Raw genomic sequence first — 55,934 nt, forward strand, 5'->3', positions numbered from 1 at the left:
GGGGCGCGGGCGCGCCGGCCCGGGCCGCGCCGGCCTCGCGGGCGGCGATCTCGGCCGCGAGCGCGCGCCGGTCGCGCTTGCCGCTCGCGGTCAGGGGCAGGTGCCCGACCGACACCACGGCGGAGGGCAGCATGTGGTCGGGCAGCCGCCCGCGCAGGCGCTCGCGCAGCAGGGCCGCGCCCTCGAAGGCCCCGCCGTCCCGGTCCTCCAGCACCACCGCGGCGACGAGGCGCCGGGTCTCCCAGGCCTCGCCGAGCGCCACCACGGCGGCCTCCCGCACGGCGGGCTCCTCGCGCAGGGCCGCCTCGATCTCGCCGGGCTCGATCCGGAAGCCCCGGATCTTCACCTGGTCGTCGCGCCGGCCGAGGCAGTCGACGCGGCCGTCGGGCCGGAAGCAGGCGAGGTCGCCGGTGCGGTAGAGGCGGGCGCCGGGCTCGCCCGAGAAGGGATCGGGCACGAAGGCGGCGGCCGTGAGGTCGGGCCGGCCGACGTAGCCCCGGGCGAGGCCGGGCCCGCCGACGTGGAGGTGCCCGACGGTCCCGGGCGGCACGGGGTTCATGTCGCCGTCGAGGACGTAGAGCCGGGCCTCGCCGAAGGGCCGGCCGATGGCGGGCCGGGCCTCGCCCGCCGACACCGGCGCGAGGCTCGCGCACACCGTGGCCTCGGTCGGCCCGTAGGCGTTGATGAAGGTGCGCCCCGGCGCCCAGAGGGCGGCGAGCGCGGCCGGGCAGGGCTCGCCGGCGCTGACCAGGGTGCGCAGGTCCGGCAGCGGGCCGGCCGGCAGGCGCGCCAGGATCGAGGGCGGCAGGGTCAGGGTGTCGATCCGCCAGCGCGCGAGGCGCTCGCGCAGCTCGGGCGAGGGCAGCAGGGCGTCGCGGGGGGCCCCGTAGAGCCGGCCCCCGGAGAGGAGCACCGGGACGATCTCCCAGACCGAGGCGTCGAACCCGAACGCGGCGGCCTGGAGCACGCGGCTGTGCGGGCCGATGCCGAGGGCGCCGCGCTGCGCCTCGGCCATCCGCCGCAGGGCGTCGTGGGTGACGAGCACGCCCTTGCGCCGGCCCGTCGAGCCCGAGGTGTAGATCACGTAGGCGGCGTCCCCGGGCTCGGGGCCGTCCGGCAGGGCCTCGTCCGGCGGCCCGTCCCGCGGCCCCGCGCCCTCGAAGCCCGTGCCCTTGGATCCCGTGCCCTCGAATCCCGCGCCCTCGCGGCGCACCACCGGGATCCCGGCGAACAGGTCGGCCCGGGCGGCCTCGCACAGGACGGCGCCGGCGCCGCAATCGCGCGCGAGGTCCCGCAGGCTGGCGGCCGGCGCGCCGGGGTCGAGCGGCACGTAGGCGCCCCCGGCCTTGAGCACGGCGAGCAGGCCGACGATGCGGTCGGGAGACGGCTCCAGGCACAGGGCCACCCGGGATTCCCGGCCCACGCCGAGCCCGCGCAGGCGGCGGGCGAGCCCGTCGGCGGCGGCATCGAGGGCGGCGTAGCTCAGGCTCACGTCGCCGTCCGGGGCCGCGAACGTGACGGCGGGCGCCTCCGGGGTGCGGCGGGCCTGCTCCTCGAACAGGCGGGACACGGCCCGGGCGGGCAGGCGCGCCGCGGCCGGCACCGGGGCGGGCGCCCGGCTCCAGCCCTCCACGATCAGGCGGCGCTCGGCGCGATCGAGGAGGTCGAGGTCGGCGAGCCGCCCCGCGAGCCCCCGCGCGAGGGCGACGAGGAGGCGGCGCAGCCGCGCCAGGAGGGCCTCCATGGCGGCCCCGGAGAAGCGGGCGCGGTCGTAGCCGACGCCGAGCGCGCAGCTGTCGCGCACCACCAGGGTCACGGTCAGCGGCGCGTCGGCCCGCTCGAACACGGCCCGGTCGTGGAGGACGAGCCCGCCCCCGCCCGGCGCCGCGCGGTGCGCCGCGAACTCCTCGTAGACGAGGAGGCTCTCGAACAGGGGCAGGCCGCGGGCGAGCCCGCTCCAGGCCTGGATCTCGGCGAGCGGCGCGTGGGCGTGGCGGCCGGCCTGCGCCTGCGCGCTCTGGAGCGCCCGCAGCCAGTCGCCGGCGCGGTCCTCGGGGGCGACGCGCACGCGCACCGGCAGCGTGTTGATGAACAGCCCGACCCGGGTCTCGACGTCGGGGAGCTCCGGGGGGCGGACCGCCGCGGCGGCGCCGAACACCACCTCCCGCTGCCCGGCGGCGCGGGCGAGCAGCAGCGCCCAGGCCCCCTGCACCAGGGTGTTGGGCGTCACGCCCGCCGCCCGGGCCGCCGCCCGCCACTCCGCGACCTCGGCCTCGGGCAGGTCCGCGAAGCGCAGGCCGTAGCCGGCCGGCCCGGGGCCGGCCTCGCCGGGGCCGGGCGGGCCGCGATCGGCCGGGGGCCCGCCGGGCTCGAACGCGAGGGGCGTCGGGGCGGCGACGCCGGCGAGGGTGCGGCGCCAGTAGGCCTCGTCGGCGGCCCGGTCCCGGCCCGCGAGCCAGGCGACGAAGTCCCCGAAGGGATGGGCCGGCGCGAGTTCCGGCGGCCCGGAACGGTCCGGCGGCCCCGAGAAGTCCGGCGCCGGGCCGGCGCAGAGCGCCGCGTAGGTGGCGAAGACCTCGTCCAGCACGACGCCCACCGACCAGGCGTCCAGGATCGCGTGGTGCCAGGTCCAGAGGAGGTGGTGGGTGCGCGCGCCGAGCCGCACCAGGACGAGGCGCATCAGCGGCGCGCGGGCGGGGTCGAGGCCCCGGCGGGGCTCCTCGGCCCTAAGGGCGTCGAGGCGGGGCGCGTGCGCGCCGGCCGGCTGCCCGCTCCAGTCGAGACAGGCGAGGGGCAGGCGCGCCCGCGGGCCGACCACCTGGAGCGGCTCGGGCAGCCCCGCCACCGCGAAGGCGGTGCGCAGGACGTCGTGGCGCGCGACGGCCCGCTCCCAGGCGGCGCGGAACGCCCCCTCGTGCAGCCGGCCCCGGAGGGTGCCGGCGAGCTGCTGCACGTAGACGTCGGAGGCGGGGTCGGAGAGGCTGTGGAACAGCATCCCGGCCTGCATCGGCGTGAGCGGGGACGCGGCGAGGGCGGCGGGCGCGGTCATCGTGTGTCCTCTCAGCCCTCGTCGAAGCGGACCAGGGCGGCGGCCCGCGCCAGCAGGTCGGGGTCGACCCGGTCGGGGGCGACCCGCGCGGGCGCGGCCGGGGGAGCGCCCGCCGGGCACGCGGCCGGCACGAGCGCCAGCCGCCCGGCGAGCGCCGCGATCGTGCGGTGCAGAAAGAGGTCGAGCGGCTCGACCGCGAGGCCGGCGCGCCGGCAGCGGGCCGCGACCTGGATGCTGCGGATCGAGTCGCCGCCGGCGGCGAAGAAGTCCTCGGTCACGCCGACGCGCTCGCGGCGCAGAACCTCGGCCCAGATCGCCGCCAGGGCGGCCTCGACGGGGGTGCGCGGGGCGGTCGCGCCGGCCTGCGCCGCCGCGGGCCAGTCCGGCTCGGGCAGCCGGCGCGGATCGAGCTTGCCGTTCGGCGTCAGGGGCAGGGCCGGGACGGCGACGCAGCGCGCCGGGACCATGGCGGCGGGCAGCTGCCCGGCGAGGAAGCGCCGCAAGGCGGCCTCGTCGGGGGCGGGCCCGGCGGGGACGAGGTAGGCCACGAGCCGTCGCTCGCCCGACGGGTCGGGGCGGGCCAGCACGGCGGCGGCCGCGACCCCCTCGTGGCGCAGGAGCGCGCCCTCGATCTCGCCCGGCTCGATGCGCAGGCCGCGCAGCTTGATCATGTGGTCGACCCGGCCGAGGAACTCGATCGCGCCGTCGGCCCGCCGGCGGGCGAGGTCGCGGGTGCGGTAGAGCCGCGCGCCCGGCCGCGGGCCGAACGGGTCGGGCACGAAGGCGGCGGCGGTGCGGTCCGGGTCGCCGAGGTAGCCGCGCCCGACCCCGACGCCGCCGACGTAGAGCTCGCCCACCACGCCCGCCGGCACCGGCGCGAGGGTGCGGTCGAGGACGTGGGCGCTGGTGTTGGCCATGGGCCGGCCGATCGCCGCGACGGGCCGGGCCGCGTCGCCGGGTCCGAGCCGGTCGATCCGGTAGTGGCACTGGTCGTCGGAGCACTCCGTCGAGCCGTAGGTGTTGAGGATCGGGATGCCCGGGTAGAGGGCGAGCCAGCGCCGGCACAGGTCGGTCGGCAGCGCCTCGCCGGTCGGCACCATCCAGCGCAAGGGCCCGGGATCCGCCGGCGCCGCCTCGGCCTCCTCGAGGAGCGCGCGCAGCATCGCGGGCACCACCTGGAGGACCGTGACGCCGCGCTCCGCCACCGCGGCCAGCAGGGCGGCGGGATCCTCGGCCACCGCCTCGGGCAGGACCACGACCCGCCCGCCGGCCGCGAGGGGCGCGAGGCACTGCCAGGCCACCACGTCGAAGGAGGCGGGGGCGTTCTGGGCGAGGGCGTCGCGCGGCCCGAAGCCGAGGTCGGCGAGCTTGGCGAGGGCGTGGTTGACCATGCCGCGGTGCTCGACCGCCACGCCCTTCGGGGCGCCGGTCGAGCCCGAGGTGTAGAGCACGTAGGCGAGGTCGCCGCCCCGGGGGGGCGGCGGCAGCGGACGGGGGGCGGCCGCCATCGCGGCCGCAATCGTGGCGACGCGCGGGCGCCGGCCCGCCGGCAGGGCGGCGAGGGCGGCCGCGAGGGCGTCCGCCGCCGCCGCGTCGGTCAGCACCAGGGCCGCACCGCTGGCCTCCAGCACCGCCCGCGTCCGCGGCATCGGGTTGCGGGGATCGAGGGGCAGGAAGGCGCCGCCGGCGCGGTGGACCGCCAGGAGTGCCGTCACGAGGTCGAGGCCCCGCGGCAGGAGCACCGCCACGAGGGCGCCCGGCGCGATGCCGAGGCCTCCGGCGAGGCGGTCGGCCCGCTCCCGGAGCGCGCCGTAGCTCAGCGCCTCGCTCCCGCAGGTCGCCGCCACGGCGTCCGGGTGCGCGGCGGCCCGGGCCGAGAACAGGGCGCCGAGGCTCTCGGCGGCGGGCAGCGGCACGTCGGGGCCCCGGCCCGCCGCCACCGCGGCGGCGGCGGCCTCGGGCGAGAGCAGCGAGACCGTGGCGACCGGCCGGTCCGGCTCGGCGCAGAGCCCGGCCACCAGGACCTCGAAGCTCTCGGCCATGCGGGCGACGGTGGCGGCGTCGAACAGGTCGGCGGCGTACTTCCAGGCGCCCATCAGGCCGCCGGCCTCGTCCCGGCGCATTTCCAGGTTGAGGTCGAACTGCCCCTCCTGCTGGTCGAGCGGCCAGGGCTCCAGCGCGAGGTCGCCGAAGGGCACGTCGGCGTCGCCGGGCGCCGGCAGGAGCGTGCGCTGCAGCGCCTCGTAGCGGTGGAAGCGCTGGAGCACGAAGGTGGTCTGGAACAGCGGGGCGCGGCTGAGGTCGCGCGGGGGTCCGAGCCGGTCGACGAGGAGCGAGAACGGCAGGTCCTGGTGGCGCAGCGCGCCCAGGACCGCGTCCCGCGCCCGGGCCAGGCAGTGCCGGAAGCTCGCCCCGGCGAGGTCGGCGCGCAGCGGCACCACGTTGACGAAGTCGCCGACGAGGTCGGCGAGCCCGGGATGGTGCCGCCCGGCGGTGGGCGTGCCGACCATGACCGAATCCTGGCCGCTGAAGCGGTGCAGGAGCACCTGGTAGGCCGCCAGCAGCGCCACGTAGAGCGTCGTGCCCTCCGCGGCCGCGAGGCGCTCCAGGGCCGCCGTCGCGGCCCCGCCGAGGCGGCGCGTCACCGTCCCGCCGCGGAACGACTGCACGGGCGGCCGCGGCCGATCGGTCGGCAGGTCGAGCACGGGCACCTCGCCGGCGAGCGCCCCGCGCCAGTAGGCGAAGGACCCGGCGTGGTCCGCCTCGCCCGCGAGGGTCCGGCGCTGCCAGCGCACGTAATCCTCGTGGCCGAGGGCGAGGTCCGGCAGGGCGGCGGCCGGCCCGCCGGTCTCGGCGGCGTAGAGCAGGCGCAGTTCGTCCATCAGCACGATCAGCGACCAGAGGTCGCCCACGATGTGGTGCAGGCACAGGAGCAGGACGTGCCGGTCCGGCGCCCGCCGCAGGAGGGTGGCCCGGAGGGTCGCGTCGGCGGCGAGGTCGAAGGGGCGCCGCGCCCGCTCGGCCACCGCCTCGCGCAGGGCGGCCTCGCTCCAGCCGGCGGCCTCGACCACCTCGAGGGCGACCGCGTGCCCCGCGATGGCGCGCTGGCTCGGCTGCCCCGCCTCCTCCCGGAAGGCCGTGCGCAGGCCCGGGTGGCGCCCGGTCGCGGCCTGGAGCGCCCGCCGCAGGGCGCCCGCGTCGAGGGCGCCGCGGACGCCCACGGGCAGCGCCATCGTGTAGGCCGCGCTCCCGGGCGCGAGCCGCCACAGGAACCACAGCGCCTCCTGGGCGTGGGAGAGCGGGTACCAGCCGCCGGCCACCCCCATGCGGGTGCGCAGGAGCGCCTTCAACTGCTGCTTGAGGGCGTCGCGGCCCTCCGCGCCGGCCGGCGGGGACGTGCCCATCGCTCACCCGCCCTCGGCGTAGCGGGCGACGAGGCGCGCCAGCTCGGAATCCGAGAGCCGGTCGAGCCCGGCGAGCAGGGCGAGGTCGCCCGGCGGCGCGGCATCCGGGCCGCCCGCCGCCGCCGGCAGCCCGGCGACGTGGTCCGCCAGCCCCCCGAGCGTCGGGTGGTCCCAGACCAGCGTCGGGGGCAGCGCGAGGCCGTACTGCTCCTCCAGGGCGGCGACCAGCAACAGGGCCGTCACCGAATCCATCCCGAACTCGCTGAACCGGTCCCCGGCCGCGATCGCGGCCGGGTCCTGGCGGTACTGCCCGGCGAGCCAGCCGGCGAGCCAGCCCAGGATCTCCCGGCTCCGGCCGGACGGGGCCGGCCGCGGGGCGTCGTCGGGCGCCCGGGGCGCCGGCGCGGCCTCGCGGGCCACGAGCGCGTCCCGGCGCTGGTCCTCGCCCGGGAGGGCCTGGTCGACGTCGCCGATGGCCTCGGCGAAGCGGGACGCCGCCGCCTCGGCGCCGGCGGCGTCGAGCAGCACGGCCTCGGCGGGCGAGGGCGCGAGCGCCCGCGCCAGGCGGCGCTCGAACGAGAGGCGGGCCCAGATCTCAGCCCTGGACAAGGTCTCGGCCCTGGACAAGGTCTCGGCCGAGGGCCCGAGCGAGGCCTCGGCCCGCGGCCGCCGCGGGTCGGCGCACGACCGGGCGCGGTGGCGCAGGCAGGCCAGGAGGATCCCGTAGGTCGCGACCTCGCCGATCCGCAGGGAGGCGTGGGCGCGGCCCGCCGCGTCGGCGGGATGGCGCGCCAGCACCCGGCCGGCGGCCTCCCGGAGCGCCTCCGCCAGGGCGGGCTCGCCCAGGACCTCCGCCACGAAGCCGCACAGGGGCCCGGGCGCGTGCACCAGCCGGGCGCCGACATGCATGTTCATCGGCTCGGTCGGGCCCTCGAAGATGCGCAGCACCCGGGCGTCGCGCAGGATCTGCGGCGCCAGGTTGGTCTCGATGAAGCCGCGCCCCGCCATCTGCTGCATCAGGTGGTCGGCGGCGCGCCAGGCGTATTCGGGACCGGCGGTCTTGCAGGCGCAGAACAGCTCGGCCGGCACCGGCGCGCCGGCGTCGAGGCGCTCGGCCACGGTGTCGACCAGGGCCTCGACGGCGGTCGCGGCGGCCGCGAGGTCGCTGATGCGCGCGAGCGCGGCGCGGCTGTCGAGGAGGCGGCCGACCGCGACGGTGCGCCGCCCGCCGTGGCGGACCATGAGCTGCACGCAGCGCTTGATGATGCCGAGGCTCAGGGCCGCGATGGTGAAGCGGCCGAACTCCATGGCGTCCATGGCGGGCGTCATGCCGTCGCCGAGGGTGCCGAGCCGGTCGGCGGCCGTGACGCGCACGCCCTCGAGCCGGACCTCGTTCTGCACCATGGCGCGCAGGCCCATGGTCAGGGCCTCGGGCCCGATGACGAGCCCCGGCCGCCCCTGGCGCAGCACGAAGCCGCCGACCCCGCCGGGCTCGCCCTCGAGCCGCACGAAGGTGTTGATCACCCCGGCCCAGCCCGCCGAGCCGCTCCACAGCTTCGTGCCCCACAGGGCGTAGCCTCCCCGCCCGTCCGGCCGGCCCACGGCCTGGAGGTTGCGGATGTTCGAGCCGGCCTCGGCCTCGGTCATCGCGAAGGCCGCGAGCTCCCGGCCGGTCGCCAGGGCCGGCAGCACCGCGTCCCGGGTCTCCGGGGTGGCGTGGCGCAGGATCGGGCGCAGGCCGAGGGCGTTGTTCACCGCCACGAACGACGCCAGCGTGGTGTCGAGGGCGGCGAGCTGCTGGACCACGGCGGCGAAGCCGCGATTGTCGATGCCGAGCCCGCCGTAGGCCCGCGGCGCCTGGAGGCCGAGCACCCCGCGGTTGCCGAGGTCGAGCACGACGTGGGGCGGGATCGAGCGGCGCTCGTCCATGAGGCGGGAGTTCAGCCGCTCGGCCGCGTAGCCGCGCAGCCAGCCCGTGAGTTCGGCCACGCCGGCGCCGGGCGCCGGCGCCCCGGCCGGGGCCCCCTCCGGCAGCGCCCGCGCGGCCGCCCCGGCGAGGGCGGGCGCGCGCCACGTGTGCAGGCCGTCGAGGCGGCCCGCCGCGAAGTCCCGCCGGCAGGCGTGGCGCTGCTTCTTGCCGCTGTGCGTCCGGGGCAGGCCCCGGGGCCCGAGCAGCACCACGCCGGCGACCTCGAGGTCGTGCGCCTCGGAGATCGCGCGCCGGATCGCCCGGACCAGGCGCTCGGCGCGCGCCGGGTCGGCGAGGGACCGCAGCGCGCCGCGCCGCACCTCCTGGGCGACGACGAGGCGCGGGGTCCCGGCGGCCTCGAGCGCGAAGGCGGCCCCGCCCCCGGGCTGAGGGCCGGGTCGCACCCCTCGACGGTCGCCTCCAGGTCCTCCGCCGCGTGGTTGACGCCCCGCACGATGATCAGGCCGTCGAGGCGCCCGAGCACGAAGAGGTCGGACCCGAGGACGCCGCCGAGGTCGCCGGTGCGCAGGAACGGCCCCTCCCCGCTCGCGAGCCGCGCCCCGAACCGCGCCGCCGTCGCGTCCGGCCGCCGCCAGTAGCCGGCGGCGATCGAGGGGCCGGAGAGCCAGATCTCGCCGATGCGCCCCGGCGGCAGCGCCTCGCCGGTCTCCGGGGCCACCACCACGACCCGCGTCTCGACCGCGAGGTCGCCGGAGGCCACGAGGGCGCGCCCGGCGCCGCCGTCGGCCGGCACCAGGGCGTCCTCCTGCATCCGGTCGGGCCGGACCCGGGCGACGACGGGCGGGCGGCCGGGGCCGCAGGCGGTCGCCACCAGGGTGGCCTCCGCGAGGCCGTAGGCGGGGCACATCGCCTCGGCCCGGAAGCCGTGCGGCGCGAAGGCTCGGGCGAAGGCCGCGACCGTCTCGGCCCGCACCGGCTCCGCCCCGTTGAGGGCGACCCGGAGGCGGGAGAGGTCGAGCCCCCGGCGCCGCCCCGGGTCGCCGTCGAGGCAGGCCTGGTAGGCGAAGTTCGGCGCGGCCGTGTGGGTGATGCGGTGGCGCGAGAGCGCCTCCAGCCAGGCGAGCGGCCGCTGCGCGAAGGCGGCCGGGGCCATCAGCACGGCCGGGCAGCCGGCATGGACCGGCTGGAGGCAGCCGAACATCAGCCCGAGGTCGTGGTAGTGCGGCAGCCAGGACAGGATCCGGCTCTCCGGCCCGATGGCGCACTGGCGCGCGAGGTCGCGGGCGTTGGCCAGGACGTTGGCGTGGCTCACGACGACGCCCTTGGGGGCGGCCGTGGAGCCGGAGGTGTACTGGAGGTGCGCAACCGCGTCGGGGCCGAGGCCCGGATCCGCCCACAGCTCCGCATCCGCGCCCGCCGCATCCTCCGCGGCAAGCCAGCGCACCTCCCCGAGGCGCGCCGCGAGGAGGGGCGCCAGGGCCGCGCCGGCGATGCCGATCCGGGCTCCCGAATCCCGCGCCACCGCCTCGAGGTGGCCGAGCGGCCGGCTGGGATTGGGCTGGCGCACCGGCACCGCGACGGCCCCGGCGTAGTAGCAGCCGAACAGGGCCGCCACCACGTCGAGACCGGCGGGCAGGACGAGGAGGACCGGCGCGCCCGCCTCGGCTCCGGCCTGCCGCAGGGCGACGGCGACGGCGCGGGCGCGCCGGTCGAGCGCCGCCAGGGTCAGGGCGGCCGTCCGCTCCCGCCCGTCGAGGAGCGTGAAGGCGACGCGCTCCGGGTCCGCGGCCGCCCCGGCCCGCAGCCGCGCCACCATCGAGCCGGGCGCTGCGGTGCCGGGCGGGGGGATCGGGTCCGAGAGATCGGGCCGGTACGCGTGCATGGTCGCCGGGGACTTCATCAGGGGGTGCGGGGAGGCCGGGTCCGGGGGAGCGCGGCGCCGGTCGGGGCCCGGGTCGGTGCCCAAGGCCGCGCTCAGCCGTCGCGGGCCGGCGCCGTCGGGTCGGGCCAGACCTCCGCCACGTAGGCGAGGCAGGCATCCTTCGGCCCGGACCGGCCGACCTCGCGCCAGCCCGCCGGCGGGGGCCGGTGCGCGGGCCAGAGCGCGTAGCGGCCCTCGTGGTTGACCACGACCGTCACGGTCTCGTCCTGCCAGTCCGCCTGCGCCTCGTCCATGCCGTCTCCTGATCGTCGTCGCGCGCCCGCGGCCGGCTCGTGGCGGCCGGCTCGCGGCGGCCGGCTCGCCGCGACGGCCTCGCGGCGCCCGTCGCGCCCCGGTTGTCGTCGGCCGGCGCCGCACTCGCGGCCGCTGTTCCGTGGCGGAACCTCTTCCGCCACTATCGCGGAAGATATTCTGTGTTCTTCCAGGAAGAATAAGGCCGAAACTCTTCGCCGTCACCGCTATCCGGAAGTTCTACTGGAGGGATATGAGCCTTGATCCCTACAGTAAACAAGGATTTTTGATAATGTTATTTTCAGTTTTGGGGTTTGATCGGCCGCCGCGGGGGTGACATGGTCTGGCGCCGCGCCGGTCAGGCCCGTGCAGATCCAGCCATGCGGAGAGTGTGATGTCGGTCGAGCAGATGAAGGCCAAGCACAAGGCCGAGAAGGAATCCCTCAAGGCGGCCGCGAAGGCGGAGCACAAGGCCGCCGCCAAGGCCGCGCACAAGGACCAGGAGAAGCAGAAGGCGCTGGCCAAGGCCGCCGGCTGACCGCCGCACCGCGCGCCGGGACCGCCTGTCCGGGGTTCCGCGCGCCCCGACGCCGTCCCGCGCCCCCCGTCGAGACCGGCCCCGCGCGGCCGGGACGCCCCCCGAGGACGATGCCCGCATGGCGATCGTGACCACTCCGCTCGACCTGCTGTTCCCGGCGCTGTTCGTCGATCTGCCCGAGGTGGCGGGACGCGGGCGGCTGCTGCTCAAGCTCGAGGGCTACAACGTCACCGGGTCCGTCAAGATCAAGCCGGCCCTGTTCATGCTCGCCGACCTGGAGCGCCGGGGCCTGCTCGCCCCCGGCGCCACCGTGGTCGAGTCCTCCTCGGGCAACCTCGGCGTCGCGCTCGCCCTGGTCTGCGCCCTGCACGGCTACCGCTTCATCTGCGTCACCGACCCCAACATCGCGCCGGCCAACCGCCGGGGCATCGAGGCCTACGGCGGCGAGGTGGTGGTGGTCGACCGCCGGGACGCGCAGGGCGGCTACCTCGGGAGCCGCATCGCCTACATCGAGGACCTGCTCGCCCGGAATCCCGGCCACGTCTGGCTCAACCAGTACGCCAACCCGGCCAATCCCCAGGCCCACGCCGAGTGGACCGCCCTCGAGATCCTCGGCGAGGTGCCGCACGTGACGCACCTCTACGTCGGGGCCGGCACCACCGGCACCCTGACGGGCCTGACGCGGCGCTTCGCGGAGCTCTCGCCCGCGACCCGGGTCGTGGCGGTGGAGCCGGAGGGCTCGGTCACCTTCGATCCGGACCGGCGCGGCCGGCGCCTGATCCCGGGGATCGGCGCCAGCCGGCGGCCCGAGATCGCCGACCCGGCCGGGCTCGACAAGGTCGTGTACGTGGCGGAGGCGGACGCGATCCGGATGTGCCACGCCCTGTCGCGGCGCCACGGCCTGCTGCTCGGCGGCTCGTCGGGCTCGGTCCTGGCAGCGGTGGCGGCGGACGCCGCCGGCTTCGCGGCGGACGCGACGGTCGTCGCCCTCTCCCCCGACCTCGGCGACAAGTACCTCGACACCGTCTACGCCCCGGACTGGGTGCGGGCGCAGTACGGCTTCGACCCGACCCTGCCGGGGGCGCAGGCCGGTCCGCCGCCCCGGCGCGAGCCGCTCCAGGCCGTGATCGCCCGCCACGCCCCCCGCCCCGTCGGGGTCGCGCCCGCCCTGCGCCGGGCGGGCGCGTGATGGCCCGGCCCGGCCCGGCCTTCGCGGTGGTCGGCGCCCGCGCGGTCGCGGACGTCCTGGCGCGCCACCGCGGCGCCGTCGCGGACATCGTCCGGGGCGCCTACCTGGCCCACCGGGACGGCCGCACCGTCAACCCGGACAGCGGCTTCCTGCGCTTCCCCGACCGGCCGAGCGCCCGGATCATCGCGCTGCCGGCCCGCCTGCGCGACGGGGGCGCCGACACCGCCGGCATCAAGTGGATCGCGAGCTTCCCCGGGAACCACGCCCTCGGGGTGGCGCGCGCCTCGGCGGTGATCGTGCTCAACGACATGGAGACGGGGTTCCCGACCGCGTGCCTGGAGGGCTCGCTCATCAGCGCGGCCCGCACCGCCGCCTCCGCGGCGCTGGCGGCCGGCCTCCTGCACGGCGAGACCCGGGCCGGGACCCTCGCGGTGGTGGGGGCGGGGCCGATCGCGGCGACCACCCTCGACCACCTCGCCTGCGCGGGCTGGCGCATCGGGCGCCTGCGCGTCCACGACCTCGCGGGCGGGCGCGCCGAGGCCCTGTGCGCGCGCCTGCGCGAGGCCGGGCAGCCGGCCGAGGCCGCCGCGACCGCGGAGGCGGCGGTGCGGGGCGCCGACCTCGTGCTCCTCGCCACCACGGCGGCGGCACCCCACCTCGTCGATCCGGGCCTGTTCACCCCGGCCCAGACGGTGCTGCACCTCTCGCTGCGCGACCTCGGCGTCCCGGTGATCCTGGCCGCCCAGAACGTCGTCGACGACGTCGAGCACTGCCTCAAGGCGCAGACCTCCGTCCACCTCGCCGAGCAGGCGACGGGCGGGCGGGACTTCGTGGCCGGCACCATCGCGGACCTGCTGACGGGCACCTTGCGGCCCGACCGGGACCGGGTGCGCGTCCTCTCGCCCTTCGGCCTCGGCGTGCTCGACCTCGCGGTCGCGCGCTTCGTCCTCGCGGCCGCCGCCGCGGAGGGCCGGGCCCCCGCCGTCGAGGGCTTCTTCCCGTGAGGCCGCTCTCCGCCCCGGGGCCGGGCGGCCTCGCCACCGCGCAGGCCGCCTGCACGGCCTGCGGCCGGCCCCACCCGCTCACCGCCCGCACCGGCGCCTGCGGCTGCGGCCGGGCCCAGCCCCTCGCGGTCCGGGCGCCCGGCGACGCCGCCGCCCTGCGGGCCGGACTCGCCGGGAACGTCCCGTCGCTGTGGCGCTACGAGGCCCTGCTGCCGGTGTCGCGGCGCTTCGCCAGCCCGCTCCAGGTCGGCTGGACGCCCCTCGTCGCGTGCGGCCGCGTCGGCGGGGTCGAGCTCCTCGTCAAGGACGAGACCCGCAACCCGAGCGGCTCGCTGAAGGACCGGGCGAGCGAGGTCGTGGTCGCGGTCGCGCGCGCCCACGGCATCGGGGAGGCGATCGTGGCCTCGACCGGGAACGCCGCGGCCTCCCTGGCCTGCATCGGGGCCGCCACGGGCCTGCGGGTCACCGTGCTGGTGCCCGAGGCGACGCCCGTGGCGAAGCTCGCCCAGGCCCTCGCGTACGGCGCCACGGTGCACCGGGTCGCCGGGAGCTACGACGACGCCGTCGCGATGGCGGGGCGGATCGCGGCCGCGCGCGGCCTCCTCGACCGCACCACGGGCCTCAACCCCTTCACCCGGGAGGGCAAGAAGACCTGCGCGTTCGAGATCTGCGAGCAGATGGGCTGGCGGGCGCCCGACTGGGTGATCGTGCCGACGGGCGACGGCAACATCCTGAGCGCCCTCTGGAAGGGGTTCGGCGAGCTCGCCCGGCACGGCGTCGTCACGGCCTGCCCGCGCCTCGTCGCCGCCCAGGCCCTCGGCTCCTGCGCCATCGCGCGGGCGCACGACCCGGGCGCCGTGCCGGCGGACGCGCCGCGCGGCACCATCGCGGACAGCATCGCGGTCGATGCGCCGCGGGACGAGGCGGCGGCCCTCGCCGCGCTCGCCCGCACGCGCGGCGTCGCCGTGACGGTGGACGACGGCGCCATCGCGGGGGCGGTGCGGGCGCTCGCGTCCCGGTTCGGCCTCTTCGTCGAGCCGTCGAGCGCCGCCGCCTACGCGGCCTTCGAGGCTCTGCGCGGGGCGGGGCGGTTCGGGCCGGGCGAGCGGGTGGTGTGCCTGGCCACCGGCAGCGGGCTGAAGGATGTCGGCCCGCTCCTCGCCGCCCTGCCGGCGGCCGCCGCCCCGGTCCGCCCGGAGGAGTGGCGCGCCCTCGCGGCGCCGCCCCCGGCGGCCCGGCGCGCCGTCTGACGCGCGGGGTGGCGGCGGCCGTGTGCGGGATCTGCGGAATCTTCAGCCTGACCGACGGGCCGCCGGTGTCGCGGGCGGTCGTCGCCGCGATGAGCCGGACGCTCGCCCATCGCGGCCCGGACGCCGCCGGCCTCCACGTCGCGGGCGGCGTCGGCCTCGGCTTCCGGCGCCTGAGCATCGTCGACCTCGCGGGCGGCCACCAGCCGCTCGCCAACGAGGACGGCACGCTGCGCCTCGTCTGCAACGGCGAGATCTTCAACCACCGGGAGCTGCGGGCCGAGCTGACGGGGCGGGGCCACCGCTTCCGGACGGGCAGCGACGTCGAGGTCATCCTCCACCTCTACGAGGAGGTCGGCGACGCCCTGCTCGACCGCATCGACGGCCAGTTCGCCTTCGCGCTCGTCGACGGCGCCCGCCGGCGCCTGCTGCTGGCGCGCGATCCCTTCGGAGTGGCGCCCCTGTTCCACGCCCGGGTCGGCGACGCCCTGGTGTTCGGCTCCGAGATCAAGGCGATCCTCGCCCATCCGGGCGTCCCGCGCCGGGTCGACCTCACGGGGCTCGACCAGGTGCTGTCGCTGCCGGGGCTCGTGAGCCCCCGCACGATGTTCCAGGGCATCCACGGCCTGCCCCCGGGCCACCGGCTCGTGGCGCAGGACGGCCGGGTCGCGAGCGCGCCCTACTGGGACATGGTCTACCCGCCCGAGGCCGAGCCCCCGCCGGCGCGGTCGGACGAGGCGTACCGCGAGGAGACCGCCCACGTGCTGGCCGGGGCGGTGCGGCGGCGCCTCCAGGCGGACGTGCCGGTGGGCGCCTACCTCAGCGGCGGGCTCGATTCCTCCCTGGTCACCGCCCTGATGACGGCCGAGACCGGCCCGGTCCGGACGTTCTCGATCACCTTCGGCGAGCGCCTGTTCGACGAGCGCGGCCACCAGGAGCGCGTCGCCGCGCATCTCGGCTGCCGGTCCCGGGCGGTCGAGCTCGGGCTCGCGGCGATCGAGGACCGCCTCGACGCCGTGGTGCGGCACGCCGAGTGCCCCGTGAAGGAGACCTACAACGCGGCCTCCCTGGCCCTCTCGGCGGCGGCCCGCGCGGCGAGCGTCCCGGTGGTGCTGAGCGGCGAGGGCGCCGACGAGCTCTTCGCCGGCTACGTCGGCTACCGCTACGACGCCTTCCGGCGCCGCAGCGGCCGGCACGCCCCCCCGCCGCCCCGGGAAGCGGAGCTGCGCCGCCGGCTCTGGGGCGACGCCTCGGTGTTCTACGAGCGCGCGCTGGCCCCGCACGAGGCGGAGCGCGCCGCCCTCTACGCCCCGGCCCTGCGGGCCCGGCTCGGGGACTTCGCCTTCACGGGCTTTCCCCTCGTCGACCCGGCCCGGCTGCGGGGCCTCCATCCCCTGCACCAGCGCTCCTACCTCGACCTCAAGCTCAGGCTCGGCGACCACCTCGTCGGCGACCACGGCGACCGCATGCTCCTCGCCAACGCGGTCGAGGGCCGCTTCCCGTTCCTCGACCGCGCGGTGGCCGACCTGGCGCGGCGGATGCCGCCGGACCTGAAGCTGCGCGGCTTCACCGAGAAGCACGTCCTCAAGGAGGTCGCCCGCGCCCACCTGCCGGCCGAGGTCGTCGAGCGCGAGAAGTTTCCGTTCCAGGCGCCCGGCAGCGCCTACCTGCTGCGCCGGGGCTCGGCGCGGATCGCCCATCTCCTCGCCCCGGAGACGATCCGGCGCCAGGGCTACTTCGACCCCGCGACCGTGGCGGCGCTGGTGCGCCGGGCCCGGTCCGGCGAGGCCGCCCCGGGCGGGGACAACCAGGACGACGTGCTCCTGACGGTCCTGACCTTCGGGATGTTCCTCGAGGCCTTCGACCTGCCGGAGCTCGGCCCGTGAGGCCCGCGCCCCCCTTCCCCGTCCTCGTCGTCGCGGTGAGCGGCGTCTCGGGGGCCGGCAAGAGCACCCTCGTCGGCGCGCTCGCCGACCGCCTCGGCGCGGCGCGCCTGCACTTCGACGCCTACCTGACGCTCGGCAACGACCCGGCCGCCATCGCGGCGTGGCTGGCGGGCGGGGTCGACCCGGACCGGATCGAGACGCCCGGGCTCGTCGCCGACCTCGCGCGCCTGCGCGCCGCCCGGGATGCCGGCCCGGCCGGGGTCGGCCAGGATGCCGGCCCGCCCGGCGGAGCCGGGCCGGGCGGCGTCGTCCTCCTGGAGGAGCCGTTCGGGCGGGCCCGCCGGGCGCTCGCCCCGATGATCGACCTCTCGGTGCACCTCGACCTGCCGCCCGAGGTCGCCCTCGCCCGCCGGCTGCTGCGGGCGATCGAGGCCGGCGCGGGCGCGCCCGGGCTGGTGCGCGACCTCGAGGCCCAGCTGCGCGCCTTCCTGGGCGGGGGGCGCGACGTCTACGCGGCGGCCGACCGCGCCGCCCGGGCCGGCGCCGACCTCGTCCTCGACGCCCTCGCCCCCCCGCCGGCCCTCGTCGCGCGGGTCGTGGCGGCGGTCCGGCGGCGGCGCGGCGACGATCCGACCCCACGGGAGACCGCGCGCACATGAACCCAGGATCCTTGCGGCGCATCGGGGTGGTGGGGGCCGGCGTCATCGGCACCGGCGTCGCCCACCTGCTCGCCCAGTCCGGGCACGACGTGGTCCTGGTCGACACGGCCCCGGAGGCGCTCGCCGCCGCGCGCCGGGCCATCGGCCGGAACGCCCGGCTCTACGGGTTCCTCCAGCCCCGCACGCCGCCCGACGCGGTGCTCGCGCGCATCACCGATGCCGGGGCCGTGGAGGCGCTCGCGGGGGTCGATTTCGTGATCGAGAACGTGACGGAGGACTGGGAGGTGAAGCGCCGCGTCCACGCCGCCATCGACCGGGCGGTGCCGGAGGCCGCGCCCGTCGCCGCCAACACCTCGGCGATCCCGATCACCCGGATCGCCGGCGCCGGCCGCCACCCCGAGCGGGTGATCGGCATGCACTTCATGAACCCGGTCCCGGTGATGCCGATGGTTGAGATCATCCGGGGCGCCCGCAGCGGCGCGGCGGCCCTCGCGGCCGCCCGGGCCCTGGTGGCGCAGGCCGGCCGGCACTCCATCACGGTCGACGACTCGCCGGGCTTCGTCACCAACCGGGTAATGATGCTGATGGTCAACGAGGCGATGTTCCTCGTCCACGAGGGTGTCGCCCCGGCCCGGGACGTCGACCGGCTGTTCAAGACCTGCTTCGGCCACAAGATGGGTCCCCTCGAGACCGCCGACCTCATCGGCCTCGACACGGTTCTGGCCTCGATCGAGACCCTCCAGGGCGAGTTCGCCGACAGCAAGTACCGGCCCTGCCCGCTCCTGAAGCGGATGGTCTACGCCGGCGCGCTCGGCCGCAAGAGCGGCCGCGGCTTCTACGAGTACGGCGACGCCTGACGTTGCGGCGCCCGGCGCCCGATCCCTCCCCACGACCCCCGACACGCAGCGGAGCACAGACGGATGAGTGCAGAGGCCGAGAGACACGACGCCGCCCCGGACCGGCACCCGGCCATCGCCGGGCCGCTCCTCGCCTTCCTGTCGCGCAGCTTCGAGGGGCGGGCGATCGGCGCGGACGACGACATCTTCGAGGCCGGGTTCGGCAACTCGCTGTTCGCCATGCAGCTCGTCGCCTTCGTCGAGCGCACCTTCGGGATCGAGATCGACGGCGAGGACCTCGACATCGACAACTTCCGCAGCGTGACCCGGGTCGCCGCCCTGGTCGCGCGCAAGCGCGCCCTCGCGCCCGCCTGACCGGCGATGAGCGAGCCCGACGAGGCCCGGGCGCGCTGGCGCGCCTTCGCCGACGCGCAGGTGGCGCCGCAGGCGCGGCGGATCGACCGCGAGGAGTGCGTGCCCGGGGAGGTGGTGGCGGCGCTGCGGGCCGCCGGCGCCTTCGCGAGCGGCTTCCCGGAGGCCTGGGGCGGACCGGCCGGCAGCGCCCGCGACCCGGTGGCGGCCGCCCTCGCGCACGGGGCGATGCACGAGGCCCTGGGGGCCGCGAGCGCCTCGGTGCAGGGCATGGTCAACGTCCACCACATGGCCGGGAGCGCGCTCGCCCGCTGGGGCACCCGCGCGCAGAAGGCGGCGCTGGTGCCGCGCCTCGCCGCCGGCGACCTCGTGGCGGCGCTCGCCATCACCGAGCCCAACGTCGGCAGCGACGCGCGGGCGGTGGAGACCCGGGCGGTGCCGAGCGGGGCCGGCTGGCGGCTCGAGGGCCGCAAGAGCTGGATCACCTGCGGGCAGAGCGCCGACCTGTTCGTGCTCCTGGCCGGCACCCCGGAGGGCCCCGCCGCCTTCCTGGTGCCCCGGGAGGCGGCCGGCCTCGCGGTCGCGCCGACCCGCGGCATGCTCGGCTGCCGCGGCTACGCGCTGGCGCGCCTCCAGCTCGAGGATTGCGTCCTGCCGGGCGACCACCTGCTCGGCCGGCCCGGATTCGGCCTCTCCCACGTCGCGGCGACCGGGCTCGACGCCGGCCGCCACAACCTCGCCTGGGCCTGCGTCGGGCTCGGGCAGGCCTGCCTCGACGCCTCGCTCGCCCACGCGCGCACCCGCCGGCAGTTCGACGCGCCGCTCGCGGAGTTCCAGCTCGTGCAGCGCATGCTCGCCCGGATGCTCACCGACCTCAGCGCCGCCCGCCTCCTGTGCCGGAAGGCGGCCTGCTCGCGCGGGGCCGGCGATCCCGGCGCCATCCAGGAGGGGGCGATGGCGAAGTACTTCGCCTCCCGGATGGCCAACCGGGTCGCGGGCGACGCGCTCCAGATCCACGGCGCCAGCGGCTGCGGGCCGGACCTGCCGGTGGAGCGCTGGTTCCGCGACGCGCGCATCATGGAGATCATCGAGGGCACCTCGCAGGTCCTGGAGATCGCCATCGCGCGCTACGGGCTCCAGGCCCACGCGGCCGGGGGGCGCGCGGCGTGAGCGGGGGCGCGGACCCGGATTCAGGCCCGCCCGGCGGGCCCGGGCAGGATTCCGGCCCGCCCGGCGGGCCCGGGCAGGATTCCGGCCCGCCCGGCGGGGCCCGGCGGGATGCCGGCCCGGTCAGCCGCACCTTCGGGCTCGACGCGGACGCCGCGCGGGCGGTCCTCGACGGGCTCGCGATCGTGCGCGGCGAGGTGCTGGCGGTGCGCCACGACCCGCGGGCCGGGACGCTGACCGTCGAGGCGCCCGACGCCGCGGCGGCCGAGCGGGTCGCGGGCCTCGTCGCGGGCCTGCGCCGGACGCACCGGCTGATCGGCCGCAAGGTGCTGCGCCGGCACGAGGCCGCCCGCCGGCTCGACGGCCCGATCGACGCGGCGCTCGCCGCCTCGCCGGACGTGCAGGTCCTCGGCGAGGGCCTCACCGGCCTGAGCGGCCGGCTGCTGGCCCTGTTCCGGTTCTTCGAGCGCCGCTTCCGCGAGCTCGCGGCGGCGTTCGAGGCGGAGGACCAGCACTACCCCGTGATGGTGCCGAGCGCGCTCCTCGCCGAGACGGGCTACCTCGGGCACTTCCCCCAGCACGTCACCTTCTGCTGCCACCTGCCCGACAGCCTGCCGGTGCTGGAGGCGGTGGCGGCGGAGGCCGCCGCCGGCGTGCCCGACGTCGCCGGCCGCCTCGCGGCCCCGGGCCACGTCCTGACGCCCGGGGTCTGCCTGCCCTGCTACGGGCGCCAGCGCGACCTCGTGCTGGCGCCCGGGACCGTCCGCACGCTGACGATGCAGAACCACGTCTTCCGCTACGAGGCCGGCCGGTTCCGGCCCCTCGCCCGGGCCTGGGATTTCAGCGTGCGCGACATCGTGTTCTTCGGCCCCGGCCCCGAGCTGGTGCGCCGGCGCGCCGCCGTGATGGAGCGGGCCTTCGCGCTCGCCCGGGAGCTCGACCTCGACGCCTCGCTCGAGCTCGCCAACGACCCGTTCTTCCTCGACGCCAACCGGGACAAGGCGGTCTACCAGCGCATGGGCGCGGTCAAGGTCGAGCTGCTGCTCGGCCTGCCCGGGCGCGACGCGCCCCTGGCGGTCTCCTCGTTCAACCTGCACCGCGAGTTCTACACCGGCCTCTACAACACCCGCCTCGCCGAAGGGGGGCTGGCCGAGAGCGCCTGCATGGGGTTCGGGCTCGAGCGCTGGCTCTACGGCTTCCTGTGCCAGAAGGGCCTGGACCCGGCCGGCTGGCCGGCACCGGCGCGGGAGGGCTGAGCGGGCGCCGCCCGACCGCTCAGCGCCCGCGGTGTTGCCGGGATCACGGCCGCCGTCAGGGCTTTCTTCGCCGCGAACGCCCCGAGGGCCTTCGGGGCGGAGCCCCGGCGCGGCTGCCCCCTGCGGCGGCGCAGGTTCGCGGCGACGATGAAGGAGGGAATGCGCAGGCAGGCCAACCACCCGCTGCGCGACCCCGATGCCCGCGCCGCCGCCCGTCACCACGACGGTCTTGCCCGCGAGGTCCGGAGAGATCGCCGCCACGGTGTGCGCCCGGCCGGGCCTGGCCGGGCCTGGCCAGGCCTCGCCCGGCGAGCCAGGATCCCGGCCGGCCCGTCAGGCTCCCCCGCCGCCGAGGAGGCTGTCGAGGATGCGGCCCTCCAGGGCGGCGAGCGTCGGGTCGCCGCGCCGGCGCGGGCGCGGCACGTCCACCATGAGGTCGAGGGCGACCCGGCCCTGCTCGAGCACCAGGATGCGGTCGGCGAGGGCCACCGCCTCGGCCACGTCGTGCGTCACGAGGAGGCCGGTGAATGCCTGCGCCTGCCAGACCCGCTCCACCAGGGCCTGCATCTCGATCCGCGTCAGGGCGTCGAGGGCGCCGAGGGGCTCGTCGAGGGCGAGGAGCTGCGGCCGGCTCACGAGCGCGCGGGCGAGGGCCACGCGCTGCTTCTGGCCGCCCGAGAGGACGGCGGGCCACTCGCCGGCGCGGTCGGCGAGGCCGACCTCGCGCAGGGCCTCGAGGGCGAGGCCCGTCCGGGCGGCGGCGGGCGTCGCCGGGTCGAGGCCGACCTCGACGTTGGCGCCGACCCGCGCCCAGGGCAGGAGCCGCGGCTCCTGGAACATCAGCCGCGTCACCGGGGCGCCCTCCCCGACCCGGACCTCGCCCGCGCTCGGGCGGTCGAGGCCGACGAGGAGGCGCAGCAGGGTCGACTTCCCGCACCCGCTCTTGCCCACGATGGCGACGAACTGCCCGGCCGGAACGTGCAGGTCGAGGCCCGACAGGACGGTCTTCTCCCCGAAAGCCTTGGAGAGGCCCCGGACCGTGATGGCGGCCGCGACCGGCCGTGCCCGGGTCTCGCGCGCGAGGGCGGCGTCGGTGCGGCGCAGGGGCTGAGCACGCAGGGCTTGAGCGAACATGGCGGTCGTGGTTCCCCGAAGGCGGGCCGCGGGGCCCGGGATGGGCGGGCCTTGCGAGCCCGAGACTGGCGGGCCCCGCGGGGCCCGGGCTCACCGGCCCTGGAAGCTCGGGTGCCACTGGAGCGTGAGGCGCTCCAGGAGGCGCGCGGTCGTGTCGGCGAGCTTGCCGAGGAGCGCGTAGATCACGATCGACAGGACCACGACGTCGACGAGCAGGAACTCGCGGGCCTGCATCGCCATGTAGCCGATGCCCGAGGAGGCCGAGATCGTCTCCGCCACGATCAGGGTCAGCCACATGATGCCGAGGGCGTAGCGCAGGCCCACGAAGATCGACGGCAGGGCGCCCGGCAGGATCACCCGGCGGAACAGCCGCGCCGGCGACATGCCGTAGATGCGGCCCATCTCGACGAGCTGCGGGTCGACGCCCCGGATCCCGTGCAGGGTGTTGATGTAGATGGGGAAGAACACCCCGAGGGCGACCAGGAACAGCTTGGCCTCCTCGTCGATGCCGAACCACAGGATGACGAGGGGGATCATGGCGAGGTGGGGCACGTTCCGGATCATCTGGAGCGTGGTGTCGGTCAGCCGCTCGGAGAGCGACGAGACGCCGTTGGCGAGGCCGAGCGCCAGCCCGATCCCGCCGCCGACCACGAAGCCGGACAGGGCCCGCAGGGTCGAGACCCCGATGTTGCGGGCGAGCTCCCCGGAGCGCGCGAGGCGGATCGCCGCCGCGGCGACGCCGGAGGGGGCCGGCAGGACGGTCTCCGGGATGGCGCCGAGGCGCGAGGCGGCCTCCCAGGCGAGCACGAGGACGACCGGCACGATCCAGCCGGTGGCGTCGGGCAGGGCGCGGCGGGCGCGCGTCGTGGCGGCCGCCATCACGAGGCCGCCTGCGCGGGGCCGGCGCCGTGCCGCCCGACCGTGAACTCGTTGGCGACCGCGGCGTGGAGGCGGCTGCGCCGCCCCTCGACCCCGAGCACCGGGAAGAGCAGCTCGGCGACCCGGTAGGCCTCCTCGAGGTGCGGGTAGCCCGAGCCGATCACCGTGTCGATGCCCACCGCCTGGTACTCCCGCAGCCGCGCGGCCACCTGCTCGGGCGTGCCGACGAGGGCGGTGCCGGCACCGGTGCGCACCAGCCCGACGCCCGCCCACAGGTTCGGGCCGACGACCAGCCGGTCGCGGCGCCCCCCGTGCAGCGCGACCATGCGGGCCTGGCCGACGGAATCCATCTGCTGGCTGAAGCGCGCCTGCGCGGCCTCGATCTGCGCGTCGCTGACCCGGCTGATGAGCCGGTCGGCGGCGGCCCAGGCCTCGTCCTCGGTCTCGCGGACGATGAAGTGCAGGCGGATGCCGAAGCGGAGCCGGCGCCCCCGGGCCGCCGCCTTGGCGCGGGCCCGCTCGATCTTCTCGGCGACGCCCGCGACCGGCTCGCCCCAGGTCAGGTAGGTGTCGGTGTGCTCGGCCGCGATCTCCTGCCCGGCGTCGGACGAGCCGCCGAACCACAGCGGCGGGTGCGGCGCCTGGACGGGCGGGAAGTCGATCCGCCCGCCCTCGACCCGGTAGTAGCGCCCGTCGAAGTCGAGGGTCTCGCCCGAGAGCAGCCGGCGCCAGATCGTCAGGAACTCGTGGGCCTGCGCGTAGCGCTCGTCGTGGGGCAGGAACACGCCGTCGCCGGCGAGCTCGACCGGGTTGCCGCCCACCACCACGTTGAGGAGGAGCCGGCCGTTCGAGAGCCGGTCGAGGGCCGCGGTCTGGCGGGCCGCGAAGGCCGGCGAGACGACCCCGGGGCGCAGCGCCACGAGGTACTTCAGCCGCTCGGTCACGGTGGCGAGGCCCGTCGCGGTGATCCAGCTGTCCTCGCAGGATTGCCCGGTCGGCAGCAGCACGCCCTCGTAGCCGAGCTGGTCGACCGCCTGGGCGATCTGCTTGAAGTACGGGAACTCGGCCGGCCGCTGCTGCCGCTCGGAGCCGAGGTACGAGCCGTCGCCGTGCGTCGGGATGAACCAGAAGACGCTGATCGGGTCCGGCTCGCGGCGCAGCGGGGTCACGCTCGTCGCGCTCATGGGGATCTCCTGTTGCGAGGGGCTCAGCTCTGGCGCGGGGTCCAGACCGCCTCGCGCACCGCGATGGCCCGGGGGATCAGGCCGAGCCTGTGGAACCGGTCGGCGGTCGCCTGCTGGCCGGCGACGATCGCCTCGGTGATCGGCTCGATGCCGAACTCCGTCCGGTTGGCGGCGAGCGTCTGGGCCGCGAGGTCGACGCCCGTCACCTCGGCCAGGGTGGCGGCCACCTCGCCCCGGTGGCCGTTCGCCCAGGCGGCCGCCTCGGCGAGGCCCGCGAGCACGGCGCGCAGCGTGTCGGGGTTGGCGGCCGCAAAGCCCTTGTTGGCGAGGAAGTAGGTCTTGACGTCGAGGACGTCCCGGGAGGTGGCGAGGAGGCGCGGCTGGTGGCGCTGCTGCGCGATGGCGAGGAAGGGGTCCCAGATCGTCCAGGCGTCGATCGCGTCGCGCGCGAAGGCCGCCGCGGCGTCCGCCGGGCTCAGGTAGACCGGGGTGATGTCCTGGTAGGGGACGCCCGCGCGCTCGAGCGCCGCGACCGTGAGGTTGTGCGAGCTCGAGCCCTTGGTGAAGCCGACCTTGCGGCCCCTGAGGTCGGCGAGGGCCGCGACCGGCGAGCCCGGCTTGACGATGACCGCCTCGCCGGCGCCGTTCGAGGGCAGCGCCGCGACGTAGACGATCGCCGCCCCCGCCGCCTGCGCGAAGATCGGCGGCGCGTCGCCGGTCCAGCCGACGTCGACGGCGCCGACGTTCATGGCCTCGAGGAGCGGCGGGCCGGCGGTGAACTCGACCCAGCGCACGCTCCGGCCCTGCCCGGCGAGGCGCGCCTCGATCGGGCCCTGCCGGCGGGCGACGACCGGCAGGCCGGCCTTCTGGAAGCCGATCCTCAGCTCCTTCGGCGAGCCCTCGGCGCGGGCCGGCCGCAGGCCGAGGGCGAGGGCGGCGGCGCCGAGGCGGGCGAACCCGCGGCGGGTGAGTGCGGTCATGGGACGGTCCCGGTTCAGCTCTGCGGCGCGGCCCAGACCGCGTCCCGCACCGTGATGGCGCGGGGCACGAGCCCGAGCGCGTGGAAGGTGTCGGCGATGGCCTGCTGGCTCGCGACGATGCGGTCCGTCACCGGCGTGACCTCGATCGTCAGGCGCTCCACGGTCCGCTGCTGGGCCGCGCGCTCCACGCCGGTGACCTCGGACATCGTCTGCGCGAGCGTGTCGCGGTGGCCCGCCGCCCACTCGGTCGAGGCCCGGATGCCCTCGATGGCGGCCTTCAGCACGGCGGGGGCGCGGGCCGCGAAGTCGCGGTTGGCGAGGTAGAACGAGTTCGACGCCAGGATGCCCTGCGTCGTCGTCAGCACCTTCGCGCCGTGCCGCAGCTCGGCGATGGCGAAGTAGGGGTCCCACACCGCCCAGGCGTCGACGCTGCCGCGGGCGAAGGCCGCGACCGCGTCGGCGGGGTTGAGGTAGGCCGGCGTCACGTCGGCCGGGGTGAGGCCCGCCTTGGCGAGGGCCTGGACCACGAAGTTGTGCGAGCTCGAGCCCTTGGCGAAGGCGATCCGCTTCGCCCTGAGGCCGGCGAGGTCGGCGACCGCGGAGCCGGGCGGCAGCAGGATCGCGGATTGCTGCGCCGGCGTCGCGGCCGCGTAGACGATCTTGGCGCCGGCGGCCTGGGCGAAGACCGGCGGCGTGTCGCCGGCGGCCCCGAGGTCGATGGAGCCGATCCCGAGGGCCTCCATGATCGGGGGCCCGTACTGGAACTCGACCCAGCGCACGCTCTCGACGCCGAGGGCCTTGAGCCGCGCCTCGATCGTGCCCTGCTGGCGCGCGACGACGAGGATGCCGCTCTTCTGGTAGCCGATGCGGAACTCCCTGGGCACCTCGGCGGCGCGGGCCGCCCGGAGGGCCGGGGCGGCGGCGAGGGCCGGCCCGGCCAGGAGGCCGCCGAGGGCCGTGCGACGGGTGATCATGGCGGGTGTACTTCCGTGGGGCGGGTGCCCTCCGGCCGCGCGGGCGGGGCGATCCGGGGGCTCGGTCCTCGAGGTCGGTCCTCCGGGGAGGCGCGGGCGGCGGGCGGGCCCCGCCCGGCGCCGCTCAGGCGACGCGGTCGAGGCGCGCCGCCCGGGGGCGCGGCACCGCGTGGGCGGCGAGCTCCGCCGCCGCCTGGGCGATGCGGTCGCGGGTCAGCGGGTCGGTGACGGTGCCGCCCTGCAGGTCCTCGTCGCCGGCGTAGAGGGCGGTGGGCAGCGTCAGGGCGGAGAAGAAGCCGAAGAGCGGGCGGAGCTGGTGCTCGACCGCGAGGGCGTGGCGGCGTCCCCCGCCCGTCGCCGCGAGGACGACGGGGCGCCCGTGCAGCGCCTCGGGCTCGACGAAGTCGAACAGGTGCTTGAACAGCCCCGCGTAGGAGCCCTTGTAGATCGGGGACCCGACGATGAGCCCGTCCGCCTCCTCGATCGCCTCGAGGGCCGCGCGGCCCGCCTCCGGCAGGTCGGCGCGGCTGAACGCGCCGAGGCCCGGGCCGATCTCCGCGAGGTCGAACAGCGTGAAGCTGATCTCGCGCCGGCGCGCCACCTCCTGGGCCACGATCTCCACGAGGGCCGTCGTCCGGGACGGCCGCCGCGTGCTGCCGGACACGCCGACGATGCGCGGCCGGCTCACGCGCGGAACTCCGCCCGGCGCCGCAGCCCGGCCGCCGGACGAGGAGAATCGATGTCGCGTCCCGGCTCCCGGCCGAGATCGTCAGTGTGCGTCATGGCCGTCCCGCCAATCGATCGTGATCGAGCTGATCATCCTCCCTATAGGGTGTGCAGCGCGGGCCCCGACGTCAACGCGAAGAGAATTTCTTTGTTCTGTCCGTTCAGGGAAGAGGAATACACGTTCGCGCCGGAGAGGGGATCGATTTTTCCCGTCCGGCGCCGGCCGCGGGGGCAAACCGCTCCGGGACGGGGCGCGGGCGGGCCCCGCCCCGGAGCGGCGGCGCGGGAACCCCCGTCAGGGCGGCGCCGGCAGGCCCGCGGCGGCGAGAAGGGCGTCGGTGCCGATCGTCGTCGCGTCGAGGAGCGGCAGGCCCGCGACGACGGCCGGCAGGCGCCAGCCCGGCAGGTTGGTGCTCCAGACCAGCACCGCGTCGGCGCCCTCGCGGGCCAGCGCCCCCGCGGCCTCGGCGAGGCGGGCCGGGGGCACGAAGGCGGCGAGGCGGTTCTCGCTGACGCCGAGGCCGGCGGCGGGGCCGAGCGCGACGCCCGCGTCGGCGAAGCGGCCGCGGACGAGGTGCACCTCGTCGGCGCCGCCCTGGACCAGGAGCCCGACCCGGGCGTGGCCCGCGCGGCGGATGCGGTCGCGGGCCGCGAGCGCCGTCGTCACGACGGGCAGGCCGGTGCGGCGGCCGAGGCGCTCGCACAGCCGCTCGTCGGGCCGGAAGCCCAGGGCGGCGCCGCGGGTGGCGTTCCAGCCGATGGCCGCCACGCCCGCATCCGCCAGGAGGTGGGCCGCGTCGAGGAAGACCGCCTCGTCGTAGGCCGGCGAGCCGCGCCGCGTCATGGCGTGGTAGGGCACGCGGGCGTAGCAGGCCGCGGCGTCGGCGCGCCCCGAGAGCCGCGCCTCGGTGGCGCGCTCCACCACGCGGTTCGACGACGGCAGGATCACGCCGAGCGCCACGGCCGGGACGGCCGCCCCCTCCTCATCCTCCGGCATCGGTCCGGTCCTCCGACAGGCGGGCCACGAGCAGGGCCTGGGTGCGGGCGACGTGGTGGGCCATGAGGGAGCGGGCCCGCTCGGCCTCCCGCGCCCGCAGGGCCTCCAGGATGGCCCGGTGCTCGCGCAGCGATTCCTCGACCCGCCCGCCCGACGCGAGGGCGAAGTTGCGCGCGCGGGCGAGGCGGCCGAACACCCGCCCGTGCGCCTCCGCCACCGCCTCGCTGCGGGCGCCCGCGACGATCAGGCGGTGGGCCAAGCGGTTGAGGCGCGTGTAGGCGTCGCGGTCGCCGGCGGCGGCCTCCATGGCGGCCTGGAGGCGCGCGAGGCGGCCGATCTCGGCCGGCGTCATGCGGGAGGCCGCGAGGCCGGCCGCGAAGCTCTCGAGGGCCGCCTCGAGCTCGAACAGCGGCACCAGCCCCGCGGGGTCGAGGCGCGAGACCAGGGCCGCCCGGTTGCGCCGGAGCGTCACCAGCCCCTCGCCGGCGAGGAGCTTCAGGGCCTCGCGGACCGGCGTCCGGGAGACGCCGAGGCGCTGGACGAGGTCGGGCTCGTTCAGCGCCTCGCCGGGCGCGAGGGCGTCGAGGAGGATCAGCCGGCGCAGGGCCGCGGCCGCCCGCTCGGTGCGGGACGGCCCGGGCCGGCGGGTGCGCGGAGCGGCGGGGCCGCGCGCCGCCTCCTCCATCAGACCAGCCGCTTCGACAGGCCGGTCAGGCGCTCCATCAGGGCGATGACCGCGATGGTGGCGACGATGAGCACGCCCGACAGGGCCGCGATGGTGACGTCGAGCCGCCCCTCGAGGTCCTGCCACATCCGGATCGGCAGCATGTCGGTGGCCGCGTCGCGCAGGAAGAGGGAGACCGGGATGTTGTCGAAGGAGGCCATGAAGGCGAGGAAGCCCCCCGACAGGATGCCGGGCCGGATCAGCGGCAGGGTGATGCGCCGCAGGGTGTAGAGCCGCGAGGCCCCGAGGCTCGCCGAGCCCTCGAGCAGCACGGGCTGGAGCTGGGTCAGGGCCGCGACGGTGTTGCGCACGACGTAGGGCACGCACACGATGGTGTGCCCGATGACGAGCGTCGCGACCGAGACCGGCCAGCCGAGCAGCGAGAAGTACATCAGGCTCGACAGCCCGAAGGCCAGGGCCGGCAGGATCAGGGGCGACAGGAACAGGCTGTCGAGGAGGCGCGCCGCCAACCGCGGCGAGCGCGCCACCGCGAGGGCCGCCAGCACCCCGAGGACGACCGCGAGCAGCGTCGCGAAGAACGCCACCCTGAGGCTGTTGCCGAGGGCGAAGTGGAGCTGCCAGGCCTCCATCAGCTCCCCGTACCAGCGCAGCGAGTAGCCCGGCGGGGGAAACCGCAGGGACAGCCCGTCCGTGAACGAGACCACGAGCACGATCGCGGTCGGGGCGAGGAGCAGCACCAGGGCCGCGAGGGCGAGGAGGAGGACGAGCCCCTCGAAGCTGAGGCGGTCGAGGGCGCCGGGGGAGCGGGACATCGGGCGGGGCCTCAGGTCTGGGCGTAGCCGCGGGCGAGGCGGCCGAGGGCGTTGAAGGCCAGGATCACGGCCAGCACCGCGACGAGGAAGATCACCGACATCGCCGCCGCGAAGGGCCAGTTCTGCAGCGCGATGGCCTGCTGGTAGATGTAGCCCGGCATGAACAGCATCTGGCCGCCGCCGATCAGCGACTGGGTGATGAAGCCGGAGATCGCCGCCGCGAAGGTCAGGACCGAGCCGGCGATCAGCCCGGGCAGCGACAGGGGCAGCGTCACCCGCAGGAAGGTGCGCCAGCGCCCGGCGCCGAGGGCCTCGGAGGCGTCCCAGAGGCTCGGGTCGATGCGCGCGAGGGCGGTCATCAGGGGCAGCACCATCAGGGGCATCTGCACCTGGGCGAGGGCCGCCACGAGGCCGCCCTCGGCGTAGAGGAGGCGCACCGGCCCGTCCGTGAGCCCGAGGCTCGACAGCACGCCGTTGACCACCCCCTGCCGGCCCAGAATCACGATCCACGCGAAGGTGCGGATGACGACGCTCGTGAGGAGCGGCGTCAGCACGGCCAGGATGACGAGGCCGCGCACGAGGGACCCGGCCCGGGTCGCCACCAGCGCCAGCGGGTAGCCGAGGCCGAGGCAGACCGCCGTGACCTTGAGGCCGAGCCAGAGCGTGCCGCCGAGGACGCCGAGGCTGAAGCGGTCGCCCAGGAACGCGGCGTACTGCGACAGCCCGTACCGCCCGTCCGCCCCCCGGAGCGAGAGGGCGAGGAGCGCCGCCAGGGGCGCGGCGAAGAAGGCCGCGAAGAACAGGGCGAGGGGGCTCGCCAGCCGCAGGTCGTAGGCCGTGACGTCGGGCTGCGCGCGGGCCATGCTCGGGTCCTCTTACCGGGTGACGGGGTCCTGTTCCGGCTGACGGGGTCCTGTTACCGGCTGACGGGGTCCTGGCGCGGCCCGGGCCGGCGCGGCGGGCTTCCGGGCGCCGCGCCTTCGCGTCCCGACGCAAGGACCGCGGCGAGCCGGTTGCCGCCTCGCCGGAACCCGCCCTCAGCCGGGTCCGCAGGAGTGGCCGCCGGTTCTGCGACGGAGACCCGCGACCTCCCGGGAACCGAAGCGGGCGACGCGTCGGCCCGCCGACGCGAGCCTGCTCAGAGCCGGATCTCGCGGTTGAACCGCTCGATCCAGGCCGGGCGCTGCGCGTTGATGGTCTTCCAATCCTGGAACACGAACTTCCGGCGCAGGTCGTCGGTGTCCTTGGCCAGCACCTTGGCGATCTCGCCGCTCATCCTCACCTTGGCGTTCGTCGGCACGATCAGGTAGGGGGCCTGCATCAGCCTGGTCTGGACCGGCTCGGAGATCGCCGCCTCGATGAGCTTGAAGGCGAGCTCCCGGTTCGGCGAGTTCCGGACGATCTGGATCGCGGTCTTGAACGCGATGGCGCCCTCCTTGGGGGCCACGAACTCCACCGGGACGCCCTTGGCCTTGAGGATCTGGATGGCGTTGAAGTTGCCGGGCGAGATGTCGACCTGGCCCTGCTGGAAGAGCGTCGCCAGCGCCCCCGGGTTGGCCGCCACGGCGGAGAGGTTGGGCTTGAGGGCCTCCATGGCCTTGAAGGCCGGATCGATGTTCGCCTCCGAGCCGCCGTGCATCTTGGCGACCTCGACCATGAAGCCGGTGCCGAGGGTGGAGTTCATGGTGGTGATGCCGACCCGGCCCTTGTACTCGGGCCGCCACAGGTCGGCCCAGGAGGTCGGCGGCGTCCGCACCGTGTCGGGGTTGTAGGTCAGGCCGACGACCTGGAAGAAGGCGGCCGGCCCCGTGGCCTCCTGGGCGTCCGGGATCAGCTCCTTGAAGGCGGCGCTGCGCTCCACGGGGTAGGGCTCGACGAGGTCCTGCGCCGTGGCGGTGAGGGCCGGGCCGGGGTCGTGCAGCATCACGTCGATCGGGGGCGCCGCCCTGGCGGCCGAGACCTTGGCGATCTGGTCGACGGACAGCATCGGGTCGAGGACGATCGGCGCGTTGCCGGTCTCCCGGCGGAAGGCCGGCACCAGCACGGCCTTGTGCGCCTCCTCCCAGCTGCCCGTGAAGGTGGCGAAGACGAGCGGCCGGGCCTGCGCGAGGGACAGGCCCGGGAACAGCTCCACGGCGCCGAGCGACAGGGCGGTGGTGAGGAGGCGGCGGCGGTCGAGGCGCATCGCGGGGGACCTTCTCGTCGGGGGTTCAGGCGGCGGCCGGGAACGCGGAGGCGAGGCCCGGGGCGACCACGACCCGGACCGGCGTCCCGGGCGGGCGCAGCGTGCCGCCGCCGAGGCGCGGCTCGGCGATCTTGAGCGGGCTGCCGGCCCCGACCCGCACCTCGTGGATGACCGTGGGGCCGAGGGGCAGCGCCATCTCGACGATTCCGGCGATGCCCGCCGGCGCCTCGCCCCCCGCGGGGCCCGCCGGCGCGTCGGAGAGGCGCAGGTGCTCGGGCCGCAGGCAGGCCACCACCCGCCCGCCGGGGGCGACGCGCCGGCCGAGCGGCCGGGCCAGGATCTCGCCCCCGGCGTCGAGGGCGATCCGGCAGCCCGCCGGGTCGGCGCCGACGAGCCGGCCCGGCATGGTGTTGGCCGAGCCCACGAAGGTGTTGACGAACAGGCTCTCGGGCGCGTCGTAGACCGTGGTCGGGGGCGCGAACTGCTCGAGGCGCCCCTGCGACAGCACCGCCACCCGGTCGGACAGCGACAGGGCCTCCTCCTGGTCGTGGGTGACGAGGAGCGTGGTCACGCCCGCGACGCGCTGGAGGCGCTTCACCTCGATCTGCATGTCGAGGCGCAGGTTCTTGTCGAGGGCCGCGAAGGGCTCGTCGAGGAGGAGGACCGCCGGCCGGATGGCGAGGGCGCGGGCGAGGGCCACGCGCTGCTGCTGCCCGCCCGAGAGCTGGCGCGGGGTGCGCTCCGCCAGGGCGCCGAGCTGCACGAGGTCGAGCAGGCGGCGCGCCTCGCTCGCCTGCTCCGCCTTCGGGGCGCCGCGGGCCGCGAGCCCGTAGGCGACGTTCTCGGCGACGGTGAGGTGGGGGAACAGGGCGTAGTTCTGGAACACGATGCCGACGGCGCGGCGGCTCGGCGGCAGGTCGTCCATGATCCGGTCGCCGACGATCACCCGCCCCTCGGTCTGGCGCAGGAAGCCCGCGACGATGCGCAGGAGCGTGGTCTTGCCGCAGCCGGAGGGCCCGAGCAGCGAGACGAGCTCGCCGCCGCGGATGTCGAGGTTCACGCCCTCCACGGCGACCGAGCCGCCGTACCGGTGGGTGATGCCGTCGAGGACGACGGAGCGTCCCGCCGCCTCCCCGGCGCCCCCCGGCGCCCCCGCGCCGGCGGGGCGGGCCGGGCTCGTGCTGGCCGACATCGTCACGATGGATCTTCCCCGGCATCGATCTTGCCGGCAGGACTTGGCAAATCGTATGCCATCCCGTGGAAAGGCCAGGCCGCGCCGGGGGTTGGCGTGCGCGAGGCCGAGCCCCGATGCCCAATCGGGCAGCACGAGGAGCACCGCATGAGCACGGAGCTGTGGCGCCTCGGCGCGACCGAGATGGCGGCCCTGTTCGCCGCCGGCACCGCCTCGCCGGTCGACGCGCTCGAGGCCGGGCTCGCCCGGGCGGCGGCCTGGGAGCCCGTCCTCAACGCGCTGACGCGCACGAACCCGGGCGCGCGGGCCGAGGCGGAGGCGAGCGCGGCCCGCTGGCGGGCCGGCACCCCCCTGTCGCCCCTCGACGGGGTGCCGATGACCGTCAAGGAGTTCCTGGTCGCCCGGGGCCTGCCGGCGACCTACGGCGAGCCCGGCCCGGACGGCCCGGCTCCGGGCGAGGTGCCGGCGGACCGCGACGAGCTGCCGGTGGCCCGCATGCGCGCCGCCGGTCTCGTGACCCTGGCCAAGACCGCGATGCCGGAATTCGCCGTGCAGGGGTACACGGCGAGCGCCCGGTTCGGCGTCACGGGCAATCCCTGGAACCCGGCCCTGACCCCGGGCGGCTCGACCGGCGGCGGGGCCGCCGCCACCGCGGCCGGCTACGCCCCGGTCGGGCTCGGCACCGACGGGGGCGGCTCGCTGCGGCGGCCCGCCGCCCACACGGGGCTCGTCGGGCTCAAGAGCTCGCTCGGCCTCGTGCCGCGCCACGGCGGCCTGCCCTCCCCGCTCCTCGACTTCGAGGTCGCGGGTGCCCTCACCCGCAATGTGGCCGACAGCCGGGCGGTGCTGGCCATCATGGCGGGCGCCGACCCGCGGGTGCTGTGGTCGACCTTCCGCGCCGGGCCGAGCCGGCCGGAGCGGCCGCTGCGGGCGATCTACGTCGAGCGCCTCGGCGACGCTCCCGTCGATCCGGCGATCGCCGCGTCTTGCCGCCGGGCGCTCGACGACCTCCGGGCCCTCGGCGTCGGCGTCGAGGAGGGCCCCCTGCCGTTCGCGGTCGACGCGCTCAACGCCCTCTGGCCCGAGATCGGCCGCATCGGCCTCGCGCACCTGTTCGCGGCCGATCCCGCCCTCGCCGCGCGGGCGAGCGCGCCCTACCGCGCCATGGCGCAGGAGGGCGCCGGCGCGCCGGCGACGCTCCTGATGGGCATCCTCGAGCGGGTCCGGGCCCTGCGCGACGCGGCGAGCGCCGCCTTCGCGGAGATGGACCTGATCGTGACGCCGGCCACGGCCGCCCAGCCCTGGCCCGCCGACGCGGTCTTCCCCCCGACGATCGACGGGCAGGCGGTCGGGCCGCGCGGCCACGCGGTCTACTCGGGGTGGGTCAACGCCGCGGCCCTGCCGGCCTTGAGCCTGCCGATCGACCCGGCCCCGGACGGGATGCCGGTCGGCCTCCACCTCGTCGCCGGGTTCGGCCGCGACCGGCTCCTCCTCGACGTCGCGGAGGCGATGGAGCGCCGCCGCCCCTGGTCGCAGCGCTGGCCCGTCCCGCCCGGGCCCAGCGGCGGGGAGGCGGCGCCGTGAGCGCCGGCGGCATCTCGGTCCACGCCGTCGACGTCGCGGCCGGGCGCGCCGCCGCGGGCCTGCGGGTGGTGATCGAGGCCCTGGAGCCGGTCCGCCGCCGCCTGGCCGAGGGCGTGATCGGTCCCGACGGGCAGCTCGACCACCCGGTCGTGCGCGGCGCCGGCGTGACGGCGGGCGTCCACGAGGTGACGTTCGCGATCGGCGACTACCTGGCGGCGTCCGACCCCGACGGCGCGCGCTTCCTCGACGCGGTGCCGTTCCGGTTCACGATCGCGGACCCGGCGGAGCACTACCACCTGCCGCTGAAGTTCACCCGGTTCGGCTACGCGATCTTCCGCGGGGTCTAGGGCGCGCCCCGGGGGGGCGCGCGTTTGACAGCGCGCGCCTGCGGCGCTCAGGTCCCGGCGGGCGCGGGCGCGGGAGGACGGGATGATCAGGAGCGTCGGGGCCATGCCGGACGGCGAGCCGATCCGGGAGGCGCGCCTGTCGGGGGCGGGGCTCGACGTCGCGATCCTGAGCGTCGGCGCCGCGCTCCGCCGGCTCGCCTTCGCGGGGCGGCCGGTGACGCTCGCCTGCCCGGACCCGGCGGACTACGTCGCGCGCTCGCCCCAGATGGGCGCGGTCGTCGGGCGCGTCGCCAACCGCATCGCGGGCGGGCGCTTCACCCTGGACGGCACGGCCTACGCCCTGCCCCGCAACGAGGCCGGACGGACACACCTGCACGGGGGCGTGCGCGGCTTCTCGCGGCGCAACTGGACCTGCCGCGCCGACGCCGACGACGCCGTCACCCTGGCCTACCGCGCCGCCGACGGCGAGGAGGGCTATCCGGGCGCCCTCGCGGTGCGCTGCACCTACGCCATCGCCGGGCCCGGCACCCTGCGCTGCACCCTCACGGCGACCTGCGACCGGCCGACCCTCGTCAACCTCGCGGCCCATTCCTACTTCAACCTCGCCCTGCCGCCGGGGGGCGGTCCCGCTCCCGGCATCGCCGACCACGTGGTGGCGATCCCGGCCGAGGCCTACCTGCCGGTGGACGCCGACCAGATCCCCACCGGGATCGCCGCCCCCGTCGCCGGCACGCCCTTCGACCTGCGGGCGCCGCGGCGGATCGGCGACACCGCCTTCGACCACGCCTTCGTGCTGGCGCGGGAGCCGGTCGCGGCGCCCCGGCCCGTCGCCCGGGTCTCGGCGGCGGGCTCGCGGCTGCGGCTCGAGGTCGCCTCCACCGAGCCGGCGCTCCAGTTCTACGACGGGCGCCACCTCGGAGAGGCCGGCCTGGGCTTCGCGCCGCGCACCGGCCTCTGCCTGGAGCCGCAGCGCTTCCCCGACGCCCCCAACCATCCGGGCTTCCCGAGCATCGTGCTGCGGCCGGGCGAGACCTACCGCCAGGTCACGGAGTACCGCCTCGGCGAGGGGGAGCCGGGCTGACGGCTGCGCCCGCCGGGACGCCCGGCCGCGCCCGCCGGGAGAAGCTCGGCCGCGCCCCGGGCTCACCCCGCCATGTCGAGGGGCGGCGCCAGCCCGTCGGGCAGCGGGCTGACGAAGGGGGTCCGGGCGAGGCGCGCGGCGTGGTCGGCCTTGGCGCGGGCGAGCAGCCCGGGATCCTCCAGCACCTCCACGGCGGTCCCGGCCATCACCTTGGCGACGTGGACCATGCCCTTGTGGGCCGCCGGCGCCTTGCCCTGCGCGGTAAGCTGCCAGGAATGGCCCGGCGTGCCGATGGCGTAGGTGGCGCCGCGGGCCTGCACGGTCGGCACCGCCCAGCTGACGTCGCCCACGTCCGTCGAGGCCATCATGCGCTCGCCCCGGGCGTCCAGCGGCACGACGCGGTCGCAGAGCGGGGCGTCCGTCACCGGCATGCCGAAGCGGCGATGGGCCGAGACGACGTCGTCGGGGCGCAGGGTGCTCCGGATCGCCTCGGCGAAGGCCCGGTCGGCCGCGTCGAAGGCGGGCGGCCCGAGGCGCGCGAGGTTGGCGTGCATCGCCTCCTCCAGGGGCGCGTTGCCCAGCAGGTTGCTCATCGCGCTGACCACCCGGGCGGTGACGGCGGTCTCCGTCATCAGCGCGGCGCCCTCCGCCACGCGCCGGACCCGCCCGACGAGGTCGAGGAGGCCGGGCAGGTCGGCGGCGCGCACGAGGTAGCGCACCGTGGCGCCGGCCTGGACGACGTTCGGCGCGATGCCGCCGGCGTCGAGGTAGGCGTAGTGGATGCGCGCGTCGCTCGGCACGTGCTCGCGCAGGTAGTTCACGCCGACGTTCATGAGCTCGACGGCGTCGAGGGCGCTGCGCCCCAGGTGGGGGGCCGCCGCCGCGTGCGCGGCCCGGCCCGCGAAGGAGACGTCGAGGAGCTGGACCGCGAGGGATTCCGGCTCGCTCACGCTCGCGAACGGGGCGGGGTGCCAGGTGATGGCGACGTCGACGTCCGCGAAGATCCCGTCCCGCACCATGAAGGTCTTGGCCGCGCCCCCCTCCTCGGCCGGGCAGCCGTAGTAGCGCACGCGCCCGGGCCGGCCGGTCTCGGCGAGCCAGTCCCGCACGGCCGCCGCCGCCAGCATGGCGCCCGCCCCCAGGAGGTTGTGCCCGCAGCCGTGCCCGGCGGCCTCCCCGGGCCGGGGCCGATGCTCGGCCACGCCCGCCTCCTGGCTCAGGCCCGGGAGCGCGTCGTACTCGCCCAGGATCGCGATCACCGGCCCGCCCTCGCCGGCCTCGCCCACGAGGGCCGTCGGGATGCCGGCCAGCCCCTCCGTCACCCGGAAGCCCTGGTCGCGCAGCAGGGCGGCGTGGGCGGCCGCGGAGCGCGTCTCCCGGAAGTTCTCCTCGGGCATCTCCCAGACCCGGTCCGACAGGGCGATGAAGGGCTCCGCCCGGGCGTCCACGATGCGCCAGATCGCTTCGCTGTTCCGCATGGTCCTCTCGTGCCTCCCGCCCCGGCCCGCGCCGCCCGCCCCGGCGGGCCGGCTCGCCGGCGCCGGGAGCGCCGTGCAGGATAGGGGCCTTCCCCTATGCGCCGCGCGCGTCCCAGGCCCGGCGCGCGAGCGCGCGGTCCACGAAGTCGAGGCGATCCTGGCCCCAGAACAGCTCGCCGTCGAGCACCAGGGTGGGCGAGCCGAACACGCCGAGCGCCTCGGCCTCGGCGCCGTTGCGCCGGTACTCGGCCTGGACCGGGGCGCTGCCCTCGGCCGCGCGGAGCGCCTCCCCGGGCAGGCCGTTCTCGTCGGCGACGGCGCGCCGCACGGCCGGGTCGGCGATGTCGCGCTCCTCCGCCCAGAGCGCGCGCAGGATCGCGTGCGAGAGCCGGAAGGCGTCGAGGCCGGCCTGCTGGGCGGCGATCACCATGAAGCCCGCGGGCTTGTTCCAGCCGGGCGCCGGGTTCTCCGCGGGATAGTGGCGCGGCGCGACCGTGAGGGGCACGCCGAGGTAGTCGCGCCAGCGGGCGAGCTCGACGGCATGATACGCGCGTCGCGGCCGGGGCCGGGTCCGGATCGGCACGCCGCCGGTCCGCGGGACCACCTCCTGGAAGTCGAACGGCTTCAGCACGAGCCGGGCGCGGTGGCGGCGCACGATGTCCTGGAGCCGCGGGCCGCCCAGATAGGCCCAGGGCGACGACAGGCTGTAGAAGCAGGACAATTCGGGCATGAGGGGCGCCTCCGGCGGAACGGATCAGGCATGGATATCCACCACGACGACGCGGCCGTGAAGGGACTGGACGGCTTGGCCGCCGAGGTGCGCCGCGACCTCGCGCGGCTCAACCACCCGCCGGCGGCCTGGACGCTGCCGGCCGAGGGGCCGGACGGGCGCCCGGTCCTCGACGTGCTGGTGGTCGGGGCCGGGATGTGCGGGCAGACCGCCGCCTTCGCGCTCCTGCGCGAGGGCGTCGCGAACATCCGGGTGATCGACCGCGCCCCCCGGGGCGCGGAGGGGCCCTGGGGCACCTTCGCCCGCATGGAGACCCTGCGCTCCCCCAAGCACCTCACGGGGCCCGACCTCGGCGTCCCGTCCCTGACCTTCCGGGCCTGGTTCGAGGCGCAGCACGGCGCGGCGGGCTGGCGCGACCTCTACAAGGTCCCCCGCCTCGACTGGCTGCGCTACCTCCTGTTCGTGCGCGACGCCGCCGGCATCCCGGTCGAGAGCGACACCGCCCTCGCGCGGCTCTGGCCCGCCGGGGGGCTGATCGGGGCCGCCCTCGACGGGCCGGCCGGGCCGGAGACCGTCCACGCCCGCAAGGTGGTGCTGGCCTGCGGCCGCGACGGCTCCGGGGGCCGGCGGATGCCGGGCTTCGCGGCGGCCGGGACGGGGCGGCTGTTCCACGCCTCGGACCCGATCGACTTCGCGCGCTTCCGCGGCGGCCGCCTGGCGGTGCTGGGCGCCTCCGCGTCGGCCGTCGACAACGCCGCCGCGGCCCTCGAGGCCGGGGTGCCGGATGTGACCCTGTTCGTGCGGCGCCCCCACTTCCCGCAGGTGAACAAGTCGAAATGGGCCTCGTTCCCGGGCTTCCTGCGCGGCTACGCGGCCCTGGACGACCGGCAGCGCTGGGCCTTCACCACCTTCATGATGGAGGAAGGCACGCCCCCGCCCCACGAATCGGTCCTGCGCTGCACCCGCCACCCGGGCTTCCGGATCCGCTTCGGCGAGGGCTGGACGGGCGTGCGCGCGGCGCCGGACGGCCTCGTGGTCGAGACCGCGCGGGGCCGCTACCCGGTCGAGGCCGCCGTGGCGGCGGCGGGCTTCGAGGTCGACCTCGTGCGGCGCCCGGAGCTCGCGGCCTTCCGGGACGCCGTCCTGACCTGGGGCGAGCGGGTGCCGGCGGCGCAGGCCGAGGCCCACCCGGAGGCGGCCCGCTTCCCCTATCTCGGCGACGGCATGCAGATGCTGGAGCGCGTCCCCGGCGCGGCGCCGGACCTCGCGCGGCTCCACGTCTTCAACTGGGGCGTCACGATGAGCCACGGGGCGCTCGCCGGCGACATCCCGGGCCTCGGCATCGGGGCGACGCGGCTCGCGCAGGCCCTCGTGCGCGACCTGTTCGTGGCGGATGCCGACCGGCACTTCGCGCGGATGCAGGCGCACGAGGACGACGAGCTCGGCCCGACGGGGTTCTTCGTGCCGCGGGAGGCGCGGCGCCGGTGAGGAGGTGGCGTCGTTAGCCGAACACCGCGTTCTTCTCGCGCTCGCTCGCGGTCGTGCGGCCGGGCGTGCCGAGGCAGCCTTCGCTGTTCGTGAAGCCGGAGCGGCCCGGCTCGGCGACGACCCGCAGGCCGGCCCTTCGCGCCGTCGCCCGGCGGGCCCGCAACGATCCGGCCCCGCGGCAGCCTCGCTCGGCGGTCGGCAGCGACATTTGAGGAACACCCGCCCGCGCCGGGCGCCGCGGCCGCGATCCTGCCGGGGCCCCGCGGGGCGCGGACCGGATCGCCGGGGCGCAGCCGGGCGGCGGACCGCCCCTCAGGCCTCCGGGCCGGCGATCGACAGGTGCGCCCCGTGTGCCAGGACGGTGTCGAGGTCGCCCGCCGGGCGGTCGGACCGGAACACCACCGCGAAGGGCCCCTCCCCCCGGGCCGCGAGGGCGGCCGCGAGGGCGCCCGCCGGCCCGGAAGGGGCCGCCAGGGTGACGCGCGTCGCCTCGCCGAGGGGGAGCGTCACGGTCCGGGCCGGCGCGTCCGCCACCACGGCGTCGCGGATCGGGGCGTCGGGCGGCACGCCGAGGAGGGCGGCGTAGCGGGCCCGCGCGGCCTCGACGTCCCGGACCGCGACCGTGAGCGCGGCGACCCCGGTGACGCCGTTCGCGTGGCGGCGGACGTCGCCCTCCTGCACCCGCAGGGCGCGGGGCGTGACGTCGCCGCACAGGAACGGCACGTCGGAGCCCGGCGCGCGGGCGGTCTTCCAGTCGAGCCGCGCGCCGTCGGGCCGGTGGCGGCCGCCCGGGACGGGGTCGGCGATGTCGAGGCCGCGGCGCTGCGCCGCCGCCACGTCCGCCTCGATGGCGCCGGGCAGGAGCGCGTGGTCGAGGAATCCCTCGCCGGCCCGGTGATAGACCTCGGACCAGCGGTTGCCGGGCTCGGGGCGCCGGAAGGCGATGAGCTCCAGGTACGCGCCGTCCGCCAGCACCACCAGGACGTTGTGGGTGATGCCGTTCTGGTGCTCGCCGCCGCGGATCACCGTGAAGCCGAGGGCCGTGTAGTCCGCGAAGGCGGCGTCGAGGTCGGCGACCGCGATGACGATGTGGTCGAGGGTGAGCGGCATGGCGGGTTCCTGTCGGGGCGGTGGTTCGGACGGGGGCGGGGCGCCCCTCACCCGGCCGCCGCGGCGGCCTGCGGGCGGCCCGGGATCCAGGCCCGGCCCGGCACGGCCTCGAGCAGGGCGCGGGTGTAGGCGGCCTGCGGGTCGGCGAAGACCGCGGCGGTCGGGCCGGCCTCCACCACGACGCCGTCCTTCATCACGGCGATGCGGTCGCAGATCTGGCCGGCGACGCGCAGGTCGTGCGTGATGAACAGCATCGAGAGGCCGAGCCGGTCGCGCAGGGAATCGAGCAGCGCCAGCACCTGGGCCTGGACCGAGACGTCGAGGGCCGAGACCGGCTCGTCGGCGATCAGCACCTCGGGCTCGAGGGCGAGCGCCCGGGCGAGCCCGATGCGCTGGCGCTGCCCGCCCGAGAACTCGTGCGGGAAGCGGTCCATGGCCGCCGGATCGAGCCCCACGAGGGCGAACAGCTCGCGGGCCCGGTCGAGGGCGGCCCCCCGGGCCATGCCGTGCAGCCGCGGGCCCTGGGCCACGAGGTCGCCCGCCCGCCGGCGCGGGTTGAGGGAGGCGAAGGGGTCCTGGAACACCATCTGGACGCGCCGGACCTGACCCCGCATGGCGCGCCGCGACAGCGCGGCGAGGTCGGTGTCGCCGAGCCGGATCGTGCCGGCATCCGGATCGAGCAGGCGCACGATGCAGCGGGCGAGGGTCGACTTGCCCGACCCGCTCTCCCCGACGATGCCGAGGGTGGTGCCGCGGGCGAGCGTCAGGCTGACGTCCCGCACCGCGTGGGTCACCCGGGCCCGCCCCGGCAGGAGGCCGCCGCCGCGGTAGGTCTTCGCGACGCCGGCGAGGGCCAGGATCGGCGGGCCGCCCGGGGCCCGGGCGGCCCGGGGCGCCAGCGGGGGCACGGCGGCGATGAGCGCCCGCGTGTAGGGATCCTGCGGGCGGTTGAGCACCTGGTCGGCCGGTCCCGCCTCGACGAGGCGCCCGGCCCGCATCACGGCGACGCGGTCGGCGATCTCCGCCACCACGCCGAAATCGTGGGTGATGAACAGGACCCCCATGCCGCGCCGGTGCTGGATGTCGCGGATGAGCGCCAGGATCCGCCCCTGCGTCGTCACGTCGAGGGCGGTGGTCGGCTCGTCGGCGATGAGCAGGGCCGGCTCGAGCGCCAGCGCCATCGCGATCATCACGCGCTGGCGCTGGCCGCCCGAGAGCTCGTGCGGGTAGGCCCGGAGCGCGGCCTCGGGGTCGGGCATCCGCACCTCGGCGAGGAGCGCCAGCGTGCGGGCGCGGATCGCCCGCGCGTCGAGGCGGGTGTGGATGCGGAACATCTCGGCGATCTGGTCGCCGGCCCGGCGCAGGGGGTTCAGGGCCGTCATCGGCTCCTGGAAGATCATGCCGATCTCAGCCCCGCGGATGCGCCGCATCCCGGCCTCCGGGAGCGCCAGGAGGTCGCGGCCCCGGAAGGCGAGGCGGCCTCCGTCCGGCGCGACGCCCGGGGGCAGGAGCCGCATCACCGTGCTGGCGAGCATCGACTTGCCCGAGCCGCTCTCGCCCACCACGCACAGGATCTCGCGGGGCGCGAGGCTCAGGGAGACGCCCGCGAGGGCGTGGGCGCGGTCGGCGCCGGGCGGCAGGCGGACCGAGAGGTCCTCGACGGCCAGCAGGGGCTGCGTCATGGCACGGCCTTCACCGGCGCCGCCCCGCGCAGGCGCGGGTTCAGGGCGTCGTTGAGGCCCTGGCCGACGAGCGAGACGGCGAGCACCGTGAGCAGGATCGCGACGCCGGGGATCGCCGACACGTACCATTGCGTGCGCAGCACCCCCCGGCCCGCCCCGATCAGGTTGCCCCAGGAGGCGATGTTCGGGTCCGAGAGGTTGAGGAAGGCGAGCGCGCTCTCGAGCAGGATCGCCACCGCCATCACGACGCTGGCGTAGACGATCACCGGCGGCAGGGCGTTCGGCAGGATCTCCCGCACGATGATGCGGGCGTCGCCCATGCCGAGCACCCGGCAGGCCTGCACGAACTCGCGCTGGCGCAGGGAGAGGAACTCGGCCCGGGTGAGCCGGGCGGGGGCCGGCCAGGAGACGAGGCCGATCGCCACCGTGACGGTGGTGATGTCCGAGCCGAACACCGCCACGAGCACGAGGAGCAGCAGGAAGCTCGGCAGGGTCTGGAACGCCTCGGTGACCCGCATCAGGGCCTCGTCCACGAGGCCGCCGTAATAGCCGGCGAGCGCCCCGACCGCGATGCCGATCGCGACCGCGATCAGCGTCGCGACGAGGCCGATCAGCAGCGAGACCCGGGCGCCGTAGAAGATCTGGGCGGCGATGTCGCGCCCGCTCGGGTCCGTGCCGAGCCAGGCCCGCGGGTTGGCGAAGGGCCATTGCAGCGGCCGGCCGACGAGGCTCAGCGGGTCGTTCGGGAACAGCAGGGGGGCGACGAGGGCCGCCAGGATCACGGCCGCGAGGAGGAGCGCGCCGAGGAGCGCGGCGGGGTTGCCGAGGAGGCGCCGCAGGATCGCCATGGCGCCTAGCGCCCCGCCGCGATGCGCGGGTCGAGCCGCCCGTAGACGAGGTCGACCGCGAAGTTGACCGCGATCACGAGGAGCGCCGACACGAACACGATGCCCAGCAGGGTGTTGAGGTCGCGCTGCACCACCGACTCGTAGGCGAGGCGGCCGAGGCCCGGCAGCGCGAACACGCTCTCGACCACCACCGAGCCCCCCAGCATGGTGCCGGCCTGGAGCCCGACCAGCGTCACCATGGGCAGGAGCGCGTTGCGCAGGGCGTGGCGCACGATGATGCCGGTCTCGCCCAGCCCCTTGGCGCGGGCCGTGCGGACGAAGTCGAGGCCCATCACCTCGAGCATCGAGGCCCGCATGATCCGCAGGTAGGTGGCCAGGAACACGAGGGCCAGCGTCAGGGTCGGCAGCACGAGGTGGCGGGCGATGTCGAGGGCGCGGGCGAGCCCCGAGACGCCCGAGCCCACCTCCTCGAAGCCGCCGGCGGGCAGCCAGCCGAGGTGGATCGCGAACAGCACGATGCCCATCAGGCCGAACCAGAACGAGGGCGTGGCGTAGAAGACGAGGCCGAGGGTCGAGATCAGCGTGTCGGGCCAGCGGCCGACCCGCCGCGCCGCCACGATGCCGAGCAGCGTCCCGCCCGCGAAGGCGAGGCCGAGCGAGGCGCCCATGAGCAGCAGGGTCACGGGCAGCCGCTCGGCGATGACGGTCGCGACCGGCTTGCCGTAGATCGCCGAGGAGCCGAGGTCGAGCCGCACCAGCCGCCAGAGGTAGCCGCCGAGCTGGGCGGCGACCGAGAGGTCGAGCCCGTAGTAGCGCCGCATCTGCGCGGCGGTGGCCGGGTCGCCGCCGCCCATCTGGGCCATCAGGGCGTCGACCGTGTCGCCGGGCGCGAGCTGGAGCAGCAGGAACAGCCCCGCCAGGATGATGAGGAGGGTCGGCAGGCTGGCGGCGAGGCGCCGCAGGGCGAGGAGCAGGATGGTCATGGCGGGAGAGTGGTCACGGGAACGGGACGCCGGCCCGCCGGCTCCCCGGGACGCCGCGCGCGCCGGGGAGCAGGCCGCGGAGCGGGCCAGGGCGCGGGCCGCGCGGGGGCGGGCCCCCTCACGCCTCGATCCAGGCGTCGTGCCAGTCGCCCGAGCCCCAGCGCGGCATGTTGTGGTCCCCGCGCAGGCGCTTGCTCGTCGCCGACAGGAAGGTGCGCTCGATCATCATCCAGACCGGGATCTCGTCGTTCACGGCCTTGACCCAGCGGGCGTAGAGCGCCTTGCGCCGCTCCGGGTCGAGCTCGCTCGCGGCCTCGTCCACGAGCGTGTCGACCGCGTCCGACTGCCAGCCGTACTGGTTGGTCCAGGGCGCGCCCTTGGGCGAGCCGGAGCGGTACCAGACCGTGGTCGAGACCGCCGGGTCGCCGCGGTACTGGTGCCAGCCCGTGGCGAGGTCGAAGTTCCAGTCGCGGTAGACGGTCGAGAGTGCCCCCGCGTTGTCCATGTTGACGATGTCGACCCGGATGCCGACGGCCTGGAGCGACTGCTGGATGAAGGTCGCGAGGAGCGGCACGTCCTCGCCGTTCATGATCGGGACGAGCTTGAGGGCGAAGCGCGTCCCGCCGGCCCCGCGCCGGAAGCCGGCCTCGTCGAGGAGGGCCGCGGCCTTCCTGGGGTCGTAGGCGTAGGGCGGGGCGCCGTCGGGGTAGAAGGCCGCCGAGGTCGACGGGATCGGGCCCGTGGCGGGCTTGCCGAGGCCGTAGATGAAGTTCTCGATGAAGAACGGCACGTCGATGGCGTGCGCGATGGCGCGCCGCACCCGCACGTCGGAGAGCTCCTTGCGCCGGGTGTTGAACTCCAGGGTGTTGTTGAAGGCGTTCGCCTCGAGGCCCTTGCTCGAGACCGTGAAGCGCGGGTCCGACTTCAGCCGGTCGAGGTCGGCGAGGGCGAGGGCGTTGTAGGTCGAGAGCTGGACCTGCCCGGTCTCCAGCGCCGCGGTGGCGGCCGCCTTGTCGATGATGAAGCGCCAGACGATCCGGTCGAGGTAGGGGAAGCCCGCCCGCCAGTAGTCGGGGTTGCGCTCCGCGATGACGTACTGCCCGCGCTCGTACTGCACGAACCGGAACGGCCCGGTGCCGATCGGCGCCGTGTTGGCCGGGTTCTCGAGCACGTTGGTGTTCTCGAAGACGTGCCGGGGCGCGACGTAGCCGAGGTCGCACAGGGCCCGCAGCAGCAGGTTGAGGGGCATCGGCCGGGAGTACCGGAACACCGCCGTCGTGGCGTCGGGCGTGTCGACCGCCTCCAGGTAGAGCTGGAGCTGCGTGCCGTAGTTCAGGTACTTCTTCCACATCTCCATCGCGGTGTACTGCACGTCCGCCGAGGTGAAGGGCTTGCCGTCGTGCCACTTCACCCCCTCGCGCAGCCGGAACGTCACGGTCCGGCCGTCGGGCGTCGCCTCCCAGCCGGTGGCGAGCACCGGCGCGGGCCTGCCCTCCTGGTCGAGGTCGACGAGCGGCTCCATGATCTTCGAGGTGATGATGTAGACGCCCGTCGAGGCCCGGATCGCCGGGTTCAGCACGCGCTGCTCGCCGTTGAGCTGGACCGTCAGCACGCCCCCGCGCCGCGCCGCCTGGGCCAGGGCCGCGGGGCTCCAGGCGGCGGCGCCGAGCGCGAGCGCGCCGGCGGTCTTGAGGGCCTCGCGGCGGTTGATGATCATCGGTTCGCACCCACACTCCGACAGCGCTGCCATCCTTGCCGCCTTGCGGCGGGTTCGCAATGGATGACGGGTGCTATTTCGCAGGTGCGGGGAGAAGGATCGTCTCCGGAACAGCTACCCGTGAGGAGGATCTTCGCCGGACCGGGGCCGGGGCGCGGCCTCACATCGCACCGGCGCCCACGTCATGCCCGGCCCCGGCGCGGGAGGCGGCCCGGCGGGCCGGCCGGGCCCCGTCGCGCCCGCCCGCCGAGCGGGCGGGGTCGCCCACCGAGCGGGCGGGGTCGCCCACCGAGCGGGCGGGGCTGCCCGCCGCCGCGAAGGCCTGCTGCAGCACCCGCCGCCCCGACAGGTCGTGCACCGTGACGCGCCACTCCGACCAGTCCGCCCGGTCGTCGAGGCTGCGCATCACGTCGCGCGCCACCTCCCGGGCCCGGAGGGCGAGGCGCCCGGGGTTGCGGACCACCGCCCCCGTGGTGTCGAGGACGCATTCGGAGCCGTTCGTGCAGTGAAAGCGGTATCGCGCCATGCCGTGCCTCCTCGACCTCGCGCCGGCCCGGACGGGCTCGTGTTCTTCTTTTGTTCTAGCGCGCGGGGACGCGGTGGGAACGGGCGAGTTGACGCATCGCGCCCGCCGCGCGCCGACCGGCGCGGCGGGCGGAGGCACCCTCAGAGCGCGGCCGCGAAGGCCCGGATGTCGTCGGCCAGGAGGGCGGGCTGCTCGAGGGCGGCGAAATGCCCGCCCCGCGGCATCTCGGTCCAGCGCCGGACGTCGGCGAACATCGTGGCGGCCATCGAGCGCGGCGGCCGGACCATCTCGTGGGGAAAGGCCGCGTAGGCCATCGGCACGCGCACGCGCTCGCCGTCCGGGACCGGCCAGGGCCGGTGCATGCGGGCCCAGTAGGGGTGGAACGACGCGCCGATCGCGCCCGTGAACCAGTAGAGCGCGATGTTGGCCAGCATGCGGTCGCGGGAGATCGCCGTCTCGATCTCGCCGCCGCAATCGGACCAGGCGCGGAACTTCTCCACCAGCCAGGCCGCGAGGCCGGCGGGCGAGTCGGTGAGCGCGAAGGCCAGGGTCTGCGGGCGCGTGCCCTGGATCCACTGGTAGCCGGTCTCCTCCTTGAGCCAGGCGGCGACGCGCTCGTAATGCGCCGCCTCCTCGGGGGTCGGGTCGATGCCCGTGCGGTCGCGGCGCACGGGCAGCATGTTGAGGTGCAGGCCGGCGACCCGCTCGGGGTGGCGGTAGGCGAGCCGCGTCGTGATGAAGGCCCCCCAGTCGCCGCCCTGCGCGAGGAAGCGCCCGTAGCCGAGGCGCCCCATCAGCGCCGCGAACGTGTCGGCGATCTCCTCGACGCCGAGGCGGGGCTGCCCGGGCCGGAACGACAGGCCGTAGCCGGGCAGCGAGGGCGCCACCACCGTGAAGGCCTGGGCCGGGTCGCCGCCGAAGCGCGCCGGATCGGTCAGGCGCGGGATGATGTCGAGGAACTCGAAGACCGAGCCGGGCCAGCCGTGGCAGAGGAGCAGCGGCCGCGGCGCCGGCCCGACCCCCGGGACGTGCAGGCAGTGGATGGCGAGGCCGTCGACCTCCACCATGACCTGCGGGAAGGCGTTGAGGGCCGCCTCCTCGGCGCGCCAGTCGAAGCCGTCGCGCCAGTAGGCGAGCAGCCCGGCGAGGTAGCCGACGTCCGTCCCGTAGGTCCAGGGCGCCTCGGGCGCCTGGTCGGGCAGCCGCGTCCGCCCGAGCCGCTCGCGCAGGTCGGCGATGGCCGCGTCCGGGACGTGGTACGTGAAGGGTGTCGCGTCGCTCATCGCCTCTCTCACTCCCCGTGTCGGCAGGACCGGGCGCGGCGACCCCGCGGGGCCGCCCCGGCCCGGATCCGCTTGGGCCCCGGCCGTTCCCGGCCGGGCGCGGCCCCGCCTGCGCCGGGGAAGATGGGTCGGTGGGCCGGCGCGGCGAGGCCCCGCCCCGCGGAGCGGCCCGCCGCGCGGTCCCGACGCCCGGCCGAAAATATGCCTTTTCATGGATCTGCGGGCTGCTATCCTGGCCCGGACGCGCGGAGGCTCGTCGATGCCGCGAGGGATGGGGCGCGCAGGGCAGTTCGGCACGGAGCGGCCGTGCGGGTGGCGGCCGTGACGGTGACGTCCGGGCGCAGCGCCGGCATCGCCTACCGGGAGGCGGGCCCGCCGGACGCCCCCGCGCTCGTGTTCCTGCACGGGATCGGCGGGGCGGCGCGGCTCTGGGACCACCAGCTCGCCGCCTTCGCGGGCGAGTTCCGCGCCGTCGCCTGGGACATGCCGGGCTACGGCGGCTCGGCGCCCCTGGACGCCGTGACGATCGCGGGCCTGGCCGAGGCGCTCGCCGGCTTCCTCGACCGCCTCGCGCTGCGCGCCACCGTGCTGGTCGGCCACTCGATCGGCGGCATGATCGTCCAGCAGATCCTCGCCCGGCGCCCGGAAGGCCTGCGGGCGGCCGTGCTGGCCCAGACGAGCGCCGCCTTCGGGCGGCCGGACGGGGCCTGGCAGCAGGCGTTCATCGCCGCCCGATTAGGCCCGCTCGACGCGGGGGCGAGCCTGCCGGAGCTCGCCGACGGGATCGTGGCCGAGCTCGTCGGGCCGGCGGCGGACCCCGAGGGCGTGGCCCTCGCCCGAGCCTGCATGGCGGCGGTGCCGGAGGGGACCTACCGGGCGACCGTGCGGGCGCTCCTGGGCTTCGACCTGCGCGCGGCCCTGCCCGGCATCGCGGTGCCGACGCTCGTCCTGGCGGGCTCCCACGACACGAACGCCCCGGCCGCCGTGATGGAGCGGATGGCGCAGAGGATCCCGGGGGCGGCCTACGCCTGCCTGCCCGGGACGGGCCACCTCGCCAACGCCGAGCAGCCGGCGGCCTTCGATGCCGCGCTGCGCGGCTTCCTGTCCGATCTCGACCGCCCCGGGAGCGCCGCCGATGGCTGACCTCGACCCGCCGCTGTTCGACCCGGCCGCGTTCCGCCTGACGCCCCGCCAAGCGGCGATCGTCGAGAAGGCCCGGCACCTGGGCCAGTCCGTCTTCTCGCCCCGCGCCGCGGCCTACGACCGCGAGGCGCGCTTCCCGACCGAGAACTACCGCGACCTGCACGAGGCCGGCCTGCTCGGCATCTGCATCCCGGAGGCGCAAGGGGGCCTCGGGGCCGACTACCAGACCTACGCGATCGCGGCCGCCGAGATCGGCCGCTACTGCGGGGCCACGGCCCTGTCGTGGAACATGCACGTCTGCTCGACCCTGTGGTCGGGCCCCCTCGTGGACGACCTCGACCTCGATCCGCAGGAGCGCCGCGCCCACGCGGCGCGCCGGACCGCGCACTACGCCCGCATCGTGCGCGACGGCGCGATCTACTCGCAGCCCTTCTCGGAGGGGGGCCCGGCCGCCGCGGGCGCCGCCGCCTTCGAGACCCGGGCCGTGCCGGCCGCCGGCGGCTGGATCGTGTCGGGCAGGAAGATCTTCGCCTCGCTCTCGGGCCACGCCGACTATTACGGCATCCTCTGCACCGAGGCGGCGGAGGGCGAGCGGGCATCGCGCCGCAACACCCTCTACCTCGCGGTCCCGGCGCGGGCCGAGGGCGTCTCCGTGACGGGCGACTGGGACCCGCTCGGGATGCGCGGCACCGTCTCGCGCACGCTCCTGTTCGACGGCGTGTTCGTGCCCCAGGACGCGGCCCTGATGCCGCGGGGCGTCTACGTCCAGGCCGCCTCGCGCTGGCCGCACATGTTCCTGACCCTCTCGCCCACCTACGTGGGGCTGGCGCAGGCGGCCTACGACTTCACGATCCGCTACCTGCGCGGCGAGGTGCCCGGGACGCCGCCGGTCAGGCGCCGGCACTTCCCGACGAAGCAGATCGCCGTCGCCGAGATGCGGATCAAGCTCGAGCAGATGAAGGCGCTCTGGTTCCAGGCCGTGACCGAGGCGCGCCCGAACCCCTCGAAGGAGCAGGTGCTGCGGGCCTACGCGGCGCAGTACTCCACCATGGAGACCGCCCACGACATCGCGCGGCTCGCGATCCGCACCTGCGGCGGCCAGGCGATGCTGCGCACCCTGCCCCTCGAGCGCATCTTCCGCGACAGCCGCTGCGGCGCGCTCATGCTGCCCTGGACGGCGGAGCTCTGCCTCGACCGGATCGGACGCGAGGCCCTGTACGAGCCGGGGGAGACCGACGAGGCGGCGGGGTGAGCGGCGTGGGCTCGCACCCGCCGGGGGCTGCGGCCCCTGCCGCCCGCGCGGCCCTCGCCTCACGCGCGGGCGCAGCCGTCCGCGCGGTCTCCGCCGCCCGCGCGGCTCCGGCCGCGCCGGGACGCCGGAGGCGCCCGTGAACCTCTCCGACCTGATCGACCGCAACGCCGCCTTCGACCCCGGCAAGCCGGCCCTGCGCTTCGAGGGCCTCGCGCTGAGCTACGCGGAGTTCTCCGCCCGCATCGCCGCCGCGGCCGGGGCGCTCGCCCGCCTCGGCGTCGGGCGGGGCGACCGCGTCGCGGTCCTCGCCCTCAACGACCCCGAGCTCCTGGTGCTGCTCTACGCCTGCGCGCGCCGCGGCGCGATGCTGCTGCCCCTGAACTGGCGCCTGGCGGTGGCCGAGCAGGCCTACATCCTGGCCGATGCCGGCGCGCGGGCGCTGCTGGTCCAGGAGGCCTTCGGGGCCGTCCTCCCGGAGGTCCGGGCGCGCCTGCCGGGGACGGCCGTCCTCGGCCTCGACCACGCGCCGGAGGCGGGCGCCGCCTGGGCCGACCTCCGCGACGGGGCGGGCGCGGGCGGGGACGGCCTCCTCCGCGACCCGGTCCTCCTCGTCTACACCTCCGGCACCACCGGGCGGCCGAAGGGCGCCGTCCTGACCCAGGAGGCGCTGGTCTGGAACGGCCTGATGAGCCAGCACATGCACGGGCTCACCGCCGCCGACCACGTGCTCGCGGTGCTGCCGTTCTTCCACGTCGGCGGGCTCAACATCCAGGCGACGCCGGCGCTCCACCTCGGCGCCACGGTCACGGTCCACCCGCGCTTCGCGCCCGCCGCGACCCTCGCGGCCCTCGCGCAGGACCGCCCGAGCCTGACGCTCCTCGTGCCGGCGACCCTGCAGGCCCTGATCGCCGAGCCCGGCTTCGGGGCGGCCGACCTGTCGAGCCTGCGGGCCCTGTCGACGGGCTCGACCTACGTGCCGCAGGACCTCGTCGACGCCCTCGAGGCCCGCGGCGTGCCGGTGCTCCAGGTCTACGGCGCGACGGAGACCGGACCGGTCTCGGTCTACACCCGCCTCGGCGGCGACCGGTCCCGGCCGGGCTCCACCGGCCTGCCGGGCCTCGCCTGCGCGTGCCGCGTCGTCGACGAGGCCGGACGGGAGGCGGCGCCCGGCGCCTCGGGCGAGATCTGGCTGCGCGGGCCCCACCTGTTCTCGGGCTACTGGCGCAACGCGGCCGCCACCGCCGAGGCCCTGCGGGACGGCTGGTTCCTGACCGGCGACGTCGGGCGCCGCGACCCGGACGGCTACCTCACGGTCCACGACCGCAAGAAGAACCTCATCATCTCGGGGGGCGAGAACATCTCGGCGGCCGAGGTCGAGCGGGTGCTGCTCGGCCACCCGGCCGTCGCCGAGGCGGCGGTGATCGGGCGGCCCGACCCGCGCTGGGGGGAGGTGCCGGTGGCCCGCGTGGTGCTTCACCCGGGCGCGGCCTGCGCCCCCGACGAGCTCGTGGCCCACGTCCTCGGGCAGCTCGCCCGGTTCAAGGCCCCGCGCGAGGTCCGGTTCGTGGCGTCCCTGCCGCGCAACGCGCTCGGCAAGGTGCAGCACCACCTCGTGCGGGCGGCCGACGAGGCGGGGAGGGAGGCGTGATGCGGGTGGCGGTTCTGGGCGGCGGCAACGGGTCCTTCGCGGCGGCCGGCGACCTCTCCCTGGCGGGGCACGCGGTGCGCCTGTGGCGGCGCGACGCCGCGGCGGTCGCGGCCCACGCGGCGGCGGGCGGCCGCATCGCCGTGCGGGACGCCTCCGGCACGCGCGAGGCCCGGCTCGACCGCGTCACGGCCGAGATCGGGGAGGCGATCGAGGGCGCCGCGCTGATCCTGTGCCCGGCCCCGGCCTTCGCGCAGCCGAGCATCGCGGCGGCGCTGGCGCCGCACCTCGCCGACGGCCAGGTCGTGTTCCTGCCCCCCGGCACCCTCGGCACGCTGATCTTCGCCCGCGCCGCCCGGGAGGCCGGCAACCCGGCCCGGGTCGCCTACGCGGAGACCGGCACCCTGCCGTGGCTGGCGCGCAAGCGGGGGCCGTTCGCGGTGGCGGTCTCCGGGCGGGGCCGGCGCCTGCCCGTCGGCGTCTTCCCGCTGCGCGCGGCCGACCACGCCCTCTCGGTCATCGGGCGCGCCTTCCCGGGCGTCGTCGAGCCCTGCGGCGACGCGCTCTCGGGCGCCCTGATGAACGCCGGCGGCATCATCCACCCGCCCCTGATCGTGATGAATGCCGGCGCGATCGAGCACTTCCCGCGCTGGGACATCCACCGCGAGGGCACGCAGCCGGCGATCCGGCGCGTCACCGACGCCCTCGACGCCGAGCGCGTCGCGGTCCGCGAGGCCCTCGGCTACGGGCCGCCGCACTTCCCCCTCGCCCACCACTACGCGGCCGAGGGGGAGGAGTGGATGTACGGCCGGGGCGCCCACGAGCGCCTGACCGAGTCCGGCGACTGGCGCGAGCCCCTCGTCCTGACCGAGCACCGCTACATGCGCGAGGACCTGCGCCTCGGCCTGTCGCTCCTCGTCTCGGCGGCGGAGCTGGCCGGGGTCGCGGTTCCCCTCGCCCGCGCCTTCCTAGCGATCGGCGGCGCCATCTGCGGGGAGGCCGCGCCGGAATCCGGCCGGACGCTGGCGGATCTCGGCCTCGGCGGGCTCGACCGGGCCGGCCTCGGGGCGCTCCTGCGCGACGGCTTCCCGGAGGCACGCCGGTGACCCGCCCGCGCATCGCCTGCCTGGGCGCCGGCCGCATGGGCCGGGGCATCGCGGTCGCGTACGCATATGCGGGCCACCGCGTCACCCTGGTCGACCTCAAGGCCCGCCCCGGCGCCGGCTTTGCCGACCTCGCGGCGTCGGCGCGGGCCGAGATCAACGCGGCCCTCGACAGCCTCGCGGCCTTCGGGCTGATGCCGCGCGAGGCCGCCGCCGCGATCGCCGCGCGGGTGGACGTGGCGCCGTTCGAGGCCGCCCCCGAGGCGCTCCCGGGCGCCGCGATCGTGTTCGAGGGCGTGCCCGAGATCGTCGCGGTCAAGCGCGCGCTCCTGGCGGGCGCCTCGGCCCTGATGGCGCCGGAGGCGATCCTCGCCTCCACCACCTCGACCATCCTGGTGGACGCGCTCGCGGACGCGGTCGTCCGGCCCGAGCGCTTCCTCAACGCCCACTGGCTCAACCCGGCCTACCTCGTGCCGCTGGTGGAGCTCTCGCCCGGGGCCCGCACGGACCCGGCCGTCACCGCCGCCCTCACGGCCTCCCTCGAGGGCATCGGCAAGGTCCCGGTCGCCTGCGCGGCGCGGCCCGGCTACATCGTGCCGCGCATCCAGGCCCTCGCCATGAACGAGGCGGCCCGGATGGTCGAGGAGGGCGTCGCCTCGGCCGAGGACATCGACAAGGCGGTCCGCTACGGGTTCGGCTTCCGCTTCGCGGTGCTCGGGCTCACGGAGTTCATCGACTGGGGCGGCGGCGACATCCTGCACTACGCCAGCCGCTACCTCGCCGAGAGCCTGGGCGATCCGCGCTACGCGGCGCCCCCGATCATCGCCCGCAACATGGAGGCGGGCCGGATCGGGCTGCGCACCGGCAAGGGGTTCCTCGACTACGAGGGCCGCGACGTCGTCGCCTACCAGCGCGAGCGCCTCGCCGCCTTCGCGGGCCTGCTCGCGCATTTCGGCCTCGCGCGGCCGCCGGTGCTCGGGGAGGAACCCTAGGCATCCGCGACGCCATGCCCCCTCCCCGCCGCCGGTCAGCCGAACACGTCGAGCAGCGCCCCGTCCCGCACCACCGCCTCGCCGTCGAGCGCGATGGTGGTGCCCATGACCGGCAGGTCGAAGTGGCCGGCGGTGTGGCGGCCCGCGAACTCGTTGGCGCCCGTCGAGAACAGGAAGTTCCCGGCGGCCGCCCGCAGCTCGGTGCCGTTCGTGTCGCGCCGGTCGTACAGGGTCAGGGCCTCGTAGCGGGCCCGCCGGTTCATCCCGAAGCCGACATGCGAGACCGCGTAGGCCTCGCGGTCGCCCCAGGCCGCGAGGTAGCGGCGCATCAGCGCCGCGTCGGTGCCCTCGCCCTCGACCGCCGTGACGTAGTCGTCGCGCAGCGTCAGGCGGACCGGCCGCTCGAGGTAGCGCTTGAAGGTCAGGTTCGCGTCGCCGGGCGCGAGCACGAGCGTGCCGTTGACGCAGCCCGCCTTCGGAAAACTCACCACGAGGCCGCCCGGCCAGTGCGCGAGGGTGCCGGGCCTGTCGGTCCAGCCCCAGACGCCGACCGTCGCGGCGCCCGCGAGGTCGACCGCGAGGTCGGTGCCGGCCGCCGAGGTCACGGCCATCCGCGCCGTCCCCCGCAGGCGCCGGGCCGCCGCGCGCACGGCGTGCGCCAGGGCGTCGTCGGGCCCGAGGCGCTCGAGGGCGTCCGGGTGCTCGTTCGAGACCACGAGGATGCGGGCGCCGCTCCCCAGGATCGCGGGCGTCTCGGGGGCGTGCATCAGCCCTTCCAGCGTGCAGTCGACCACGAACCCGGCCGCCTTCAGGGCGCCGACCACCGGGGCGAGGCCCCGGATCGCCTCGCTCGCCCCCGTCGAGCGCACCGGCACCGGGTGGCGCTGCGCCGGCGTCGGCAGGACCAGGTGGAACGGCCGGGCGCCGAGGCGCAGGAGCGCCAGTTCGGCCAGGTGGACGTTGAGCGCCCGCGACTGCGTCTCAGACAGGATCGCGGCCGGATCGCCCGGCCGGACCGCGCAGCGGGAAAACACCGCGCAGAAGGCGTCGATCCACTTCGCCTCGATGCGATCCGCAAGCATGATGCGCTCCTGTCGCCGGGACGGGGCGGACGTTACGGGGCGGGCCGGAATGTGAAAAGGAATATTTTTAAGCTTGCAACAACCCGGGGGAACCGATGAGCGCGGCGGCGGACCGGCGCGATCCCGTCGACGCCGCGAGCCTCAGGCGGGCGCTCGGCGGCTTCCCGACCGGGGTGACCGTGGTGACGGCGCGGGAGGGCGAGCGGGTGGTCGCCATGACGGCGAACTCCTTCGCGTCGGTGTCCCTCGACCCGCCCCTGGTCTCGTGGTGCGCGGCGCTCGCCTCGGCGAGCCACGGGGCCTTCGCGGCGGCGGACGCCTACGCGGTGCACGTCCTCGGGGCCGAGCACAACGACCTCGCGCTGCGCTTCGCCGGCAAGTCCGGCGACAAGTTCGCCGGCATCGCGCACCATCCGGGCCGCACCGGCGCGCCGATCCTCGCCGGGATCGCCCCGGTCTTCGAGTGCCGGGTCTGGGCGCGCTACCCGGGCGGCGACCACACCATCCTGGTCGGCGAGGTGGTGGAGCTCGTCGAGCGGGTGCAGGACCCGCTGCTGTTCCATTCCGGGGTGCTGCGCCGGATGGACCGGGCGAAGCGCCGCCCCGACCTGCCCCACGACGGCTTTGCCCGCAGTTACCTCCCCTACCTGCTGGCGCGGGCGAGCCACGTCGTCTCGGGGGAGTTCCACGGCGAGCTGAAGCGCTTCGGCCTCGGCGTGCCCGAGTGGCGGGTGCTGGCGTGCCTGTCGGAGGCCGAGGGTCTCGGCGTGGTCGAGCTCGCCGGGATGGCGATCATGAAGCAGCCCCGGATCACCAAGATCCTCGACCGGCTCGCCCGCGACGGCCTGATCGACCGCCGCCCCGACCGCCTCGACCGCCGCCGCGCCCTCGTCCACCTCACCGAGGCGGGCCGCGCCAAGGTGGCCCCCGCCCTCGCGGCCGCCCGCGCCCACGAGGCGGCGCTGCTCGCCCCGCTCACCGGCGAGGAGCGGGGGGTGATCAAGCACGCGCTCGACCTCCTGATCGGCCGGGCGGGCGCGCCCGAGGCGGCGGACCCGTGATCCGGCCCGGGCCCGGCGGGGGGCGGGTCCCGCCCCCTCACCCCTCCTCCGGGAACCCCCGCAGGAGGCGCCCGCGCGCGAGCCCCAGGGCCCCGTTGAGCAGGAGCCCCAGCCCCGAGATCGCGATCAGCGGCACGAACATGTCGACGGTCTGGAAGCTGCGGGCGGCGCGGACCAGGAGGTAGCCGAGGCCGTCCGTCGAGGTGATCATCTCGGCGAGGAAGACCACGATGCACGACACGACGAGGCCGATGCGGGCGCCGGTCAGGATCGACGGCAGGGTCGCGGGCAGCACGACGCGCAGGAGCGCCGCCCGGGGCGAGGTGCCGGCCGCGCGGGCG

General features: G+C 76.6%; 49 protein-coding genes (1 of these 49 running past the window's edge). 20 read left to right on the plus strand and 29 right to left on the minus strand.

Annotated elements, in window-relative coordinates:
- The 5 genes from DT057_RS06605 to DT057_RS06625 all read right to left on the minus strand — a co-directional run.
- On the minus strand, nt 1-3,049 hold a 3,049-nt coding region (locus tag DT057_RS06605; protein ID WP_128561287.1), incomplete at its 3' end, for an amino acid adenylation domain-containing protein.
- A gap of 11 nt (nt 3,050-3,060) precedes the next feature.
- Complete coding sequence (locus DT057_RS06610; RefSeq protein WP_128561288.1) at nt 3,061-6,453, minus strand: non-ribosomal peptide synthetase; 3,393 nt, start codon at nt 6,451-6,453, stop codon at nt 3,061-3,063.
- A gap of 3 nt (nt 6,454-6,456) precedes the next feature.
- Nucleotides 6,457-8,442 (minus strand): acyl-CoA dehydrogenase family protein, encoded by a 1,986-nt coding sequence (locus DT057_RS06615; protein ID WP_162501343.1) that lies wholly within the window; start codon nt 8,440-8,442, stop codon nt 6,457-6,459.
- Nucleotides 8,394-10,349 (minus strand): fatty acyl-AMP ligase, encoded by a 1,956-nt coding sequence (locus tag DT057_RS06620; RefSeq protein WP_162501344.1) that lies wholly within the window; start codon nt 10,347-10,349, stop codon nt 8,394-8,396. The genes DT057_RS06615 and DT057_RS06620 overlap by 49 nt, the downstream gene beginning before the upstream one ends.
- Nucleotides 10,350-10,357: 8 nt before the next feature.
- Nucleotides 10,358-10,558, minus strand: a complete 201-nt coding sequence (locus DT057_RS06625) for an MbtH family protein (RefSeq protein ID WP_128561291.1) — start codon at nt 10,556-10,558, stop codon at nt 10,358-10,360.
- Nucleotides 10,559-10,950: 392 nt separating this feature from the next.
- Here DT057_RS06625 and DT057_RS35415 point away from each other — a divergent pair, with 392 nt between their 5' ends.
- From DT057_RS35415 to DT057_RS35420, 10 genes are all read left to right on the plus strand, one after another.
- Nucleotides 10,951-11,094: a hypothetical protein gene (locus DT057_RS35415; protein WP_162501345.1), complete on the plus strand. Its 144-nt coding sequence runs from the start codon at nt 10,951-10,953 to the stop codon at nt 11,092-11,094.
- Nucleotides 11,095-11,212: 118 nt separating this feature from the next.
- On the plus strand, nt 11,213-12,283 hold the full coding sequence (gene sbnA, locus DT057_RS06630) for a 2,3-diaminopropionate biosynthesis protein SbnA (protein ID WP_128561292.1): 1,071 nt from the start codon (nt 11,213-11,215) through the stop codon (nt 12,281-12,283).
- The gene (gene sbnB / locus DT057_RS06635) at nt 12,283-13,287 is read left to right on the plus strand and encodes a 2,3-diaminopropionate biosynthesis protein SbnB (RefSeq protein WP_128561293.1); all 1,005 of its coding nucleotides are present in this window, start codon (nt 12,283-12,285) and stop codon (nt 13,285-13,287) included. Before sbnA ends, sbnB begins: the two co-directional genes overlap by 1 nt.
- Entirely contained in the window at nt 13,284-14,537 is a 1,254-nt protein-coding gene (locus DT057_RS06640) for a threonine synthase (protein WP_128561294.1), read from the plus strand. The genes sbnB and DT057_RS06640 overlap by 4 nt, the downstream gene beginning before the upstream one ends.
- Nucleotides 14,538-14,545: 8 nt before the next feature.
- A complete protein-coding gene (asnB, locus tag DT057_RS06645) occupies nt 14,546-16,420 on the plus strand; it encodes an asparagine synthase (glutamine-hydrolyzing) (RefSeq protein WP_203236209.1) in 1,875 nt (624 codons plus the stop codon).
- On the plus strand, nt 16,417-17,079 hold the full coding sequence (locus DT057_RS06650) for a nucleoside/nucleotide kinase family protein (protein WP_128561296.1): 663 nt from the start codon (nt 16,417-16,419) through the stop codon (nt 17,077-17,079). Before asnB ends, DT057_RS06650 begins: the two co-directional genes overlap by 4 nt.
- On the plus strand, nt 17,076-17,936 hold the full coding sequence (locus DT057_RS06655) for a 3-hydroxyacyl-CoA dehydrogenase family protein (RefSeq protein WP_128561297.1): 861 nt from the start codon (nt 17,076-17,078) through the stop codon (nt 17,934-17,936). Before DT057_RS06650 ends, DT057_RS06655 begins: the two co-directional genes overlap by 4 nt.
- Nucleotides 17,937-17,999: 63 nt before the next feature.
- Nucleotides 18,000-18,290 (plus strand): acyl carrier protein, encoded by a 291-nt coding sequence (locus DT057_RS06660; RefSeq protein WP_128561298.1) that lies wholly within the window; start codon nt 18,000-18,002, stop codon nt 18,288-18,290.
- Nucleotides 18,291-18,296: 6 nt separating this feature from the next.
- On the plus strand, nt 18,297-19,457 hold the full coding sequence (locus tag DT057_RS06665; RefSeq protein ID WP_128561299.1) for an acyl-CoA dehydrogenase family protein: 1,161 nt from the start codon (nt 18,297-18,299) through the stop codon (nt 19,455-19,457).
- Nucleotides 19,454-20,710, plus strand: coding sequence for a class-II aminoacyl-tRNA synthetase family protein (locus DT057_RS35420; RefSeq protein WP_162501346.1), 1,257 nt, complete (start codon nt 19,454-19,456; stop codon nt 20,708-20,710). Before DT057_RS06665 ends, DT057_RS35420 begins: the two co-directional genes overlap by 4 nt.
- 333 nt (nt 20,711-21,043) lie before the next feature.
- On the opposite strand, the gene DT057_RS06675 is transcribed toward DT057_RS35420, so the two are convergent.
- The 12 genes from DT057_RS06675 to DT057_RS06730 form a co-directional block, all read right to left on the minus strand.
- On the minus strand, nt 21,044-21,844 hold the full coding sequence (locus DT057_RS06675; protein WP_128561300.1) for an ATP-binding cassette domain-containing protein: 801 nt from the start codon (nt 21,842-21,844) through the stop codon (nt 21,044-21,046).
- 90 nt (nt 21,845-21,934) lie between these two features.
- Nucleotides 21,935-22,723 (minus strand): aliphatic sulfonate ABC transporter permease SsuC, encoded by a 789-nt coding sequence (gene ssuC, locus DT057_RS06680; protein ID WP_128561301.1) that lies wholly within the window; start codon nt 22,721-22,723, stop codon nt 21,935-21,937.
- Nucleotides 22,723-23,907: an FMNH2-dependent alkanesulfonate monooxygenase gene (ssuD, locus tag DT057_RS06685; RefSeq protein ID WP_128561302.1), complete on the minus strand. Its 1,185-nt coding sequence runs from the start codon at nt 23,905-23,907 to the stop codon at nt 22,723-22,725. Before ssuD ends, ssuC begins: the two co-directional genes overlap by 1 nt.
- A 23-nt stretch (nt 23,908-23,930) precedes the next feature.
- Nucleotides 23,931-24,887 (minus strand): aliphatic sulfonate ABC transporter substrate-binding protein, encoded by a 957-nt coding sequence (locus DT057_RS06690; RefSeq protein WP_128561303.1) that lies wholly within the window; start codon nt 24,885-24,887, stop codon nt 23,931-23,933.
- 14 nt (nt 24,888-24,901) lie between these two features.
- Nucleotides 24,902-25,861 (minus strand): aliphatic sulfonate ABC transporter substrate-binding protein, encoded by a 960-nt coding sequence (locus DT057_RS06695; protein ID WP_128561304.1) that lies wholly within the window; start codon nt 25,859-25,861, stop codon nt 24,902-24,904.
- A 124-nt stretch (nt 25,862-25,985) separates the two neighbouring features.
- Complete coding sequence (gene msuE / locus DT057_RS06700; protein ID WP_128561305.1) at nt 25,986-26,549, minus strand: FMN reductase; 564 nt, start codon at nt 26,547-26,549, stop codon at nt 25,986-25,988.
- 333 nt (nt 26,550-26,882) lie between these two features.
- Entirely contained in the window at nt 26,883-27,584 is a 702-nt protein-coding gene (locus DT057_RS06705) for an aspartate/glutamate racemase family protein (protein ID WP_128561306.1), read from the minus strand.
- The gene (locus DT057_RS06710) at nt 27,571-28,269 is read right to left on the minus strand and encodes a GntR family transcriptional regulator (RefSeq protein WP_128561307.1); all 699 of its coding nucleotides are present in this window, start codon (nt 28,267-28,269) and stop codon (nt 27,571-27,573) included. The genes DT057_RS06705 and DT057_RS06710 overlap by 14 nt, the downstream gene beginning before the upstream one ends.
- Nucleotides 28,269-29,081 (minus strand): ABC transporter permease, encoded by an 813-nt coding sequence (locus DT057_RS06715; protein WP_128561308.1) that lies wholly within the window; start codon nt 29,079-29,081, stop codon nt 28,269-28,271. The genes DT057_RS06710 and DT057_RS06715 overlap by 1 nt, the downstream gene beginning before the upstream one ends.
- 11 nt (nt 29,082-29,092) lie before the next feature.
- Complete coding sequence (locus tag DT057_RS06720; RefSeq protein WP_128561309.1) at nt 29,093-29,944, minus strand: ABC transporter permease; 852 nt, start codon at nt 29,942-29,944, stop codon at nt 29,093-29,095.
- Between the two features lie 275 nt (nt 29,945-30,219).
- Nucleotides 30,220-31,266, minus strand: a complete 1,047-nt coding sequence (locus tag DT057_RS06725; RefSeq protein WP_128561310.1) for an ABC transporter substrate-binding protein — start codon at nt 31,264-31,266, stop codon at nt 30,220-30,222.
- 25 nt (nt 31,267-31,291) lie between these two features.
- Nucleotides 31,292-32,458 carry an ABC transporter ATP-binding protein gene (locus tag DT057_RS06730; protein WP_128561371.1) on the minus strand — a complete coding sequence of 389 codons (1,167 nt, stop codon included), beginning with the start codon at nt 32,456-32,458 and terminating at the stop codon, nt 31,292-31,294.
- 147 nt (nt 32,459-32,605) lie between these two features.
- On the opposite strand from DT057_RS06730, the gene DT057_RS06735 reads away from it, so the two are divergent.
- The 3 genes from DT057_RS06735 (at nt 32,606) to DT057_RS06745 (ending at nt 35,470) form a co-directional block, all read left to right on the plus strand.
- Nucleotides 32,606-34,042 (plus strand): amidase, encoded by a 1,437-nt coding sequence (locus DT057_RS06735; RefSeq protein ID WP_128561311.1) that lies wholly within the window; start codon nt 32,606-32,608, stop codon nt 34,040-34,042.
- Nucleotides 34,039-34,389, plus strand: coding sequence for a hydroxyisourate hydrolase (locus DT057_RS06740; protein ID WP_128561312.1), 351 nt, complete (start codon nt 34,039-34,041; stop codon nt 34,387-34,389). The genes DT057_RS06735 and DT057_RS06740 overlap by 4 nt, the downstream gene beginning before the upstream one ends.
- Before the next feature lie 82 nt (nt 34,390-34,471).
- Nucleotides 34,472-35,470, plus strand: coding sequence for an aldose epimerase family protein (locus DT057_RS06745; RefSeq protein WP_128561313.1), 999 nt, complete (start codon nt 34,472-34,474; stop codon nt 35,468-35,470).
- Between the two features lie 62 nt (nt 35,471-35,532).
- Here the strand turns inward: DT057_RS06745 and DT057_RS06750 are convergent, their stop codons facing one another.
- The gene (locus DT057_RS06750; RefSeq protein WP_128561314.1) at nt 35,533-36,948 is read right to left on the minus strand and encodes an amidohydrolase; all 1,416 of its coding nucleotides are present in this window, start codon (nt 36,946-36,948) and stop codon (nt 35,533-35,535) included.
- Between the two features lie 94 nt (nt 36,949-37,042).
- Entirely contained in the window at nt 37,043-37,678 is a 636-nt protein-coding gene (locus DT057_RS06755) for a 2-hydroxychromene-2-carboxylate isomerase (RefSeq protein WP_128561315.1), read from the minus strand.
- A gap of 30 nt (nt 37,679-37,708) precedes the next feature.
- On the opposite strand from DT057_RS06755, the gene DT057_RS06760 reads away from it, so the two are divergent.
- A complete protein-coding gene (locus DT057_RS06760) occupies nt 37,709-39,166 on the plus strand; it encodes an FAD/NAD(P)-binding protein (protein ID WP_128561316.1) in 1,458 nt (485 codons plus the stop codon).
- Nucleotides 39,167-39,179: 13 nt separating this feature from the next.
- On the opposite strand, the gene DT057_RS06765 is transcribed toward DT057_RS06760, so the two are convergent.
- The 8 genes from DT057_RS06765 to DT057_RS06800 all read right to left on the minus strand — a co-directional run bounded on the left by DT057_RS06765 (nt 39,180) and on the right by DT057_RS06800 (nt 47,315).
- A complete protein-coding gene (locus DT057_RS06765) occupies nt 39,180-39,374 on the minus strand; it encodes a hypothetical protein (protein WP_128561317.1) in 195 nt (64 codons plus the stop codon).
- A gap of 104 nt (nt 39,375-39,478) precedes the next feature.
- A complete protein-coding gene (locus tag DT057_RS06770; protein WP_128561318.1) occupies nt 39,479-40,276 on the minus strand; it encodes a VOC family protein in 798 nt (265 codons plus the stop codon).
- Nucleotides 40,277-40,323: 47 nt separating this feature from the next.
- Nucleotides 40,324-41,958, minus strand: a complete 1,635-nt coding sequence (locus DT057_RS06775; protein ID WP_128561319.1) for an ABC transporter ATP-binding protein — start codon at nt 41,956-41,958, stop codon at nt 40,324-40,326.
- Entirely contained in the window at nt 41,955-42,806 is an 852-nt protein-coding gene (locus DT057_RS06780; RefSeq protein WP_128561320.1) for an ABC transporter permease, read from the minus strand. Before DT057_RS06780 ends, DT057_RS06775 begins: the two co-directional genes overlap by 4 nt.
- A gap of 5 nt (nt 42,807-42,811) precedes the next feature.
- Nucleotides 42,812-43,789: an ABC transporter permease gene (locus DT057_RS06785; RefSeq protein ID WP_128561321.1), complete on the minus strand. Its 978-nt coding sequence runs from the start codon at nt 43,787-43,789 to the stop codon at nt 42,812-42,814.
- 118 nt (nt 43,790-43,907) lie between these two features.
- Nucleotides 43,908-45,506 carry an ABC transporter substrate-binding protein gene (locus DT057_RS06790; protein WP_128561322.1) on the minus strand — a complete coding sequence of 533 codons (1,599 nt, stop codon included), beginning with the start codon at nt 45,504-45,506 and terminating at the stop codon, nt 43,908-43,910.
- A 160-nt stretch (nt 45,507-45,666) separates the two neighbouring features.
- Complete coding sequence (locus DT057_RS37495; RefSeq protein WP_407068117.1) at nt 45,667-46,032, minus strand: DUF6894 family protein; 366 nt, start codon at nt 46,030-46,032, stop codon at nt 45,667-45,669.
- 140 nt (nt 46,033-46,172) lie between these two features.
- Entirely contained in the window at nt 46,173-47,315 is a 1,143-nt protein-coding gene (locus tag DT057_RS06800; protein ID WP_128561323.1) for an epoxide hydrolase family protein, read from the minus strand.
- 321 nt (nt 47,316-47,636) lie between these two features.
- On the opposite strand from DT057_RS06800, the gene DT057_RS06805 reads away from it, so the two are divergent.
- The 5 genes from DT057_RS06805 (at nt 47,637) to DT057_RS06825 (ending at nt 53,450) form a co-directional block, all read left to right on the plus strand.
- Entirely contained in the window at nt 47,637-48,458 is an 822-nt protein-coding gene (locus DT057_RS06805) for an alpha/beta fold hydrolase (protein WP_238313743.1), read from the plus strand.
- On the plus strand, nt 48,451-49,710 hold the full coding sequence (locus DT057_RS06810; RefSeq protein WP_128561325.1) for an acyl-CoA dehydrogenase family protein: 1,260 nt from the start codon (nt 48,451-48,453) through the stop codon (nt 49,708-49,710). The genes DT057_RS06805 and DT057_RS06810 overlap by 8 nt, the downstream gene beginning before the upstream one ends.
- A 136-nt stretch (nt 49,711-49,846) precedes the next feature.
- Nucleotides 49,847-51,358, plus strand: a complete 1,512-nt coding sequence (locus DT057_RS06815; RefSeq protein ID WP_128561326.1) for a class I adenylate-forming enzyme family protein — start codon at nt 49,847-49,849, stop codon at nt 51,356-51,358.
- Entirely contained in the window at nt 51,358-52,461 is a 1,104-nt protein-coding gene (locus tag DT057_RS06820) for an NAD/NADP-dependent octopine/nopaline dehydrogenase family protein (RefSeq protein WP_128561327.1), read from the plus strand. Before DT057_RS06815 ends, DT057_RS06820 begins: the two co-directional genes overlap by 1 nt.
- On the plus strand, nt 52,458-53,450 hold the full coding sequence (locus tag DT057_RS06825) for a 3-hydroxybutyryl-CoA dehydrogenase (RefSeq protein ID WP_269153053.1): 993 nt from the start codon (nt 52,458-52,460) through the stop codon (nt 53,448-53,450). Before DT057_RS06820 ends, DT057_RS06825 begins: the two co-directional genes overlap by 4 nt.
- 35 nt (nt 53,451-53,485) lie before the next feature.
- Here the strand turns inward: DT057_RS06825 and DT057_RS06830 are convergent, their stop codons facing one another.
- The gene (locus tag DT057_RS06830; RefSeq protein ID WP_128561328.1) at nt 53,486-54,532 is read right to left on the minus strand and encodes a 2,5-dihydroxypyridine 5,6-dioxygenase NicX family protein; all 1,047 of its coding nucleotides are present in this window, start codon (nt 54,530-54,532) and stop codon (nt 53,486-53,488) included.
- A 95-nt stretch (nt 54,533-54,627) separates the two neighbouring features.
- Between DT057_RS06830 and DT057_RS06835 the strand changes: the two genes are divergently transcribed.
- Complete coding sequence (locus tag DT057_RS06835; RefSeq protein ID WP_128561329.1) at nt 54,628-55,593, plus strand: flavin reductase; 966 nt, start codon at nt 54,628-54,630, stop codon at nt 55,591-55,593.
- A 37-nt stretch (nt 55,594-55,630) separates the two neighbouring features.
- Here DT057_RS06835 and DT057_RS06840 read toward each other — a convergent pair whose 3' ends face one another.
- On the minus strand, nt 55,631-55,934 hold the end of the coding sequence (locus tag DT057_RS06840) for an ABC transporter permease (protein WP_128561373.1). Its footprint extends 461 nt past the window's final position; 304 of the gene's 765 nt are visible here — the last part of the coding sequence; its start codon lies beyond the right edge, outside the window; the stop codon is at nt 55,631-55,633.

It is taken from the genome of Methylobacterium crusticola, from assembly GCF_003574465.1.
GTDB lineage: Bacteria > Pseudomonadota > Alphaproteobacteria > Rhizobiales > Beijerinckiaceae > Methylobacterium > Methylobacterium crusticola.

What these genes read in the sequence shown, in the direction of transcription:
- DT057_RS06610 (WP_128561288.1), bottom strand. Translation starts at nt 6,453, where the DNA reads ATGGGCACGTCCCCGCCGGCCGGCGCGGAGGGCCGCGACGCCCTCAAG.
- DT057_RS06625 (WP_128561291.1), bottom strand. Translation starts at nt 10,558, where the DNA reads ATGGACGAGGCGCAGGCGGACTGGCAGGACGAGACCGTGACGGTCGTG.
- DT057_RS35415 (WP_162501345.1), top strand. Translation starts at nt 10,951, where the DNA reads ATGTCGGTCGAGCAGATGAAGGCCAAGCACAAGGCCGAGAAGGAATCC.
- sbnA (WP_128561292.1), top strand. Translation starts at nt 11,213, where the DNA reads ATGGCGATCGTGACCACTCCGCTCGACCTGCTGTTCCCGGCGCTGTTC.
- sbnB (WP_128561293.1), top strand. Translation starts at nt 12,283, where the DNA reads ATGGCCCGGCCCGGCCCGGCCTTCGCGGTGGTCGGCGCCCGCGCGGTC.
- DT057_RS06655 (WP_128561297.1), top strand. Translation starts at nt 17,076, where the DNA reads ATGAACCCAGGATCCTTGCGGCGCATCGGGGTGGTGGGGGCCGGCGTC.
- DT057_RS06660 (WP_128561298.1), top strand. Translation starts at nt 18,000, where the DNA reads ATGAGTGCAGAGGCCGAGAGACACGACGCCGCCCCGGACCGGCACCCG.
- DT057_RS06665 (WP_128561299.1), top strand. Translation starts at nt 18,297, where the DNA reads ATGAGCGAGCCCGACGAGGCCCGGGCGCGCTGGCGCGCCTTCGCCGAC.
- DT057_RS06675 (WP_128561300.1), bottom strand. Translation starts at nt 21,844, where the DNA reads ATGTTCGCTCAAGCCCTGCGTGCTCAGCCCCTGCGCCGCACCGACGCC.
- ssuC (WP_128561301.1), bottom strand. Translation starts at nt 22,723, where the DNA reads ATGGCGGCCGCCACGACGCGCGCCCGCCGCGCCCTGCCCGACGCCACC.
- ssuD (WP_128561302.1), bottom strand. Translation starts at nt 23,907, where the DNA reads ATGAGCGCGACGAGCGTGACCCCGCTGCGCCGCGAGCCGGACCCGATC.
- DT057_RS06690 (WP_128561303.1), bottom strand. Translation starts at nt 24,887, where the DNA reads ATGACCGCACTCACCCGCCGCGGGTTCGCCCGCCTCGGCGCCGCCGCC.
- DT057_RS06695 (WP_128561304.1), bottom strand. Translation starts at nt 25,861, where the DNA reads ATGATCACCCGTCGCACGGCCCTCGGCGGCCTCCTGGCCGGGCCGGCC.
- DT057_RS06705 (WP_128561306.1), bottom strand. Translation starts at nt 27,584, where the DNA reads ATGCCGGAGGATGAGGAGGGGGCGGCCGTCCCGGCCGTGGCGCTCGGC.
- DT057_RS06710 (WP_128561307.1), bottom strand. Translation starts at nt 28,269, where the DNA reads ATGGAGGAGGCGGCGCGCGGCCCCGCCGCTCCGCGCACCCGCCGGCCC.
- DT057_RS06715 (WP_128561308.1), bottom strand. Translation starts at nt 29,081, where the DNA reads ATGTCCCGCTCCCCCGGCGCCCTCGACCGCCTCAGCTTCGAGGGGCTC.
- DT057_RS06720 (WP_128561309.1), bottom strand. Translation starts at nt 29,944, where the DNA reads ATGGCCCGCGCGCAGCCCGACGTCACGGCCTACGACCTGCGGCTGGCG.
- DT057_RS06725 (WP_128561310.1), bottom strand. Translation starts at nt 31,266, where the DNA reads ATGCGCCTCGACCGCCGCCGCCTCCTCACCACCGCCCTGTCGCTCGGC.
- DT057_RS06730 (WP_128561371.1), bottom strand. Translation starts at nt 32,458, where the DNA reads ATGTCGGCCAGCACGAGCCCGGCCCGCCCCGCCGGCGCGGGGGCGCCG.
- DT057_RS06735 (WP_128561311.1), top strand. Translation starts at nt 32,606, where the DNA reads ATGAGCACGGAGCTGTGGCGCCTCGGCGCGACCGAGATGGCGGCCCTG.
- DT057_RS06745 (WP_128561313.1), top strand. Translation starts at nt 34,472, where the DNA reads ATGATCAGGAGCGTCGGGGCCATGCCGGACGGCGAGCCGATCCGGGAG.
- DT057_RS06750 (WP_128561314.1), bottom strand. Translation starts at nt 36,948, where the DNA reads ATGCGGAACAGCGAAGCGATCTGGCGCATCGTGGACGCCCGGGCGGAG.
- DT057_RS06755 (WP_128561315.1), bottom strand. Translation starts at nt 37,678, where the DNA reads ATGCCCGAATTGTCCTGCTTCTACAGCCTGTCGTCGCCCTGGGCCTAT.
- DT057_RS06760 (WP_128561316.1), top strand. Translation starts at nt 37,709, where the DNA reads ATGGATATCCACCACGACGACGCGGCCGTGAAGGGACTGGACGGCTTG.
- DT057_RS06765 (WP_128561317.1), bottom strand. Translation starts at nt 39,374, where the DNA reads ATGTCGCTGCCGACCGCCGAGCGAGGCTGCCGCGGGGCCGGATCGTTG.
- DT057_RS06770 (WP_128561318.1), bottom strand. Translation starts at nt 40,276, where the DNA reads ATGCCGCTCACCCTCGACCACATCGTCATCGCGGTCGCCGACCTCGAC.
- DT057_RS06775 (WP_128561319.1), bottom strand. Translation starts at nt 41,958, where the DNA reads ATGACGCAGCCCCTGCTGGCCGTCGAGGACCTCTCGGTCCGCCTGCCG.
- DT057_RS06780 (WP_128561320.1), bottom strand. Translation starts at nt 42,806, where the DNA reads ATGGCGATCCTGCGGCGCCTCCTCGGCAACCCCGCCGCGCTCCTCGGC.
- DT057_RS06785 (WP_128561321.1), bottom strand. Translation starts at nt 43,789, where the DNA reads ATGACCATCCTGCTCCTCGCCCTGCGGCGCCTCGCCGCCAGCCTGCCG.
- DT057_RS06790 (WP_128561322.1), bottom strand. Translation starts at nt 45,506, where the DNA reads ATGATCATCAACCGCCGCGAGGCCCTCAAGACCGCCGGCGCGCTCGCG.
- DT057_RS37495 (WP_407068117.1), bottom strand. Translation starts at nt 46,032, where the DNA reads ATGGCGCGATACCGCTTTCACTGCACGAACGGCTCCGAATGCGTCCTC.
- DT057_RS06800 (WP_128561323.1), bottom strand. Translation starts at nt 47,315, where the DNA reads ATGAGCGACGCGACACCCTTCACGTACCACGTCCCGGACGCGGCCATC.
- DT057_RS06810 (WP_128561325.1), top strand. Translation starts at nt 48,451, where the DNA reads ATGGCTGACCTCGACCCGCCGCTGTTCGACCCGGCCGCGTTCCGCCTG.
- DT057_RS06820 (WP_128561327.1), top strand. Translation starts at nt 51,358, where the DNA reads ATGCGGGTGGCGGTTCTGGGCGGCGGCAACGGGTCCTTCGCGGCGGCC.
- DT057_RS06830 (WP_128561328.1), bottom strand. Translation starts at nt 54,532, where the DNA reads ATGCTTGCGGATCGCATCGAGGCGAAGTGGATCGACGCCTTCTGCGCG.
- DT057_RS06835 (WP_128561329.1), top strand. Translation starts at nt 54,628, where the DNA reads ATGAGCGCGGCGGCGGACCGGCGCGATCCCGTCGACGCCGCGAGCCTC.